At 70.0% G+C, this 55,441-nt stretch carries 55 protein-coding genes; 23 read left to right on the forward strand and 32 right to left on the reverse strand.

Features of this window, described 5'->3' with window-relative positions; genetic code table 11:
- The 3 genes from BN2660_RS03000 to BN2660_RS03010 all read left to right on the forward strand — a co-directional run.
- On the forward strand, positions 1–489 hold a 489-nt coding region (locus BN2660_RS03000), incomplete at its 5' end, for a transglycosylase SLT domain-containing protein (RefSeq protein ID WP_369690531.1).
- Positions 486–1,469 carry a cation efflux transmembrane domain-containing protein gene (locus BN2660_RS03005; protein ID WP_255305002.1) on the forward strand — a complete coding sequence of 328 codons (984 nt, stop codon included), beginning with the start codon at positions 486–488 and terminating at the stop codon, positions 1,467–1,469. The genes BN2660_RS03000 and BN2660_RS03005, both read left to right, overlap by 4 nt.
- A 58-nt stretch (positions 1,470–1,527) precedes the next feature.
- On the forward strand, positions 1,528–1,992 hold the full coding sequence (locus BN2660_RS03010; RefSeq protein WP_091227306.1) for a DUF488 domain-containing protein: 465 nt from the start codon (positions 1,528–1,530) through the stop codon (positions 1,990–1,992).
- Here the strand turns inward: BN2660_RS03010 and BN2660_RS03015 are convergent.
- The 3 genes from BN2660_RS03015 to BN2660_RS03025 form a co-directional block, all read right to left on the reverse strand.
- Positions 1,989–2,822: a hypothetical protein gene (locus tag BN2660_RS03015; RefSeq protein ID WP_141651225.1), complete on the reverse strand. Its 834-nt coding sequence runs from the start codon at positions 2,820–2,822 to the stop codon at positions 1,989–1,991. The two genes, BN2660_RS03010 and BN2660_RS03015, sit on opposite strands and share 4 nt — an antisense overlap.
- A 170-nt stretch (positions 2,823–2,992) precedes the next feature.
- Positions 2,993–3,190 (reverse strand): hypothetical protein, encoded by a 198-nt coding sequence (locus BN2660_RS03020; RefSeq protein ID WP_141651226.1) that lies wholly within the window; start codon positions 3,188–3,190, stop codon positions 2,993–2,995.
- A 101-nt stretch (positions 3,191–3,291) separates the two neighbouring features.
- Positions 3,292–4,623 carry a cytochrome P450 gene (locus BN2660_RS03025; RefSeq protein ID WP_091227135.1) on the reverse strand — a complete coding sequence of 444 codons (1,332 nt, stop codon included), beginning with the start codon at positions 4,621–4,623 and terminating at the stop codon, positions 3,292–3,294.
- Between the two features lie 169 nt (positions 4,624–4,792).
- Between BN2660_RS03025 and BN2660_RS03030 the strand changes: the two genes are divergently transcribed.
- Positions 4,793–5,230 carry an SRPBCC family protein gene (locus BN2660_RS03030; RefSeq protein WP_091227138.1) on the forward strand — a complete coding sequence of 146 codons (438 nt, stop codon included), beginning with the start codon at positions 4,793–4,795 and terminating at the stop codon, positions 5,228–5,230.
- A gap of 34 nt (positions 5,231–5,264) precedes the next feature.
- On the opposite strand, the gene BN2660_RS03035 is transcribed toward BN2660_RS03030, so the two are convergent.
- On the reverse strand, positions 5,265–6,449 hold the full coding sequence (locus tag BN2660_RS03035; RefSeq protein WP_091227141.1) for an alcohol dehydrogenase catalytic domain-containing protein: 1,185 nt from the start codon (positions 6,447–6,449) through the stop codon (positions 5,265–5,267).
- Between the two features lie 239 nt (positions 6,450–6,688).
- Here BN2660_RS03035 and BN2660_RS03040 point away from each other — a divergent pair, with 239 nt between their 5' ends.
- The 3 genes from BN2660_RS03040 to dinB all read left to right on the forward strand — a co-directional run bounded on the left by BN2660_RS03040 (position 6,689) and on the right by dinB (position 10,598).
- Positions 6,689–7,660: a DUF2188 domain-containing protein gene (locus BN2660_RS03040; RefSeq protein WP_091227143.1), complete on the forward strand. Its 972-nt coding sequence runs from the start codon at positions 6,689–6,691 to the stop codon at positions 7,658–7,660.
- Positions 7,657–9,339, forward strand: a complete 1,683-nt coding sequence (locus BN2660_RS03045) for an alpha/beta hydrolase family protein (RefSeq protein WP_091227146.1) — start codon at positions 7,657–7,659, stop codon at positions 9,337–9,339. Before BN2660_RS03040 ends, BN2660_RS03045 begins: the two co-directional genes overlap by 4 nt.
- Before the next feature lie 62 nt (positions 9,340–9,401).
- Positions 9,402–10,598, forward strand: a complete 1,197-nt coding sequence (dinB, locus tag BN2660_RS03050; RefSeq protein ID WP_091227149.1) for a DNA polymerase IV — start codon at positions 9,402–9,404, stop codon at positions 10,596–10,598.
- Positions 10,599–10,625: 27 nt separating this feature from the next.
- Here dinB and BN2660_RS03055 read toward each other — a convergent pair whose 3' ends face one another.
- Together BN2660_RS03055 and BN2660_RS03060 are read right to left on the reverse strand one after the other, a co-directional pair.
- On the reverse strand, positions 10,626–11,195 hold the full coding sequence (locus tag BN2660_RS03055) for a TetR/AcrR family transcriptional regulator (protein WP_091227152.1): 570 nt from the start codon (positions 11,193–11,195) through the stop codon (positions 10,626–10,628).
- Entirely contained in the window at positions 11,185–11,781 is a 597-nt protein-coding gene (locus BN2660_RS03060) for a sugar O-acetyltransferase (RefSeq protein WP_091227155.1), read from the reverse strand. Before BN2660_RS03060 ends, BN2660_RS03055 begins: the two co-directional genes overlap by 11 nt.
- 88 nt (positions 11,782–11,869) lie before the next feature.
- Here BN2660_RS03060 and BN2660_RS03065 point away from each other — a divergent pair, with 88 nt between their 5' ends.
- Positions 11,870–13,270, forward strand: coding sequence for a threonine/serine exporter family protein (locus BN2660_RS03065; protein WP_091227309.1), 1,401 nt, complete (start codon positions 11,870–11,872; stop codon positions 13,268–13,270).
- A gap of 39 nt (positions 13,271–13,309) precedes the next feature.
- Here the strand turns inward: BN2660_RS03065 and BN2660_RS03070 are convergent, their stop codons facing one another.
- The 10 genes from BN2660_RS03070 to BN2660_RS03115 form a co-directional block, all read right to left on the reverse strand.
- Positions 13,310–13,582 (reverse strand): hypothetical protein, encoded by a 273-nt coding sequence (locus BN2660_RS03070; RefSeq protein WP_091227157.1) that lies wholly within the window; start codon positions 13,580–13,582, stop codon positions 13,310–13,312.
- Positions 13,583–13,652: 70 nt separating this feature from the next.
- Positions 13,653–13,991, reverse strand: a complete 339-nt coding sequence (locus BN2660_RS03075) for a DUF7882 family protein (protein ID WP_091227160.1) — start codon at positions 13,989–13,991, stop codon at positions 13,653–13,655.
- A gap of 171 nt (positions 13,992–14,162) precedes the next feature.
- On the reverse strand, positions 14,163–14,786 hold the full coding sequence (locus tag BN2660_RS03080) for a DUF1684 domain-containing protein (protein WP_091227163.1): 624 nt from the start codon (positions 14,784–14,786) through the stop codon (positions 14,163–14,165).
- A gap of 5 nt (positions 14,787–14,791) precedes the next feature.
- Complete coding sequence (locus tag BN2660_RS03085) at positions 14,792–15,052, reverse strand: DUF6458 family protein (RefSeq protein ID WP_091227312.1); 261 nt, start codon at positions 15,050–15,052, stop codon at positions 14,792–14,794.
- 108 nt (positions 15,053–15,160) lie between these two features.
- Positions 15,161–16,576, reverse strand: a complete 1,416-nt coding sequence (locus BN2660_RS03090; RefSeq protein WP_255305003.1) for a M20/M25/M40 family metallo-hydrolase — start codon at positions 16,574–16,576, stop codon at positions 15,161–15,163.
- A gap of 47 nt (positions 16,577–16,623) precedes the next feature.
- Positions 16,624–17,193, reverse strand: coding sequence for a hypothetical protein (locus BN2660_RS03095; protein WP_091227168.1), 570 nt, complete (start codon positions 17,191–17,193; stop codon positions 16,624–16,626).
- A gap of 3 nt (positions 17,194–17,196) precedes the next feature.
- Positions 17,197–18,345: a zinc-dependent alcohol dehydrogenase gene (locus tag BN2660_RS03100; RefSeq protein ID WP_091227170.1), complete on the reverse strand. Its 1,149-nt coding sequence runs from the start codon at positions 18,343–18,345 to the stop codon at positions 17,197–17,199.
- Positions 18,346–18,401: 56 nt separating this feature from the next.
- On the reverse strand, positions 18,402–19,283 hold the full coding sequence (locus BN2660_RS03105) for a manganese catalase (protein WP_091227172.1): 882 nt from the start codon (positions 19,281–19,283) through the stop codon (positions 18,402–18,404).
- Between the two features lie 96 nt (positions 19,284–19,379).
- Positions 19,380–20,408: an SDR family NAD(P)-dependent oxidoreductase gene (locus BN2660_RS03110; protein WP_091227174.1), complete on the reverse strand. Its 1,029-nt coding sequence runs from the start codon at positions 20,406–20,408 to the stop codon at positions 19,380–19,382.
- Positions 20,409–20,470: 62 nt separating this feature from the next.
- The gene (locus BN2660_RS03115; protein WP_091227177.1) at positions 20,471–21,916 is read right to left on the reverse strand and encodes a phytoene desaturase family protein; all 1,446 of its coding nucleotides are present in this window, start codon (positions 21,914–21,916) and stop codon (positions 20,471–20,473) included.
- A gap of 180 nt (positions 21,917–22,096) precedes the next feature.
- On the opposite strand from BN2660_RS03115, the gene BN2660_RS03120 reads away from it, so the two are divergent.
- Genes BN2660_RS03120 through BN2660_RS03130 form a run of 3 tightly spaced genes read left to right on the forward strand, consistent with a single transcriptional unit; the run spans position 22,097 to position 23,064 of the window.
- Positions 22,097–22,300 carry a hypothetical protein gene (locus tag BN2660_RS03120; protein ID WP_091227179.1) on the forward strand — a complete coding sequence of 68 codons (204 nt, stop codon included), beginning with the start codon at positions 22,097–22,099 and terminating at the stop codon, positions 22,298–22,300.
- Between the two features lie 16 nt (positions 22,301–22,316).
- Positions 22,317–22,697, forward strand: a complete 381-nt coding sequence (locus BN2660_RS03125; protein ID WP_091227181.1) for a hypothetical protein — start codon at positions 22,317–22,319, stop codon at positions 22,695–22,697.
- 22 nt (positions 22,698–22,719) lie between these two features.
- Complete coding sequence (locus BN2660_RS03130; RefSeq protein ID WP_091227184.1) at positions 22,720–23,064, forward strand: DUF7882 family protein; 345 nt, start codon at positions 22,720–22,722, stop codon at positions 23,062–23,064.
- 59 nt (positions 23,065–23,123) lie between these two features.
- Here BN2660_RS03130 and BN2660_RS03135 read toward each other — a convergent pair whose 3' ends face one another.
- Entirely contained in the window at positions 23,124–23,810 is a 687-nt protein-coding gene (locus BN2660_RS03135) for a hypothetical protein (RefSeq protein WP_091227187.1), read from the reverse strand.
- Between the two features lie 181 nt (positions 23,811–23,991).
- Here BN2660_RS03135 and BN2660_RS03140 point away from each other — a divergent pair, with 181 nt between their 5' ends.
- Together BN2660_RS03140 and BN2660_RS03145 are read left to right on the forward strand one after the other, a co-directional pair.
- Positions 23,992–24,720, forward strand: a complete 729-nt coding sequence (locus tag BN2660_RS03140) for a histidine phosphatase family protein (RefSeq protein WP_091227189.1) — start codon at positions 23,992–23,994, stop codon at positions 24,718–24,720.
- Positions 24,704–25,570: an ADP-dependent NAD(P)H-hydrate dehydratase gene (locus tag BN2660_RS03145; RefSeq protein WP_091227191.1), complete on the forward strand. Its 867-nt coding sequence runs from the start codon at positions 24,704–24,706 to the stop codon at positions 25,568–25,570. The genes BN2660_RS03140 and BN2660_RS03145 overlap by 17 nt, the downstream gene beginning before the upstream one ends.
- A gap of 54 nt (positions 25,571–25,624) precedes the next feature.
- Here BN2660_RS03145 and BN2660_RS03150 read toward each other — a convergent pair whose 3' ends face one another.
- A complete protein-coding gene (locus tag BN2660_RS03150; protein ID WP_091227193.1) occupies positions 25,625–25,993 on the reverse strand; it encodes a hypothetical protein in 369 nt (122 codons plus the stop codon).
- Between the two features lie 93 nt (positions 25,994–26,086).
- Between BN2660_RS03150 and BN2660_RS03155 the strand changes: the two genes are divergently transcribed.
- Positions 26,087–27,736, forward strand: coding sequence for a RecQ family ATP-dependent DNA helicase (locus BN2660_RS03155; RefSeq protein WP_091227196.1), 1,650 nt, complete (start codon positions 26,087–26,089; stop codon positions 27,734–27,736).
- A 4-nt stretch (positions 27,737–27,740) separates the two neighbouring features.
- Here BN2660_RS03155 and BN2660_RS03160 read toward each other — a convergent pair whose 3' ends face one another.
- From BN2660_RS03160 to BN2660_RS03170, 3 genes are read right to left on the reverse strand one after another with little or no spacing between them, the layout of a single operon-like run.
- Complete coding sequence (locus tag BN2660_RS03160; RefSeq protein WP_091227314.1) at positions 27,741–29,057, reverse strand: glycosyltransferase family 2 protein; 1,317 nt, start codon at positions 29,055–29,057, stop codon at positions 27,741–27,743.
- On the reverse strand, positions 29,054–30,028 hold the full coding sequence (locus tag BN2660_RS03165) for a glycosyltransferase family protein (protein WP_091227199.1): 975 nt from the start codon (positions 30,026–30,028) through the stop codon (positions 29,054–29,056). The genes BN2660_RS03160 and BN2660_RS03165 overlap by 4 nt, the downstream gene beginning before the upstream one ends.
- The gene (locus BN2660_RS03170) at positions 30,025–30,954 is read right to left on the reverse strand and encodes a WcbI family polysaccharide biosynthesis putative acetyltransferase (RefSeq protein WP_255305004.1); all 930 of its coding nucleotides are present in this window, start codon (positions 30,952–30,954) and stop codon (positions 30,025–30,027) included. The genes BN2660_RS03165 and BN2660_RS03170 overlap by 4 nt, the downstream gene beginning before the upstream one ends.
- Positions 30,955–31,145: 191 nt before the next feature.
- Between BN2660_RS03170 and BN2660_RS16535 the strand changes: the two genes are divergently transcribed.
- From BN2660_RS16535 to BN2660_RS03190, 4 genes are read left to right on the forward strand one after another with little or no spacing between them, the layout of a single operon-like run.
- On the forward strand, positions 31,146–32,132 hold the full coding sequence (locus BN2660_RS16535; RefSeq protein WP_176697063.1) for a glycosyltransferase: 987 nt from the start codon (positions 31,146–31,148) through the stop codon (positions 32,130–32,132).
- Complete coding sequence (locus BN2660_RS03180) at positions 32,129–33,304, forward strand: glycosyltransferase (RefSeq protein WP_091227205.1); 1,176 nt, start codon at positions 32,129–32,131, stop codon at positions 33,302–33,304. The genes BN2660_RS16535 and BN2660_RS03180 overlap by 4 nt, the downstream gene beginning before the upstream one ends.
- On the forward strand, positions 33,301–34,311 hold the full coding sequence (locus BN2660_RS03185) for a hypothetical protein (protein WP_091227207.1): 1,011 nt from the start codon (positions 33,301–33,303) through the stop codon (positions 34,309–34,311). The genes BN2660_RS03180 and BN2660_RS03185 overlap by 4 nt, the downstream gene beginning before the upstream one ends.
- Positions 34,308–35,144: a galactosyltransferase-related protein gene (locus BN2660_RS03190; RefSeq protein WP_091227210.1), complete on the forward strand. Its 837-nt coding sequence runs from the start codon at positions 34,308–34,310 to the stop codon at positions 35,142–35,144. The genes BN2660_RS03185 and BN2660_RS03190 overlap by 4 nt, the downstream gene beginning before the upstream one ends.
- A gap of 52 nt (positions 35,145–35,196) precedes the next feature.
- Here BN2660_RS03190 and BN2660_RS03195 read toward each other — a convergent pair whose 3' ends face one another.
- Positions 35,197–35,868, reverse strand: coding sequence for a GAP family protein (locus BN2660_RS03195; protein WP_091227212.1), 672 nt, complete (start codon positions 35,866–35,868; stop codon positions 35,197–35,199).
- A gap of 166 nt (positions 35,869–36,034) precedes the next feature.
- Here BN2660_RS03195 and BN2660_RS03200 point away from each other — a divergent pair, with 166 nt between their 5' ends.
- Complete coding sequence (locus BN2660_RS03200; RefSeq protein ID WP_091227215.1) at positions 36,035–37,426, forward strand: DUF1254 domain-containing protein; 1,392 nt, start codon at positions 36,035–36,037, stop codon at positions 37,424–37,426.
- 456 nt (positions 37,427–37,882) lie between these two features.
- On the opposite strand, the gene BN2660_RS16540 is transcribed toward BN2660_RS03200, so the two are convergent.
- Together BN2660_RS16540 and BN2660_RS16545 are read right to left on the reverse strand one after the other, a co-directional pair.
- The gene (locus BN2660_RS16540) at positions 37,883–38,515 is read right to left on the reverse strand and encodes an NAD(P)-dependent oxidoreductase (RefSeq protein ID WP_255305005.1); all 633 of its coding nucleotides are present in this window, start codon (positions 38,513–38,515) and stop codon (positions 37,883–37,885) included.
- Positions 38,512–39,015, reverse strand: a complete 504-nt coding sequence (locus BN2660_RS16545; protein WP_176697065.1) for a MarR family winged helix-turn-helix transcriptional regulator — start codon at positions 39,013–39,015, stop codon at positions 38,512–38,514. Before BN2660_RS16545 ends, BN2660_RS16540 begins: the two co-directional genes overlap by 4 nt.
- A gap of 17 nt (positions 39,016–39,032) precedes the next feature.
- Here BN2660_RS16545 and BN2660_RS03210 point away from each other — a divergent pair, with 17 nt between their 5' ends.
- A complete protein-coding gene (locus BN2660_RS03210) occupies positions 39,033–39,911 on the forward strand; it encodes an NmrA family NAD(P)-binding protein (protein WP_176697066.1) in 879 nt (292 codons plus the stop codon).
- Between the two features lie 21 nt (positions 39,912–39,932).
- Here BN2660_RS03210 and BN2660_RS03215 read toward each other — a convergent pair whose 3' ends face one another.
- Positions 39,933–41,177: a DUF1254 domain-containing protein gene (locus BN2660_RS03215; protein ID WP_091227220.1), complete on the reverse strand. Its 1,245-nt coding sequence runs from the start codon at positions 41,175–41,177 to the stop codon at positions 39,933–39,935.
- 215 nt (positions 41,178–41,392) lie between these two features.
- Between BN2660_RS03215 and BN2660_RS03220 the strand changes: the two genes are divergently transcribed.
- Both BN2660_RS03220 and BN2660_RS03225 read left to right on the forward strand, forming a co-directional pair.
- Positions 41,393–44,728, forward strand: coding sequence for a DUF5979 domain-containing protein (locus tag BN2660_RS03220; protein ID WP_176697067.1), 3,336 nt, complete (start codon positions 41,393–41,395; stop codon positions 44,726–44,728).
- 102 nt (positions 44,729–44,830) lie between these two features.
- Positions 44,831–45,169 (forward strand): hypothetical protein, encoded by a 339-nt coding sequence (locus tag BN2660_RS03225; protein ID WP_176697068.1) that lies wholly within the window; start codon positions 44,831–44,833, stop codon positions 45,167–45,169.
- 16 nt (positions 45,170–45,185) lie between these two features.
- Here BN2660_RS03225 and BN2660_RS03230 read toward each other — a convergent pair whose 3' ends face one another.
- Complete coding sequence (locus BN2660_RS03230; protein WP_091227224.1) at positions 45,186–46,850, reverse strand: alpha-amylase family protein; 1,665 nt, start codon at positions 46,848–46,850, stop codon at positions 45,186–45,188.
- Entirely contained in the window at positions 46,847–47,812 is a 966-nt protein-coding gene (locus BN2660_RS03235) for a TIGR03885 family FMN-dependent LLM class oxidoreductase (RefSeq protein ID WP_091227228.1), read from the reverse strand. Before BN2660_RS03235 ends, BN2660_RS03230 begins: the two co-directional genes overlap by 4 nt.
- Before the next feature lie 225 nt (positions 47,813–48,037).
- Here BN2660_RS03235 and BN2660_RS03240 point away from each other — a divergent pair, with 225 nt between their 5' ends.
- The gene (locus BN2660_RS03240) at positions 48,038–49,405 is read left to right on the forward strand and encodes a D-alanyl-D-alanine carboxypeptidase family protein (RefSeq protein WP_091227321.1); all 1,368 of its coding nucleotides are present in this window, start codon (positions 48,038–48,040) and stop codon (positions 49,403–49,405) included.
- A 26-nt stretch (positions 49,406–49,431) separates the two neighbouring features.
- On the opposite strand, the gene BN2660_RS03245 is transcribed toward BN2660_RS03240, so the two are convergent.
- Genes BN2660_RS03245 through BN2660_RS03265 form a run of 5 tightly spaced genes read right to left on the reverse strand, consistent with a single transcriptional unit; the run spans position 49,432 to position 55,428 of the window.
- Positions 49,432–50,526 (reverse strand): LacI family DNA-binding transcriptional regulator, encoded by a 1,095-nt coding sequence (locus BN2660_RS03245; RefSeq protein WP_091227322.1) that lies wholly within the window; start codon positions 50,524–50,526, stop codon positions 49,432–49,434.
- A gap of 33 nt (positions 50,527–50,559) precedes the next feature.
- Positions 50,560–52,065, reverse strand: a complete 1,506-nt coding sequence (locus BN2660_RS03250; RefSeq protein WP_176697069.1) for an amidohydrolase family protein — start codon at positions 52,063–52,065, stop codon at positions 50,560–50,562.
- Positions 52,062–53,549, reverse strand: a complete 1,488-nt coding sequence (locus BN2660_RS03255; protein ID WP_176697070.1) for a Na+/H+ antiporter NhaC family protein — start codon at positions 53,547–53,549, stop codon at positions 52,062–52,064. Before BN2660_RS03255 ends, BN2660_RS03250 begins: the two co-directional genes overlap by 4 nt.
- Positions 53,546–54,418: a PfkB family carbohydrate kinase gene (locus tag BN2660_RS03260; RefSeq protein WP_091227235.1), complete on the reverse strand. Its 873-nt coding sequence runs from the start codon at positions 54,416–54,418 to the stop codon at positions 53,546–53,548. The genes BN2660_RS03255 and BN2660_RS03260 overlap by 4 nt, the downstream gene beginning before the upstream one ends.
- Positions 54,418–55,428: an SIS domain-containing protein gene (locus BN2660_RS03265; RefSeq protein ID WP_091227237.1), complete on the reverse strand. Its 1,011-nt coding sequence runs from the start codon at positions 55,426–55,428 to the stop codon at positions 54,418–54,420. Before BN2660_RS03265 ends, BN2660_RS03260 begins: the two co-directional genes overlap by 1 nt.
- Positions 55,429–55,441: the final 13 nt, after the last annotated feature.

The following is a 55,441-nucleotide window of genomic DNA, read 5'->3' on the forward strand; positions in this document are numbered from 1 at the left end:
GTGAACGCAACAAGAATCCGAGGGCGGCATCGTCTCGTCAGCGCCGCGGTCGCGCTCCTGCTCAGCACATCGCTCGCGGGCTGCGGCCTGAGCGTCCCGGCCGATCCCGAAGGCACCCTGCAGAGCGTCACGGGCGGTGAGCTCCGGGTCGGCGTCTCGCCCGATCCCGGCCTGGTCTCGCGCGACGATCCGCCCACCGGCAGCATCCCCGACCTCGTCACGGGGTTCGCCGACAGCCTCGACGCCGAGGTCGACTGGACGATCGGCTCGGAGGAGACCCTCGTGGGGATGCTCGAGCGCGGCGACCTCGACCTCGTCGCGGGCGGCATGACCGACCAGACGCCATGGCTCGACAAGGCGGGAGTGAGTCGCGGGTATCCGGGCATCGACGGAGCCGGCGACAGGACCCTCGTGATGCTCGTGCCGCTCGGGGAGAACGCGTTCCTCAGCGCGCTCGAGCGCTACCTCGACGAGGAGGTCGGCTCGTGAGCGCGGTCGATCGGATCGGACGCACCGAGCTCCCTGACGAACAGCAGCGGGCGCTGCGCAAGGCCGTGCGCTGGGAATGGTTCACGATCGCCTACACCTCGGTGACGATCGCCGTGATCGCGCTCGTCGTGGGCAACTCGCAGGCCATGCGCACGGCGTGGATCGAGGACATGCTGTCACTGATCCCGCAGATCGCGTTCCTCGTCGCACTGATGTTCGTCCGGCGGCGGCCCACCCTCACGCATCCGTACGGGTTGCATCGCGCGATGGGGATCGGGCATCTGGTCGCCGGCGTCGCACTGCTCGCCGTCGGCCTCAACCTCGCGCGCGAATCGGTCGTCGGGCTCGTCTCGGGCGAGCACCCGACGATCGGCACCGTGCAGCTGTTCGGCCAGACGATCTGGCTCGGCTGGCTCATGGTCGCCGTCATGGCGGTCGTGATCGTCGGTCCGGTGTTCCTCTACGGACCGGCGAAGGCGAAGCTCGCGCCAGTGCTGCACAACAAGCTGCTGTACGCGGATGCCGACATGGCCAAGGCCGACTGGCAGACGACCGTCGCCTCGATCGTCGGCGTGCTCGGAGTCGGCGCGGGCGTGTGGTGGCTCGACGGCGCTGCCGCGCTCTTCATCTCGCTGGGCATCATCTGGGACGGCGCCCGCAACACGAAGACCGCGATCATCGACCTCATGGACCAGCGTGCGCGCACGTACGACAGCAAGCACCCGCATCCGCTGGCCGGCGACATCCTGTCGACCATGCGATCCCGACCCTGGGTGAAGGAGGCCTCCGTACGCATGCGCGACCAGGGCCAGGTCTTCCACATCGAGGCCTTCGTCGTGCCGCGACGCGACCGCATCTCGCTCGAGGAGACGACCGATCTCGCGGCCCGGATCTCGGACCTCGACTGGAAGGTGCAGGAGGTCGTCATCATCCCCACCGACCGCCTGCCCGAGGGGACCGACAGGTCGGGCCGGGACTGATCCGAGCGCCTATTGTTGAGAGACCGCGACATTCGCGAACGACACGAAAAGGGTGATCATGGCATCGGACCTCCTCAGCGTCGGCTACGAGGGCCTGAGCATCGACGCACTCGTGTCGCGCCTGCGGATCCACGGCGCAACGGTGTTGGCCGATGTTCGCCTCAACGCGATCTCGCGTAAGCAGGGCTTCTCGAAGCGGGCACTCGCTGCGGCGCTGGCCGACGCAGGAATCGAGTATCTGCACCTGCCGCAACTCGGCAATCCCAAGGACAACCGGGCCGGCTACGGCGAGCCCGGCACTGCCGCCGGCGATGGCTCTCGAGATGCTTTCCGAGCGACTCTGTCCACTCCGGAAGCGCAAGATGCGCTGCGGCGCATCAGCGCTGCCAGCGAGTCCGGGCCGGTCGCTGTGTTCTGCTACGAGGCAGACGAGACCTGCTGCCATCGCCAGCAGGTGCTCGACGCGGTGCGACTCCTCTCGACGGATTCGGCGGTCCCCGAACTCGCCGGCGCGCAGGTCTAGAACAGGGTCGGTCCTGCTCGGAAGACATCCGCTCGCCGCGGATAGTACACACCGAGCACGCTGAACTTCGATCGTCGCGACGCCAGTTCGAAGTTGCCGAGGAACAGGCCGGTTCGTCGACTCGAGTCGCACATCATGCCGACGAACTTCTCGGTGATGATCTGCTTCAGGCGCGTGTCCGATTCTCTCCTCGATCGGTTCTGCAGAGAGGTGAGTTCCCAATCGAGGATCCGCCCCACATGCGACGAGCATGTCGGCTCCTCGCATACGTAGCGGTAGCGGACCTTGAGACGAGGAGCGACCAGGACAGGTGGAACCGCACCCGCTGGGATGAGCGCCGAGGACTCCTTCTCGATCCGAGCAGCCATCTTTCGAACCTGTTCATCACTCCACGGCTGATGCGGCGAGAACTCCAGCCCCCGGAACTCCTTCGGGAAGACGAGCCCCAGCGATGGGGCCCTGTGGTCGCGTTCGGCCGCACGCATCAGACGGCAGGTCGTCGTCGGCTCGAGGTCGCGAAGCACCTCGTGGCGATCTCTCCACGGCGGTAGATGACCCACCTTCTGCCATGAGCCCAGCGCTGGTGTGAAACTCTCCCGCCTGGAGTCGCCGTCGCGGCGACGCACATCGAGCTCGATGATGTCGTACTTCGCGAATTGAGCGTCGTCGCCGAGGTAGCGGAACGCGATCGGATAGAGACGGATCCATGTCGGAGTGGGGCCGTCCAGCCGGACCCCTGCCACGCAGACAGTGTCTCCGTACTTCTCGGAGGGCTGCGGTGTCGCCTTGACCGTGATGAGTACCCGAGCGCGCTCTGCTTCGATTCGCATGGCCCGATCGTAGAGATCCATCGGCCAGCGACAAGGGCGTCATGAACGCGTGTCGAGTGTCGACCGGAATACGATCCGTCCCGGAGATGACGGACGCCCGCCGCACGTGAAAAAGGGAATCCGTGCGGCGGGCGCCGTGGCCGATCGCGACTGCGGTCGACGGTCTGGGGTCAGGCCAGGTCGTTGAGGTCGATCCTGTCGTCGTCCTCGTCGTCGGCATCCCTGCGGTTGTCCTGTGCGGGTCCGGTGGCGTCCTCGTCGTTCGCGACCGGGTCGTCCGAGGTCTGACGTCCGACGAGCTCGTCCGGGATCATCGGCGTCTCGTCCGACGTGCCGTCGGCGTCCTGGGTGTTCGAGGAATCTGACATGGTGTCTCCCTTCGTCGAGGTTCTCTGGGGTGCAGCCAGCATCCCTCCGCGCTGTCGGGCGCGCGCGCCCCTTGACAACCTTTCGGCCGTCTGCCTGCGGCTCAGTGGAAGGGGCAGCGACCGGATGCCGTCGCCGACCTCACGCGTCCGCCGGAGCGCGGCTTGGTGGGCAGCCGGCGCCTGTTCACGTCGAGCCCCTCGCCGAGGATGCGCAGTTCAGGGTCGCTGAGCACCGCGATCGCGGCCGAGAGCCCCGCGATCGCGAGCTTCTCGCCGGGGCAGCGGTGCCCGGTCGCCACGTCGGCGCCGCCGTGCGGGATGAACGCGGCGAGCGCCTCGTAGTCCTCGGCGTCCCGGAAGCGCTCCGGGTCGAAGCGGTCAGGGCGGGCCCAGAATCGGTCGTCGGTGTTCGTCCCGAGGATGTCGAGCACGACACGTCCCCCCGCATCGACCCGCTCCCCGTCGATCTCGATGTCGTCGGTCGCCCAGCCGGGGAGCATCGGCACGAACGGAGCCGTGCGGCGGATCTCCTGTGCGAACATCACGGCGAGAGGGCCTCCGACGACGGCGCCCCGCTCTGCGGTCTCGGCGGCGATGCGATCGCGCCACTCCGGCCGATCGTGCAGCTCCTTGGCGGCGAAGGCCACGAACCGGGCCACCGCGATCATGGGCCGCATGCTGTTCTGGAGCTCCACGCCGGCGACCTTGGCCGGCAGGAGCTCGCCGTCCTGATCGCGGTGGTGGGCCCATTCCGCGAGCGCGGTGCCCTCGGTCGCCGGGAGAGTCCCCTGTCGCACCGCCTCGATGAGTCGCTCCGCGTGCCGGTCTGACCACCACCGGTTCGCCATCGCCGCGAGGTACTCGGGCGAGTAAGGGGATCCGAACCCGTCGACGATCTGCGCGAGCCGCGCCGACCATCTCGTCTGCGCCGCGGCCGTGCCCGGCACACCGGCCCAGCGCATGATGGCGCGGCCCAGGGCGCCGACGGCGGCGTCGTAGGCGGTGCGGGTGCCCCCGTCGAGCCACGCCTGACGCTCGGCCTGCCACTCCCGCTCGAGCCACGGGGTGAGCCGCTCGACCTGCTCGTCCTCATAGGCGACGTCCACGAACGTGGCCTTGCGGTGACGGTGTGCGGCGCCGTCGAGGCTGTGCACCGACCCGTGGCCGAACAGGCTCTCCTGCACGAGCGCGGGCATCGCGCCGTGGCGGGCGATGCGGGTCTCGTCGTAGAACAGCTCGACGCCCTCGACGCCGCGCACGAAGACGGCGTCGCTGCCGAGAAGCCGCATGGGCGCAGACCGCGCGTCGGGACGCGCGCGACGCCAGATCCGGGGTCCGAATCCGTAGCCGTGGGTGAGCAGGGCGGGTGCATCGTCGCGAGCGAGAGCGCCGAGACGGCGCACGGCCCGCGCGGGAAGGTCGATGAGTGCCATGACACGACGCTCTCAGACACGGGGCGGGTGTTCCAGGGGGAGGCGCGAGCCGAGCGCGTGTGCTAGCGGGCCGGGCGGGTCTGTGCCGTCCGGCATCCGCTCGTCAACCCCCTGGGTCGAAGGGTGCCGGAGGGGCACGATGCTGACAGGAACGAGGGAAGGAACCGCGATGGCGAAGAACGTCCGCACGATGAAATGCAGTCCGGACGACGTCTTCCGGGTGCTGGCCGACGGCTGGCTGTACCCGGGATGGGTCGTCGGGGCGTCGCGGATGCGCGACGTCGATGAGTCCTGGCCTCAGCCCGGGGCCGAGCTGCACCACTCCGTCGGCGTCTGGCCGGCGCTGCTCGACGACACGACCGTCGTCGAGGAATGGTCGCCTCCGAACCGCATGGTCATGCGCGCCAGGGGATGGCCGATCGGCGAGGCCCGCGTCACCCTCCGCGTGCGCGCGTACGACGGAGGGTCGATGGTGCGCATCGACGAGGAGCCCGTCAAGGGGCCTGCGACGCTCGTGCCGAGCTTGATCACCACTCCCCTGCTGCGCTGGCGCAACTCCGAGACCCTGCACCGGCTCGCCTACCTCGCCGAGGGACGCGCCGGCTGATCGGCCGGCGCGCCCCCTCGTCGTCGGTGGCCCGTCAGGCGGCGTCCGGGCGGAGGACGACCTTGATGCAGCCGTCCTCCTTGCGCTGGAAGGTCTCGTAGAGCGCCGGCGCGTCGTCGAGCGGTGCGTTGTGCGTCGTGAGGTCCATGACGCCGAGCGGATCGTGGAGGTCTTCGACCAGCGGCATCAGGTCGTCGATCCACCGCTTCACGTTGCACTGCCCCATGCGCAGGCTCACCTGCTTGTCGAACATGGTCTTCATCGGGAGGATGTCGGCGTCGCCCGCGTAGACGCCGCTGAGCGACACGGTGCCGCCGCGGCGCACGAGGTCGATCGAGGCGTGCAGGGCGGCCAGACGATCGACTCCCGCCGTCTCCATCAGCTTCCGCGCGGCAGGGTCGGGCAGCAGGCCGACCGCCTTCTGCACGAGCGACACCCCGGGGTTGCCGTGCGCCTCCATGCCGACGGCGTCGACGACGGCATCCGCTCCTCGTCCTTCGGTGAGATCCCGCAGCTGCGCGACGACGTCATCGGTCAGGTCGAAGACCTCCGCGCCGTGCCGTGCGGCCATCTCGCGCCGCTCGGCGACCGGGTCGACCGCGAGCACGCGATAGCCGCGGTGCGCGCCGACGCGCGCCGCGAATTGCCCGACCGGTCCGAGTCCCATGACGGCGAGGGTGCCGCCCTCGGGGACGTCCGCATACTCGACGCCCTGCCAGGCGGTGGGCAGGATGTCGCTGAGGAAGAGGTAGCGCTCGTCCGGCAGATCGGTGGCCACCTTGATGTGGTTGTAGTCCGCGAGCGGGACCCGCAGGTACTCGGCCTGCCCGCCGGGCACCTGCCCGTACAGCTTCGTGTATCCGAACAGCGAGGCCCCGCTGCCGTACTCGCGCACCTGGGTCGTCTCGCACTGCGACTGCAGCCCGCGCATGCAGAAGAAGCAGTGGCCGCACGAGATGTTGAACGGCACGACGATGCGATCGCCGACGGCGAGCTGAGTCACCTCGCTGCCGACCTCGACGACGACGCCCATGGGCTCATGCCCGAGGACGTCGCCCTTGTCGAGGAAGGGTCCGAGCAGCTCGTAGAGGTGCAGGTCCGATCCGCAGATCGCCGATGAGGTGATGCGCACGATCGCGTCGGTCGGATGCTCGATGACCGGATCGGGCACCTCCTCGACCGCCACGTTCCGGGTGCCCTGCCAGGTGAGTGCCTTCATCGTCCGTCCTCCTCGAAAAGTCGTCGGACAGCCACCCTCCACGGGTCGCGCGCGATCGGGCAGAGGGTTGACAGGACGGATGCCGTGAGCGAGACAGCCCGTTGTGCGGCGCTTTCACCGGTGGGAGACTTGCGCCAGCGGCGCTCACTGGGGTGCGTCGCCTGCGACCAGGGAGCGCTCATGCGCGGTCCGATTGTCTCGAAACGGTGTCATCGTGTGCCCTGCGGGGGTGAGCGGCCATGAGTGACTCGCGGGTCGTACGCCCGGCGGGCGGCGGGTGGGAGGTCGCCTCGGCGCTGGTCCGTGGCACCTCGTCCTCGACGCACGCGACGCAGACCGAGGCGATCGACGCCGCGCGCTTGCAGCTCGCGCGCACAGGGGGCGAGATCCGCATCTGCGGGCGCGACGGTCTGATCCGCCGGACCATCCGCACACCCGCACGTCCCACCACGCCGACCGCGACGCAGTCATCCCCACCCGTGCCCGCGGCCGCGCCCGCATCTCCACCCGCATCCGTCGACCCTGTCGCGGGGCTGGAAGACGCGGCAGCGGTGCTCGACTCGATGAGGGCGAACGCGAAGGGCGAGCGCTTCGACGCGGACGGCGACGGGCAGGATGATGGCGAGGCCGTCGTCACCCGCATCCTCGCCGCGAACGACGGGAGCCCGACGAGCCTGTTCTTCCAGGGCGCAGGAGCGTTCATCACACTCGTACTGCTGGTCGTCCTGCCTGCGCTCGCGGCGGTCCTCGGCATCTCGATCCGTGGGAGCGAGGCGCTCGGCAGCACGTACTGGACGGTGTTCGTCGCCACGCTCGCCTGGTCGGGCGGGATCGCCTTCGCCACCTTCGTCTTCCGTCTCAAGCCCGCCGGGTGGGACGTGGGCATGGGCACTCTCGTCGTGGGAGCGGGGTTCTCCGTGTCGAGCATGCTGGCGGCGCTTCTCGGCGGTGCGACCATGCTGGTGCCCTCGAACCTCGCCCTGCCCGATCTCTATCGCGTGTTCGTTCAGGCCCCGAAGAACCGGCAGACTCTCTTCGCCGCCATCATCGTGATCGTCGCGGGCCTGATCTGGTTCATCTTCCTCGCGGGACTCGCAAGCTATGGCGTCGTCGGGCTCTTCCTCGGCGCCGTCGCCGGAGTGGCGATCGGGCTGCAGGCCGCCCACCGCGTACGGAGAGCATTCGCGCACCCCGGAGGAGAATCGCCGTGACGACGCCACCCATCCTGGTCGTGGTCGTGCCCGGCCTCGGCCGCACGAAGGTCGATTCCTTCGTCACACGACTCCGACAGAACCATCCCGAGTTCCGCGTCGAGCTGTTCGATCACCGCATCTCTCCTCTGAGCACCCGGCACAAGCTCGACCGCGTGGTCAGTTCCCTGTCCGGCGCCATCCGGGGCTGGGCGGGAGACAACTCCGGCGAGCGGGCCCAGACGCGGTCGGTGATCCTCATCGGCCACAGCATCGGCGGGATCCTGGTGCGTGCCGCGTTCCTGGAGGGCGCCGGCTTCGGATCCGAGCCGCCGGACGCGCAACCCGACGGCTGGGCGACCAAGGTCGATCGCATCGTCCTCCTGGGTTCACCCAACGCCGGCTATCGGGTGGAGAACTTCCCGAAGTCGTGGCGGTGGGCTGTGCCGCTGCTTTCGGGGTTCGCCTCCTTCACGATGGAATCGGTCGCGGCCGGTGCGTTCTGGCTCGCAGACCTGCGGCTGCGGTGGCTCCATGCGATGCGCTCGCTGGAGCCGAGACGGGGCGCCGAGCCGGCCGGCCGGCCTCTCGTCGTCCAGGTCTTCGGAGACGACGACGACCTCGTCACGCGGAAGGACATCGACGATAGCGCCTACATGCCCGACACCGTCCGGACGGGCGTCTCCAACGCCGATCATGCCGGCCTTGTCGACCTCACAGACCCCGCCACCGCGCCGCAACGGTGGAGCGAGCTCGAGCACGCGGTCATCGGCGCGTTCACGAATGCGGAGGATCACACCCCGCAGAGTCCGGCACCCGTGCACTTCATTCTGCACGGCATCCGCTCCTCCGCCTACGAAGGGTGGATAGCGCAGCTCACGGCCGCTCTGCGGACCGGATCACCTCACCCGTCCGCGGACCTCGGGCCGCAGCCGCCCCAGGTGGTCTCGCTCAATTATCGGTTCTTCAGCGCGATCGAGTTCGCGCTGCCCTTCACGCGTCGAAGGAACGTGCATCAGTTCCTGGACGCCTACATGGCGACGGTCCTCACGCATTCGGCCGACCGATTCACCTTCACCGGCCACAGCAACGGCACGTACATGATGGCGTCGATCATGAGGTCCGTGCGCAGCGTGCGGTTCCGACGCATCCTGCTCGCCGGAACGGTGCTGCCGCCCGCCTTCGACTGGGCGACGCTGTACGCCCGACGCCAGATCGGCCACTTCTCAGGCGAGGACTGGGAGGACGGGCAGGTGCACACCGACCGCGCCAGGATCGACGTACCGGTCGGCATCCTCGCGGCGGGCATCTCCGGCCTGGGCTTCCGTGATGTCGGGGCCGCCGGCGTCCGCGGATTCGAAGGGCCGGGGGCGCTGCTCACCGGCAGGCATGACCTGGTTTTCCCGGCGGGCCACGGTGCCGCGCTCGTCGATCACCCCGAGTACCCGCCCCGGATGCCGGAGATCGCCCGGTTCCTCACTGCGGGCATCCCCTGCTCGGAGCCCCAGGAGACGGCGTCCTCTGGATTCCAGTTCGCCAGCAGGGTCGCCCAGATCCTCGCTCCGATCGTGGCCGTCGCGGCCGTGGCCGCCGTGGTGGCCGCGTTCATCGCGCTGCTTCTGAACGCCGGCGTCTGGGTCGCGATCGCCGTGGTCGGGATCCCTCTGCTCCTCGCATACATCGGTCTGCGCACCGTCTGAGGAGCAGCGGCGGTCGATGTCGGTGGTCGGTGCCACGATCGGCAGGTCGAGAGGAGAGCGCGATGCGTGACGAGGCCACCGTGCTGCACGCCGATCTCGACGCGTTCTACGCCTCGGTCGAGCAGCGCGACGCGCCGGCGCTGCGCGGGCGCCCCGTCATCGTCGGCGGGGGCGTCGTGCTCGCCGCGAGCTATGAGGCGAAGGCTCGCGGTGTGCGCACGGCGATGGGCGGTCGACAGGCACTGCAGCTCTGCCCGGATGCCGTGGTCGTGCCGCCTCGTATGGAGGCGTACAGCGCCGCCAGCAAAGACGTCTTCGCGATCTTCGCCGACACCACGCCGCTGGTGGAGGGCCTCTCCATCGACGAGGCGTTCCTCGAGGTCGGCGGCCTGCGGCGCATCGCCGGCTCGCCGGAGCAGATCGCGGTGCGGCTGCGCGAGCGGGTGCGCGCCGACGTCGGGCTCGCGATCTCGGTCGGCGTCGCTCGCACCAAGTTCCTCGCGAAGGTGGCCAGCGCCGTGAGCAAGCCCGACGGCCTGCTGGTCGTGGAGCCCGGGCGCGAGGAGGAGTTCCTGCTGCCGCTCCCCGTCGAGCGGCTGTGGGGTGTGGGTGCGGTCACCGCCGAGAAACTGCATCGACTCGGCATCCGCACCGTGGGCCAGCTCGCCGATCTCGAGGCCTCCACAGCCGAGCGCCTTCTCGGCAAGGCCACCGGCGCGCACGTCCACGCCCTCGCCCGGCTGCGCGACCCGCGCCCGGTCGACACCACGCGTCGGCGCGGCTCCATCGGATCCCAGCGCGCGCTGGGCACCGGCCCGCGGACCCCCGAGGAGCTCGACGTGATCCTCACGCAGATCGTCGACCGTCTCGCACGGCGGCTGCGCGACCGCGACCGCACCTGTCGCACGGTGGTTCTGCGGCTGCGATTCGGCGACTTCACGAAAGCCACGCGCTCACGGAGCGTCGCGGTTCCCACCGTGCGTACGACCACGCTGCTCGCGATCGCACGCGCCCTGCTCGCCGCCGCGATGCCGCAGATCGAGGAGCGAGGAGTCACTCTCCTCGGCGTCTCGCTGTCGCAGCTCGGCCGTGCCGACCACCTGCAGCCCGAGCTGCCGATCGACTGGGGCGACGGCGAGCGCCTCGACACGGCGCTCGACGCGGTGCGCGACCGCTTCGGCGCCCTGTCGCTGGCGAGGGGGACTCAGCTCGGTCGTGACCCCGGCTGGTCGACGCCCGTGCTGCCCGAGCACGAGTGAGCGCGTGCGCCAGCCCGACCCCGAGGGCTACGGCGTCGTGATCCGTTCCACGGCGACCGCGATCTCCGCCTCGTCGCGCACCTGCTCGTCGAGCGCGCGATGGATGGAGATCCCCTCGATCATCGCGTCGAGCAGCCGAGCCGTGTCGACGTCGAAATGCCGTTCGAGCGCCGCGCGGCTCCGCTGCATCCAGGCGGTCGTGAGCGCCCGGTACGCGGGCTCGCGCGCGGCGAGCGTGTAGAGCTCGTGCGAGAGCACGAACTCCCTGGTGCTCCCGAAGACGTCCTCGCGGATGATCTCGACCACCGCCGCGCGGGCGGATTCCAGATCGGATGCCGCGGCGAGGCGCTCCTCGAACCGGGTGCTGATCATCGTGGAGAACCGCGTGAACGCCTGGCGCAAGAGGTCGTCGATGCCGTCGAAGTGGTACGTCATGGACCCCAGCGGCACTCCGGCCGCGGCGGCGATCCGGCGATGCGATGCACCGGCGACCCCGGATTCGGCGATCACGTCGAGACACGCGTCGATGATCCGATCGCGGCGATCAGGATCGTTGCGTCGGCCGCTGCGCGTGCCGTCGGCAGCCTCAGGAGACACGAGAGGCCTCGATCGTGCGGATCACGCGTGCGGGGCTCCCGACGGCGACGACCCCGGCGGGGATGTCGCGAGTGACCACCGACCCCGCGCCGATGACGCTGTTCTCGCCGATCGTGACCCCGGGACACACGATCACCCCGCCGCCGAGCCAGACGTTGTCGCCGATGGTGATCGGCTCGGCGGCCTCGAGCTTGTCGCGCCGCATGTCCGGATCGATCGGGTGGGTCGGTGTCAGCAGCTGCACGTTCGGACCGATCTGACAGTCGGCGCCGATCGTGATCGACGCGACGTCGAGTGCCGTGAGGTTGAAGTTCACGAAGGTCCGGGGGCCGATCGAGATGTGGTCGCCGTAGTCCACGTGCAGCGGCGGGCGGATCACGGCGTCTGCGGCGAGATCGCCGATGAGGTCCTCGAGCCAGCCGCGCGCGGCCGGATCCCCGGCGAGGACCTGGCGTCGGTAGAGATCGGCGAGTCGGGCCGCTCGCGCGGAGCGCGCGTCGATCTCCGGATCGTCGGCGATGTAGAGGTCGCCCGCGAGCATCCGCTCCCGATGGGTACGAGGGTCGCCCGCGAAGTAGTCCGTCATGGAGACGATGCTAGCAAGCATGCGTACGTTCGTACACATGGGCGGGGCGTGACGATGGTCCGGACGGAGAGCCGCGAGAATGGAGGACATGTCCCCGAACCCCCCGCGGCGACTGCTCGCCTCCGTCCAGCGGATCCTGCACACCGACCCGTCTTCCGCCGCACCCACCGAGGCCATCCCGGTGATCGACGAGCGGACGATCCCGCGCGTGCTCGACCTCGCGACCCGCATCGGGGAGTCGATGTTCGCGGTCGGCGCGTCGGCCCACGAGGTCACCCTCGCCATCACGCGCGTCTGCGCCGCCTACCGGATGCGCGACGTGCAGGTCGACGTCACCTACAACTCGATCACGGTGTCGTTCCACCTCAGCGGCGAGGTATGGCCCGAGACGCTCGTCCGCGTCGTCCGGGTCGCGGCACCGGACCACGCGAAGCTCCAGCGCGTCCAGGCTCTCGTGGCCGACATCGACGACGGCCTCGACCTCGAATCCGCCCGCACGGCGTTCCGAGTCATCCGCCGCGTGCCGTTCCGGTATCAGCAGCCGGTCGTCATCGTCGCCCGGGCTCTGCTCGCCGTCGGCGTGAGCATCATGCTCGGCGCGTCGCCGATCGTCGTCGCCCTCACCTTCGTCGCAGCGCTCGGGGCCGCCCTCACCCAGGCCGGCCTCGCTCGACTCCGGGTGCCCCTGTTCTTCAGCCAGATCGCCGGAGGCTTCGTCACCACCGTCGTGGCGGTCGCGGTGTCGGCGCTGGGAGCCGCGGGGATCGAGCCGTTCGTCGACATCCGCCCGTCGATCATCGTCGCCTCGGGAATCGTTCTGATGCTCGCCGGGCTCACGGTCGTCGGTGCCGCGCAGGACGCGATCGACGGCTTCGCCCTCACCGCGGGCGGACGCATCCTCGATCTCACGATGCAGACCCTCGGTGTGGTGATCGGCATCCTCGTCGGCCTCGAGCTGGGCGGCGTGCTCGGCTTCACGATGGACCTGCCCGACGACCCCGCACCCTTCGGACCGCTGTTCGGTCAGTTCGCGGGCGCCATCATCATCGCGATCGCCGTCGCGGTGTTCAACGGCGCCGGCCTCCGCATCATCCTCGTCAGCGCCCTGCTCAGCGCCGTGACGCTCGCCGGGTACTCCGCGACCGTGGCGCTGCACCTGCACCCCGCCGCGGCGAGCGCGATCGGCGCGCTGCTCGCGAGCTTCGTCGGGATGCTGGTCGCACGCAACCTGCACGTGCCGTCGGTGGCGGTGACGACGGCGGCGATCGTGCCGCTCGTCCCCGGCGTCGCGGTCTTCCAGGGTCTGCTCGAGATGGTGCACGCGGCCGGCACGTCGACGGGGGTCCTGGGCGTGGGCGGTTCGCTGATCGACGCCGGCGTGATCGGCATCGGACTCGCGTCGGGGGCGTCTCTCGGTCTCTATCTCGGGACGCCCGTGCGGGCGACCCTCAGCAGCGTGGCGAAGACGCGGGCGCGGGTCCGGCGCTGATCGAGCGGCGCGTCGCCCGCAGCGTCAGATCGCGCCGCCTCACATCTCCCAGTCGCTGATCAGCGGCGTCGGCGGGTCGAGAGGGGAGGTCGGCGGATGCTCGCGTTCGACGGAGATCACCACTCGTGTATGCGAGTGGATGAGGACGCTCACCATCTCGTCGCCGATGGACAGATGGACGAACGCGGGCGGAGACGCCGCCGCGGCCTCGATCTGCGACATCACATCGACGAGGTCGCGATCACCGCCGAGCAGGAAGTCCCTGCCGTCGATCTCGATATGCGTCCTCAGGTCCATCCGCGTCGCGCCCATGGCCCGACGGTATGCCCGCCTCGCCGCATCACTGAGGGGGTTGCATAGGCGAGGTCGCCGGGGTACGAACTCAGGCGCTCGCGAACTCCGGGGTCCTCACCGGCGTCGTGTCGCCGGTCGGCTCGTGCACGAGGTACAGCCCGCTCGGGGAGTTCGCCGTGAACGCGAGCGCCTCGACCCACGCCCGGTTGATCTGCGGCTGACGACTGCCGAAGTACTTGAAGACGATCGAGCTGCCGGCGTGGATCCACACCGTCGTGCGGCCTCCGCCGAGGCTCGCATCTTCCTTCCACGTGAAGCCGAACGGCTCGCCGCGACGGAGCTTGGCGGTGACAGCGAGCTGCACGTGCGCCAGCGCCCGGTCGTCGATCTCGACCTTGGGTCCACCCTCGTAGATGAACTTACCCATGATGGGCTCCTCTGTTACGTCGCCACGGAGACCCGTACCATGAGGCGCAACCGCGGTGGTCGCTCAGTGGTGATGTCTCCACTCTCCCACGGTTCGCGCTGGAGGGACATTCGGTTCCACGAAAGTTCACCGTCGTGCACCACCCGCTCCGGGGTGGTGCACATCACGTCATCAGTGGGTGCCGCCGCCGTGGAGCTCACCGACCGGGACGGGCACGGAGAGCACGTTCCCCGGCGGCGCGAGCGGGCAGGCCCATGCCGGATCGTAGGCGCACGACGGGTTGTAGGCGAAGTTGAAGTCGAGCACGATCGTCCCGTGCTCCGCGTCCGACCCGAGGTCTGCGCCCTTGATCGTGTCGAGGAGGTAGCGGCCGCCGCCGTACGTCCCACCGGGGCGTCCGGCCAGCGCGTCGCGGACCGGGACGAACAGCCCGCCGCCGTACGAGGTCAGGCGCCACACGTCCAGCGATCCGACATCCGGGATCTCCACGCGGCCGATCCGCTCGAACGGCACGACCCCGTCAGTACCGGTGGCGAACTCGAATCGCGCGGGATCGGCGGCCAGAAGAGGCAGCTCGAAACGCCAGTCCGGATCGTACGGCGCGACGGACAGCCCCTCGAACAGGACACGGTCCTCGGCGAGCAGCGGGGTCGCCGGATGCCGCAGCAGGAGGTCGTCCCGCTCGATCCGCCACAGCTCGTGGGCTTCCTCCGCCGAGGCCGCCCGGCGCACCGCGTCATACAGAGCGAAGACGCGGCGTCGCCAGTCGACGACCTCGACGGCGGTGAGATCCATCGCGCTCAGACGATGGGGTCGTTGTCGCTCACGCTGCGGCGCGTGACACGATCACCCGACGCCGGGTCGACCGTGGTCCGGGCGACGCTGTCGGTCTGGCGCCGACGCATGACGAAGATGAGGCTGATCAGGAAGACCAGGACTCCCGCGGCCATGAGGATGTAGCCGATCATGTCGAGGTTGACGTAGCCGCCGGTGTCGACGTTGATGGCGAAGACGAGGATCGCTCCGATGACGACGAGCGCGATTCCGCTGCCGATACCCATGATGTCCACCCTTTCCGAAGCCGCGTCCGCGGCCTCGGTCGACAACAGTAGGGCCCACGGCGGGGCGACCGATAGTGATGGACACGGCATCGCCGTCGTGGTATCGCCTCAGTCCTGGCGCCCTCCGCGGAGCGCAGAACCGAGTTCCTCCCACAGATGGGCGATCGTCGCCGCTCCGCGGTGCAGCATGGTGAGGGAGACGCTCTCGTCGCTCGCGTGCCAGTGGTCCTCGGGGAGCCCGGTGCCGATGAGGATGACCGGCGCCCCGAGCGTCTGACCGAGGTAATCCGCCGGCCCGCCGCCCGCATTCCCCATGCGCCCCGCCAGCGGGACTCCGTAGCCCCGTTCGAGCGCGCGCTCGAGAGCATCCGCAGCCGGTCCCGCAGGGGTTGTATAGGGCTGCTGCGCGATGATCTCGTCGACCTCGAGCGTGTAGTCCACGTGCTCGGGGATCACGCTCGCGACGAACTCGCGCAGCTGATCGGCGACGGTGTGCACGCTCTGGCCGGGCACGATGCGGAAGCTGAACGACGCCTCGGCCGTCTCGGGGATCACCGAGCGCTCCATTCCGAGCGGATCCCCGGCGAGCAGCGAGATGATCTCGACCGACGGTCGCGCCCACAGCCGCTCGACGAGGGTGTACCCCTCCTCCCCGTCGACGGCGCTGGTCTCGACCCGCTCCATCCATTCGTCCTCGTCCGTCGGCAGGCGCGCGAAGTCGGCGCGGCGCTCGGCCGTGAGCTCTTCGACGTCGTCATAGAAACGCGGAAGACGGATGCGCCCGTGGTCGTCGTGCAGAGAGCTGACGACGTCGGCGACGACGTGGGCCGGGTTCACCGTCACCCCCGAGGCCACGCCGCTGTGGACATCGCGCGAGGGGCCGGTGACGGTGAGGGATGCAGTGACGACGCCCCGCATGCTCGTCACCGGAGCCGGTGCATCCTCCCGCCATTGCACGGTGTCGGAGAAGACGATGAGGTCGCAGGCGAAGCGCTCCGGGTCTGACTCGATGAGCTCGCGGAGGTTCGGCGACCCGATCTCCTCCTCCCCCTCGACGAGGAACCTCAGGTTCACGGCGGGCGTGCCGTCGGCGCGTGACGCGAGGTGCGCCCGCAGTCCCGCGAGATGGGCGAGGACCTGCCCTTTCGCATCGGACGCGCCTCGTCCGTACAGCCGGCCGTCGCGCTCGACCGCCGTGAACGGCTCGGTCTCGCGCCACTGCTCGGGCTTCGCGTCGCGCACATCGTGGTGGCTGTAGATGAGGACCGTCGGCGCATCGGCGTCGGCCCGCAGCTCGCCGTACACGGCCGCGGCATCGCCCGTCGGAAGGATCTCGGTCGTCAGCCCGATGTCCCTCATCTCACCCGCGAGCCAGTGCGCGGAGCGCAGGACGTCGTCGGAGCGATCCGGGTCGGCGGCGACCGATGGGATCGCGACCCAGGCCGCGAGGCGTTCAACGAGAGCAGGAAGGTGGCCGTCGAGGAAGGATGCGACGGTGTCCCCTCCGCCGCCCTCCGGAGGCACGGACGGGCCTGTCGCGGTCGACGTGGGACGCGCTCGTCCGATGATCCTCACCGAGCGCGCCGGACGACGCGGCGGAACACGGATGCCGTCAGCAGAACGGCCGCGACCCATGGGCCCGCGACGATGATCGGATCCATCCAGGTATGCCGGACGTCGAGCCTGCCGCGACCGAACCGCGAACGCAGCGGATGGTGGGCGGCCTCGGCGAGGACGCCGGTCTGCGTGATCGGATTGTCGGGCTGCCGAGTCGCGAACGACCGGAGGTGGGCGCCCACCGACTCCACCCGGTCACCCAGCACGAGGAGGAGCCAGCGTGTGTTCTTGGTCTCGCTGAGGTGGTCGTACGCGAACCGGCGGATCGCGCCGGATACGCCGTGCAACGGCTGGGCCGTGCCGAAGACAGGGGGCAGCATCGCGTGCTCGATCGATCGCTCCCGGTCCTCCCCGCCCGGCTGCCGTTCGGGGAACGTCCAGTGGGCGCCGGTGTCGCCGATGTCGTCCCGCTGCTGCCACGTGCGGCGGTGCTCGGGCGCGGCATCGGATCCCCAGCCCGGGATGCGGGCCCGGAGCTCGTCGGCCGTGGGGGCGAGCAGGGGCTTCGTGGCTTCGTACGGCATGGCTCAGTCCTCTTCCATGGTGATCACGGGCTTGATGCAGTCGTCGAGCTTCGCGGAGAACACGTGGTAGGCCTCGGCGATGTGCTCGAGCGGGAAGCGGTGGGTCAGCAGCTCGCTCGGACGCACGTGGCCCGCCTGGATGTGCTCGAGCAGCCGCGGCCACTGCCGGGCGACCGGCGCCTGGTTCGCACGGAGCGTCAGACCCTTGTTGACGACGTCCCCGAGCCGCACGGCGGAGACGAGGGGGCCGTACGCGCCGATGAGCGAGACGGTCCCGCCCTTGCGCACCGAGTCGATCGCCCAGTTCGCCGCCACCGGCGATCCGCCCTGCAGCTTCAGCTTCGCCCCGGTGACGTGCTGCATGACGCTGCCGTCGGCCTCGGCGCCCACGGCGTCGATCACGACGTCGGCACCCAGATGCCCGGTCGCGCGCTTCATCGCCAGCACGGGGTCGCCCACCTCGCCGAGGTGCATCGTCTCGGCGAACGCGAACTCCCGCGCCTTCTCGAGGCGGTAGTCCAGCTGGTCGACGACGATCACCCGGCCGGCGCCGAGGAACCACGCCGAGCGGGCGGCCGCGAGGCCGACCGGGCCCGCGCCGAAGACAGCCACCGTGTCGCCCTCGGCGATGTCGCCGAGCTGCGCACCGAAGTATCCCGTCGAGAAGGCATCCGTCAGCATCAGCGCGTCCTCCGAGGCGAGCCACTCGGGGACGACCTTCGGGCCGACGTCGGCGAACGGCACCCGGACGAACTCCGCCTGCCCGCCGTCGTACCCGCCGGTGGTGTGCGAGTACCCGTAGATCCCGCCGACCGCCGTCGCGTTGGGGTTCACGTTGTGGCAGTTCGAGAACAGCCCCCGCGAGCAGAAGTAGCACGACCCGCAGTAGATGTTGAAGGGCACCATGACCCGATCGCCGACCGAGAGGTTCTGCACCGACGGCCCTACCTCGTGCACGATGCCCACGATCTCGTGGCCGAACGTGTGGCCGATCCGCGTGTCGGCCATCATGCCGTGGAACAGGTGCAGATCGGAGCCGCAGATGGCCGCATGGGTCACTCGGACGATCGCATCGTTGGGGTGCTCGATGCGGGGCTCGGGCTTCTCGGTCACCTGAACCTTGTACGGCCCTCGGTACGTCATCGCACGCATGGGGGTTTCCTCTCGGTCGTTCGGTCGGTCATCAGTCGTTCAGGAGCGGTCGCGGCCTACTTGTCGCTGAGCTTGTCCTTGATCACGCCCTCGGCCTTGTCGATGAGGTTCGGCTTCGCGTCCGTGCCGTAGAACCGGGGGTCGGGCTGCGTGGGCGGCGGCATCGGGACCGTGGTCTCGGGCCCATCGAGATACGTGAACTCGCCCTTGCCGTCGGGCGTCGGACCGGAGGCCCACGATCCTTCCGCCGCCGCGGCACCGTCGGAGAAGTTGATGTACTGGTAGCTCACGTCACGCGCCTCCTTCGAGAGCGGGAAGTTCATCGGCACCGGGATGTCCTCGACGCCCTCGGCACGCAACTCCTCTGCGGCACGGATCCACTGGTTCTGGTGCATCGTGTCGCGGGCGAGGAGGAACGAGAGGAGGTCGCGCACCCCGTGGTCGTCGGTCATGTTGTAGATGCGCGCGACCTGGATCCGCCCCTGCATCTCGGCGTTCGCGTTCGCGGTGAAGTCGGCGAGCAGGTTGCCGCTGGCCGTCACGTACGAGCCCTGCCATGGGTTGCCGTTGCTGTCGACCGGTCGCACACCGGCTCCCGCGACGATCGCGGCCTGCACGTCCATGCCGCCGATCACGGCACCGAGGACGGGGTCGGATGCCGCTGCGGCCTCGGACTGCTCGACGGGTGCCTTCTCGAGGAGCTGGGCGATCATGATCGCGAGCATCTCGACGTGGCCGAATTCCTCGGCCCCGATGCCGTACAGGAGGTCACGGTACTTGCCGGGCAGGTGGGAGTTCCAGGCCTGGAATCCGTATTGCATGGCGACGGTGATCTCGCCGTACTGCCCGCCGAGCACCTCCTGCATCCGCCGGGCCATGATCGCGTCGGGCTTGGCGGGACTCGCCGTGAACTGCATCTCCTGCTTGTGGAAGAACATCGGTCGCTCCTTCGTCGAGACGCCGTCCGGGGTGGCGGCGAGCGGCCACCGTACGTCGGGGGGTGGGTCCGAGAATGGGGGTTGTCGCTTCGCCGCTCATGCGCGTAATCTGCTCGCCGCTCCGCCGGCACTCCGTCCTGTAGCCATGGCAGCGAGTCCGACGGCGGCTGCCGCGGTCGCGACGAGCAGGACGCGAAGACGGCCCGACCGCCAGCCGCCCACAACCGCGCCCGCTGCAGCAGGCGCCTCGAACACCGTTCCGAGCGACGTCCCGGGATCGCGGCCATGGAGTTCGACATGCTCCATGAGCCACGACGCGATGGCGTCGAACATCCGTGGAGAGAAGTCGTGGATCGGCAGCACCGCGGTCTGCATCCGGCCCACGAAGGCGTTGTGCCGACGCCGGCGCGGGGCGCGCTCGATGGCGCGAGCCACCCGCTTCGGCGACACGGCGGGCGGCAGCGGTCTGATCTGGCGTCCGGTGAAGTTCGCCGCGTGGCGGAAGATCGGCGTGTCGATGGTCGCCGGGAGCACGACCCTGAGGCGGATGCCGCTGCCTCGGAGCTCCTGCCGGAGGCACTCGGCGAATCCGAGCAGCGCGAACTTGCTCGTGACGTACGGCGAGATCGCCGGCGAGCCCATCCGCGAGTACAGGGAGCCGACGAGGATCAGCGAGCCCCCGCCCTGTCGTCGGAGATGCGGGAGCACAGCCCTCGCACCGTGCACCTGCCCCATCAGCGTCGTCTCGACGACCTGCCGGAAGACGTCCGAGGGGAGCGTCTCGAACTCCCCGTAAGCGAAGACACTGGCGTTGCCCACCCACACGTCGATGCGACCGAACTCCGCGACCGCGGCGGCCGCGAGCGCCTGCACCGCGGCCTCGTCGGTGACGTCGGTCGGCACCACGAGTGCCTCGCCTCCGGCGTCGCGGCACTCCGCGGCCACCGTGTCGAGTGCCGACCGGCTGCGCGAGGCGAGCACGAGCCGGGCTCCTCGCCGGGCGTATCGACGCGCCGTCTCGCGTCCGATGCCGCTCGACGCCCCGGTGATGACCACGACGGGCGAACGGTCTCTGCGGGCGGAGCTCTTCTTCGGAGCGGAGTCCTGTCGTCGGGCTGAGCGCATGCGGCGACGCTAGAGGACGACGACGGAGCCTCCGGCCCCCTTGACAGATCGGCCGGTCGGCCTCAGTGCGGTGAGAGCTCGGGGGCCGCGCCGATGCCGAACTCGCGACGCAGTGCGGTGAGCGCCGCGAACCAGCCGGGCAGACCGGTGACCCCCGGGCCGGGTGCGGTCGATGCGGACGCGAGGTACACACCGGGGATGGGCGTGCGCCACGGTTCGGCGCTGAAGGTCGGGCGGGCGAACAGCTGCCACAGATCGGGGGCGCCCGCGGCGATGTCGCCTCCGGGGTAGTTCGGGTTGTGGCGCTCGACCTCCACCGCGCTGCGCGAGCTGGTCGCGATGATCGTGTCGCGGAATCCGGGAGCGAACCGCTCGATCTGCCCGATCACCGCCTCCTGACGGTCGACCGGGCTGCCCGCGGGCACGTGCGTGTAGGTCCACAGGGTCTGCTTGCCGGCCGGCGCCCTGCTCGAGTCGAAGACCGACGGCTGCGAGACCAGCACGTACGGTCGTTCGGGGAGCCGCCCCCGGTTCACCGCGTTCTCGGCAGCCGCGACCTCCTCCCGCGTGCCCCCGACGTGCACGGTTCCGGCTCTCGCGAGCTCCGGATGCCGCCAGGGCACCGGTCCGTCGAGGGCGAAGTCGACCTTGGCGACGCCGCCGCCGTACCGGAAGCGCTGCAGCGCCCGGCGGTAGCCGTGCGGGAGCCGGTCGCCGGCGAGCCCGAGGAACGCCTTCGGAGTCACGTCGAGCAGGGTGACGGCGGCGTCGGGCAGGTCGGCGAGCGAGGTGACGTCGTGGTCGAGCACCAGCTCGCCGCCGTGCGCGCGCAGGTCGTCGAGCAGCGCGGTGATGATCGACTGGCTGCCGCCGACCGGGATGGGCCACCCCTGAGCGTGGGCGTAGGTGGTGAGCGCGAGACCCGCTCCCGCGCCGGCGATGCTCGGCTGCGCGAGGATCGTGTGCGCCGCGACCCCGGTGAGCAGAGCCGGGGCGACGTCCTCCCGGAAGCGGGCGTTCCACACCGGCGTCCCCTGTTCGAGGGCACGAATACCGAAGGCGATGGGGGCGTGCAGGTGGTCGGGGATCCGCAGCAGCGGCGATCCGGTGAAGCCGGCGACATCCTGCGCGCGCTCGACGAGCGGCCGCAGCAGGCGTTCGTAGGCGGCGCCGTCGACGCCGAGCTGGTCGCGCGTGCGGCTGAGATCCCGATAGGCGATGCCGGCGCGCCCGCCGTCGAGCGGCTGCGCGAACGAGATCTCGGGGGTGATGAACGGGATGCGGTCGCGGAGCCCGAACTCGCGGAAGAACCGCGACTCGAACGCCATCGGATGCACGGCCGAGCAGACGTCGTGGTGGAACCCGGGAAGTGTCAGCTCGCGGGTCGCCGCTCCCCCGCCCGGCTGATCGGCGCGTTCGTACACGCGCACCCGCAGCCCCGCGCGTGCGAGCGTCACCGCTCCGGCGAGACCGTTCGGACCGGCACCGACGACGACCGCTGTATCCATGAACCGATCATCTCCTGCATCCGGGCGTCGTGGGAACGGGTTGACGCCTCGCAGAGCCCTCGCTAGCCGGCCCGAGCGGTCGCCGGAGCGACTCACCTCACCGGGCGCGGATTCGACCACAGGATGCCTCGGATCTCAACCCCCTGTGCGTGCGGCGGGCAGTGGGCGGAGCCTGGGGGCATGAGCCACCCCGACGACATCAGACAACCCCTCGACCACCTGCCTCCGCTCGAGGAGCGCGACAAGGCGATCGAGATCGAAGAGCCCAGCTATCCCACCTCCGAGTCGCCGACCGGACCCGCGCACGCGTCGCCGGAGACCGCGGCCGAGCCGGACAAGCCGAACCGCCACGGCGTCGACAAGCTCCCGCCCACGTCGCGCTGACTCCGAGGAAAGACTCATGCAGATCATCGTGTATGCCGGTGACACGTACCTGACGGGTGATGAGATCGCCGACGCCCTGCTGGCCTACAGTCGCGCCCTGGGAGACGACGACCGGGCCGAGGTCGTCGAGATCCCGGTGCAGGAGGACGACGGAGAGATCACGACGGCGAAGTTCCTCATCGGTCCCGCCAGTCAGATCGTCGCGAAGGCGACGAGCACGGACGGGCCCGAGCTCGAGGACCCCGACCTGGTCGAGCGTCTGCTCCGACTGGCGCGCAGCGTCGAGAGTCCCGGCGGAGAGACGTCGGAGATGACGCGAGAGGACTTCTCCGACGTCGGACCCGACTACGAGACCGGCCACCATGACGGAGAGGGCTTCGATGAGCGCTCTCGGTGACGGAACAGGACGGGTGTGACGCATGGGCAAGTTCATCTATGAGGGCGTCACGAAGGTCGATGTGGAGGATCGCGCCCTCCACCACCTGCAGCTGGTGATCACGGCGAAGCTGCGACGCGGCGAGCCCTTCGCCTTCAGCTGGAAGGACGATCGCAGCACGGGTGACGGCAAGACGACGGTGTGGCTGCACCCGCAGAGCGTCATCGTGTTCAAGTACTTCGGGAGCCGCCTGCCGGCCGTCAATCCGGCATGGGTCGACGCCCTCGCCTACACCGCGAACAACGCGACGGGCCTGTACCTCGTGCATGAGCCGGTCGGCAGCGCGACCACCGGCAACATCGACATGGGGCTGGCTCCCGCCACCTGACACCCCGCTTGCGAACGGGCCCGAGCCGCCAGACCCGGGCCCGTTCGCTGTTCCGTGGGTCAGCGTCCGAGACCGACGCGGTCGACCTTGCGGTGGAAGCGCATGCCGGCGAGACCGCCGAGGATGGCGCCGATCAGCGTCACCACGGCGGCGCCGACGGCCGTGAGGATGCCGGTGGTCGTCGCCGTCTCGGGCGTGACCGGGATGCGCGGGAAGCCCTGCAGGTTGCCGAGGATGTCCCACTGGGCTCCGGCGATCGCGCTGACGACGGCGACGACGATCGCCGCGACGATGGCCCAGATCCACACGGCGATGCCCTGCTTGGCACCGCTGAACCGGGCCATCCGCCCGGCCACGTAGCCGCCGGCGAAGTACGACACGAGGAGCACGACGCCGATCACGATGATCGCGACGATGCCGAGCGGCCCCATGGCGGAATCCGCCGCCTCTTCGGGTGTCGTGCCGCTGTTCGCACCCATCGCCGCACCGATCGCGGTGACGAGGGCGGTGAGAAGGACCGTCGTGCCCATGGCGGTGAGCCATCCGAAGAACGCGGATCCGAACTTGAAGCCGCCGAACTCGGCCTTCTCGCGGCGGTGCACATCGTCATGCAGCGAACGGGTGTCGTCGCGGAGGGCGGGGGCGCCGTCGTCCGCGGTCGTGGGGCGGGTGGAGGGGACGTCGTGCACGGTCGCGCCCTGCTCACGGGCGGGACGCGGGTCTGGGGTGCTGTCGTTTGTGCTCATGCCGCCGAAGGTAGGCCGAACGGATCGCTGCGCGAGGGTGGTTGCCCTTCTGCGCCGTTGGGCGTAACCTGCCCCGCCGCGTCCGTCGGCGGCGGGTACTCCTCCTGGGTCACGGGGTCAACCCCGCGACGCACCTGCGGGGCGTGTGGAATCCTCGGAGTTCGTCGGAGGGAAGGCTCACATGGTGGCGTTGGAGGAGCTGTGGCTGGTGCGTCACGGCGAGAGCGTGGGAAACATCGCGGCCACGGCGGCGGAGGTGGCGGGCGACGAGGCCATCGCGCTCGACACCCGCGACGCCGACGTGCCGCTCTCGGAGACCGGCGTCGAGCAGGCGAGGGCCCTGGGCGCCCCGCTGCTCGCCGCGGAGGATCCCCCGCAGATCGCCTGGCTCTCCCCGTACGTGCGCGCACAGCAGACCTTCGCGATGGGGGTCGAGAACGGCCCGGCCATCTCCCGCGTGCTCACCGACGAGAGGCTGCGCGACCGGGAGCTCGGCATCCTCGACCTCCTGACCCGACAGGGCGTGGCCGCGCGGCATCCGGAGGAGGCGGCCCGCCGTGCCCACCTCGGCAAGTACTACCACCGCCCGCCCGGCGGCGAGTCCTGGGCCGACGTGTCGCTGCGCCTCAGGTCGTTCCTCCACGATGCAGCCGCGACCGACGCCCGCGTGGGGCTCGTCGTGGCGCACGATGCCGTCGTCATGCTGCTGGTCGCCGTGCTGACCGGCATGGACGAACCGAGCCTGCTGAAGTTCGCGGGCGCGAACACCGTCCTCAACGCATCCGTCACCCGCCTGCGCTTCGACGGCGAGAGGTGGCAGCTCGTCGTCTTCTCCGACGTGCGGCACCTCGAGACGCTCGGCGCCGAGGTCACCGCCCACCCCGGGAGCCCCGATGTCCACCCGCAGTGAGCCCACCGAGGTCACGCCGGAGCTGCTGCGCGGCTGGGGACTGCCCGACCCCGGCGAATCGAAGAAGTCCCGCGGCACGGCGATGGTCATCGGCGGGTCGAGCCTGTCGACCGGCGCGGTCGTCCTGGCCGGCGAGGCCGCCCTGCGCGTCGGAGCGGGCAAGGTCGGTGTCACCACCGACGCGCTCCTCACCGACGTGGTCCGCATCGCGTTCCCCGAGGCGGGCGTGCACGAGGCGCCTCGCGCCGGAGAACCTGCGGATGCCGCGTGGGCAGCCTCCTGCGACGGCGCGGACGCCGTCCTCCTGGGGCCGGGACTCGACGACGCCGAGCATGCGCGGGAGTGGCTCCTGCGGCTGGCCAACCGGGATATCCGCTGTCTGGTCCTCGACGCGTTCGCCGTCGGCGTCCTCCGCGACGTGCCCCGCGACGAGCTGCCGCGATCGCTGATCGTCAATGCCAACCTCGACGAGGTGGGGATCCTCCTCGGCAGGCCGGTCGACGATCTCATCGCAGACCTGCCGGGGCTGTCGCGCGACCTCGACGCGATCGTCCACTGCTACTCCGCCGTGGCCGCGCCGTCGGGCGAGGTGTGGGAGCTGAGCGGAGGTGGCGCCGGCCTCGGGACCGCCGGTTCCGGAGACGTGCTCGCCGGTGCCATCACCGGCTTCGCCGCTCGCGGGCTCGAGCCCGCGCGCGCTGCGGTGTGGGGCGCCTGGTGCCACTCCCGCGCCGGCGACCGCCTCACCGGGCGCATGGGACTCGGGTTCCTCGCCAGGGAGCTCGCACGGGAACTGCCCGCCGCCGTCCTCGATGTCGACGCGGACCTCGAGGACGACAGCCGGGACTGACGGGGCGGCCGCGGGCGGCATCCGCTCCCCCGACGACGGATGCCGCGGGCGCCCTCAGCCGCAGAACGCCGAGAGGGAGTCGTGCAGCTGGTCGATCGCCTCGATCGTCTCCGGTGCCTGAAGGTCGCTCATGCCGCCGATCTGCTCCGCGGTCGACGAGACGAGGTCGCCGAGCGGTCCGTCGACCTGTGAGCCGAGGCCGTCGAGCGTGGCGACGAGCTCGTCGCGCGCGGCGTCGACCTGCTCCGCCGAGGCGCCGCCCTGGTCGAGCAGCGTCTGATACTGCCCGTACGCGTCGTCGATCGCCGTGCACGTGGCCTGCACGTCGACGCCCAGCGCGTCGCCCGCCGCCTGCGTCACCTGGGCGCAGCCCGCGAGGAGACCGACGGCGAGCAGGAGGGGGAGGATGACGAGGCGGCGCATGCACCGACCGTATCCCGCACACCTGAGGGGTCACAGGATGCGGACTTGTCAACCCGCGCACACCGGCGGGATCGCGGCGATACGGTCGCAGATATGAGCTCCACCCGCACGGTTCCCGCGTCTGTCGACACCATCGCGCGAGAGGGCTTCGGGTGGGATTCGCTCCTGCCCGGGCAGCGAGAGGCGATCGAGTCCGCGACGGCAGGGCGCGACACGCTGCTCGTGCTCGCGACCGGGGGCGGCAAGTCCGCCGTCTACCAGATCGCCGGCGCGCGCCGAGGCGGGATCGTGCTGGTCGTGTCGCCGCTCGTGGCGCTGCAGGCCGATCAGATCGCGTCCATCGCCGCGGCGCCCGCCGCTCCGCCGGCGGTCGCGCTCAACTCGGCGATCTCGGCGGCGGAGACGGCGCGCGCCTGGGAGCTCATCGATGAGGGCGGGCCGGTGTACGTGCTGCTCGCGCCCGAGCAGCTGGGTCACGCCGACACCGTGGCCCGTCTCGCAGCCGCCGGGGTCACGCTCCTCGTGGTCGACGAGGCGCACTGCGTGTCGTCGTGGGGACACGACTTCCGCCCCGACTACCTCCGGCTCGCCGACGTCCGTCGCGAGCTGGGTGGTCCGCCGGTCCTGGCGATGACCGCCACCGCCTCCGAACCGGTCCGCGCGGAGATCATCGACAAGCTCTCGATGACCGACGTCGACGTGCAGGTGCACGGCGTCGACCGCCCGGAGATCCGCCTCGTCGTCGATCGTCACGAGAGCGAAGCCCACAAGAGGGCAGCCGTCATCGAGGAGGCCCGCACGTGGACGGCACCCGGCCTCGTCTACGTCGCCACCCGCAAGGAGACCGAGTCCTACGCCGAGGAGATCGCCACGGGAGGGCGCCGGGTCGCCGCGTATCACGCGGGCATGAAGGCCGCCGATCGCCGGAGCATCCAGGACCGCTGGCGTGACGGCGAGCTCGACATCGTCGTCGCCACGTCAGCGTTCGGCATGGGGATCGATCGCGCCGATGTGCGGTTCGTGCTGCACGCGACCGTCACCGAATCGCTCGACGCGTACTACCAGGAGATCGGTCGAGCCGGTCGCGACGGCGAACCCGCGACGACCGCGCTCCACTACCACGCCAAGGATCTCGGCCTTCGGCGCTTCTTCACCCGGCGCTCCGTCCGCCCGGCCGACATCCGCGCGCTCTGGACGGCGATCCGGAAGAGGCCCGGCCGCCGCACCGTCGAGCTCGCACAGGCCCTCGACATGCCGCAGCGCACGGTCACGCGTCTCGTCAACGACCTGGTCGACGCGGGGCTCGTCGACACGGCCGACGGCGTGCGCGTGGTGCAGAAGGTCTCGGCGCAGGCGGCGGCGCGAGCCGTGCGGGAGACGCTGGACGCTCGCGAGCGGGTGGCGGACTCGCGGCTCGCGATGATGCGCTCCTACGCCGAGACCTCGCAGTGCCGACGCAGGGTCCTGCTCGACTACTTCGGCGTCGAGGGCGCGCGGTGGTGCGAGAACTGCGATCGCTGCGAGCAGCGCGACGCGGCGGCCGCGGCAGCGAGGGATGCCGGCATCGACGACGCTCCGCTCGCGGTGGATCAGCGCGTCGAGCACGGCGAGTGGGGGGCCGGCACGGTCACGGGCGTGGAACCCGACCGGGCGACCATCTACTTCGAGTCGGAGGGGTACAAGGTCGTGTCCTTCGCCGCGCTCGACACCGGCGTCCTCCGCCTCGGCGACGCCCTCGTCTGAGCGCTCAGCGGTACGACCGGACCCCGCCCCATCCGCCCACCCACGCCTCGATCCGAGGGTCCGCGCGGAGCGGGTGGATGCCGTCGGCGACGAGGCACCGGGTCTCGAACGCGTCCGGCACCCCCCACCGCGCCGAGCGACGTGCGGCGCGTCGGGATCGCAGGCTGCCGAGCGATGTGCCGTCCTCGTCGACGAGCTCGACGGTTCCCACGTCGCCCGTTCCGAGGCGCGCGACGACGTCGCCGATCCAGGTGGCGTCGAGGACGACGACCGGGCTGTCGAGATCCCAGGTCACCCGGGCGTCGGGCGCGTCCTCGGCGGTGACGACGCGTGGGTCGGCCACGGGCAGCCGCCCTCCCTCGCCGGTGGCCTCGACCTCGTCGACGACGAGACGGGCACGGGGGAAGGCCGCGAACAGGGAGTCGGCCGCGACGAACAGCGCCGCCGGGGTGTGCGCGCCGCGCAGCCGCATGACGAGATCGACCGAGTCCGCCCACAGAGCCCGCGGGGCGGAACCGGGTACGGGGATCGCCGTGAGCAGGCGCAGGGTCTGGGCGTTCGCCCGATCGAGTCCCGAGCCGTCCCGCTCCGCCCATTCGGGGCCGTCGTGCCACGCCACGGCCGTCGGCACGTGTGCGAGGACCGCACCGGCCTGCCACATGCGATGCGCCCACTCCCAGTCCTCGCCCCCGTACGACGTGAAGGACTCGTCGAATCCGCCCACCTCGTCGAACAGCGTCCGCGAGCAGGCGATGACCGCGCCGATCACGAACCGGTACGACCGGTCGTCGGCGTCGCGCAGATCGCGGCTCCGCCCGTACTCCTCGGCGAGCCAGGCCGGTTCGGCCAGCTCGCGCCCCGCCGCCGCCTCGATCACCGGCACGTCTGCGGCGATGCCCGAGAAGTCGGCATGGCGACGCCGCCCGACGGTGACGGCCTCGGGCAGGAGCGCGGGCAGCCGGGTGAGAGCGCGCACGTACCCGGGCTCGGGGACCGTGTCGGCGTCGAGGAAGCACAGGACGTCTCCGCTGCTCGCGCGCACCCCCAGATTGCGGACCGCGGCGAGCCGGAAGCCCTGATCCTCCTGGCGCACGAGGACCACGCCGTCGGGCACCGCCACCGGGCCGGGCGACCCGTCGTCGGCGACGACGATCTCGAGCAGGTGGGGCGGGTAGTCCTGCGCCGCGAGAGCGTGCAGGGTCCGTTCGAGTTCCTCGGGCTGGTCGTACTGGGCCACGATGACCGACACCCGGGGAAGAGGATCGGGGCGGATGCCGTCGAGCGCGTCCCACCGGTTGCCGACGACCCATCGTCGCGTCACGAGCGCACCTGCTCCCACCACCGCACGTACGAGTCAGCCGCGTCGATCCACGACAGCGGCAATCGCGTCAGCCCGTGCCAGGTCGTCTCAGGATCCTCGGCGGCCCGGCGCACCGCCGCTGCGAGGTCGGCCTCGTCGACGGGTGTGAGGGTTCCGGGCCGCAGCTCCGCCATCTCGTCGATGTACCGGTTCCGCATCGCCACCGGCCGGCGCCCCCACCCGATCCAGGACGCGAGGGAACCGGATGCGGAGACGTGTCGATGCGCGATCACGGGCACTTCCACGGCACGACCGCGGCGAGCGATCTCGTCGTCGTCGAGCCAGCCGGTGACCTCCACGGCGACGCCGACGGCATCGGCCCGCCGGACGAAGGCCTCGAGGTCGGCGGCGTGTCCGTCGGACGCGCGACCGAGCACCGTCAGACGCGTCATCCCCGCGGCGGAGGCGGCCGCGGCCGCCTCGTCGTGCCCCTTGCCGGGGTAGAAGAACCCGAGGACGCCGACCGATCCGTCGGAGAGAGCGCGATCCGTGTCGACGTGCAGGTCGACGGGGAGCGGGATCCTGGCGGCCGGACCCGACCACACCTCCGCCTCCCGGAGCAGCGCGCGCTCGTGGTCGCTGTTGACCACGACGCCGGTGGCCGCCTCAGCCACGGTCGCGTACGCCGTCCGTCGGCGGGGCAGGTTCCGCTCGCCGTCGGACTCCTGCGGCATGTCGTGCAGGGTGACGCTCACGCGCAGGCGCGCGGCCAGTTCGGCGAACACGCGCGACGCCTCCTCCGGAGAGCCGCCCCACAGGCGATCGGTGAAGTGCGCATGCACCGCGGTGCCGTCGGGCAGACCCGCCAGATCCGCCGGAGCGACGGTGCGGAGGCGAGGGTGCTGCGCGCTGGCTGCGGAGGCGAGGTCACGCGCGTAGACCGCCACCCCGTGATCGCCGGGATGCACGAGCAGCAGCGGCGCCGTCGTCACGCGGCACGCCAGACGGTCAGCAGGGGCGCGAGGCGCTCCACGGCGGCGGCGACGAACTCGGGGTGCGCCGCGTACCACGCCAGATGAGCGGCCCGTACCTCGGCGTCGTCGATCTCGCTGCCGTTCACGATCCAGTGCGCGCGCGGGGCGTCGGCGAGCGACCACGCCTCCACGACCTCGGGCGTCAGCGGTGCGCGCACCGCATCGAGAAGCGGGCGACCGGGATCCGTCACTCCCCCTGAGGCGCCCAGCGCCTCGAGCACGCGTGCGCCCAGCGGCAGCCAGATCGCATTGCCGGGGTGGTTGACGGTGCGCGCGTGGTCGGCCGTGACCACGTCGAAGAGGTCGGAGACCGGCACGTCCGCCGTCGCTTCGCGTGTGCGCAGGACGTCGACCGTCGTGCGACCGACCGCACGGACGTCCTCCGGCCACAGCGCGGAGGCGACCGCGAGCCCGGCGGCGGCCGCGAGGGTGCGGACGTCGTGGTAGGCCACGATCGGCGGATCCTCGTCGACGCCCGGAACCCGGATGGCGGCCTGGAAGGGGTGCAGCCCGCCGAATCGCACCGGCGGCACGGTCAGCACGCGGGCGCTCGTGGCGGCGGCCACCTGACGCGAGCCGAGCGGCAGGTCGCGGTAGTCATCGCGGATGGGCTGCGTCACCACCCAGTGCGCCGACGCGACCACGTCATGCAGACGCTCGGCATCCTCGGCCGTCATCTCGTGCACCGGCGGCACGCGCACGAAACGGCGTTCCGGGGAATCCATCACGATCCGCAGGGATTCGGCCTGGCAGTTGCCGAGGACCACCCCGAAGCTCTCGGGAAGCGGTTCGAGACCGTAGAACTCGGAGTAGTGCGCCCGACGCGCTAGCATCGGCGACCCCGCGGGCGCAACGGTGGTGCGCTTCTCGGGAGTATGGTTCATCCTACGAAGGTATACCGCCGATCCCCCGGCTTCGCCTCCGCTCCGTCACGGCCCCCGCCGCTGCGATCCGTGACCTGAGAGCGCTCAGTCCTGCAAGGAATACTCACATCGGAACCCAGACCGTCCCCCTCCGCGTCGCATCGATCCCCGCCGCCCACCCCTACGTCCACGGGATCACCGATCCGCATCTGGTGACAGTCCTTCCCGATCCGCCGGTGCCCGGCGCGCCCGCCGGACAGTGGTGGCCGCCGGTGGCGATGACAGCCGACTGGATCGCCGCCCACGCCGAGGACTTCGACGTGCTGCATGTGCATTTCGGGCTCGAGTCCTTCTCTCCCGAGCAGCTGGCGGATGCTCTGGCCGCCGCCCGGCGACACGGTCGACCGGTGGTGTACTCGGTGCACGACATCGACAACCCGCAGCTCGTGGACCAGACGGCGTACCACGCGCTGCTCGACGTGATCGTCCCGGCGGCAGACCGGCTCATCACGCTGACGCCCACGGCGGCCGCGGAGATCGAGCGCCGGTGGCACCGAGAGAGCGTCGTCCTCGCGCACCCCACCCTGATCGATGACACCCTCCGCGTGCAGCGCCCCGACGACGACGTCATCCGCGTCGGCATGCATCTGCGCGATCTGCGTCCGAACATCGACGCCGAGCGCGCGGTGCACGCGGCGGCCCACGCCGCCGCTCTGCTCACCGACGAGGGTCGCGAGGTGGCGGTCGAGGTGCTGCTGAACGAGCGGGTCCGTGACGACGAGGCGGCCGGCCAGGTGATCGCGGCCGCCGACCACCCGGCGGTGCAGGTGCGGCGCATCCCTCGCCTCAGCGATGCCGAGATCGAGGAGTGGCTCGGCGAGTTGGATCTCTTCGTCCTCCCCTACCGCCACGGCACCCATTCCGGTTGGGTGGAGCTCTGCTACGACCTGGGAGTGCGGGTCGCGGGAACCGACGTGGGTCACATCCGCTCGCAGCATCCGGAGGACTTCGCGGTCGTGGACCTGGACGACCCGATGACGCTCGCGGAAGCGATGAGGCTGACGGCGGATGCCGGGGGCACGACGTCGCACGCGGCACTGGTCGCCGAGCGTCGCCGTGAACGACGGGCCGAGCGAGAGGCCGTACGTGCTGCGCACGCCGAGCTCTACGCCTCCGCCGTCGCGGAGGTGTCCGCATGATCGCGGTTCCGCGTCTGCGCGTGCTGGTCGTCGCTCCTGAGCGGCACGCCCTCCGCCAGCCGCACGCCGGGGGCCTCGAGGCCGTGGTCTGGAACCGGGTGCGCTGGCTGCGGCATCGCGGTCACGACGTCGAGCTCTGCGCCGCGGGGGGCTCCGACTTCCTCGGTGCGACCAGCGACTTCCATCTGCCGAGTCCTCGCTGGCACCGCAGCCGCGATGTCTCGGACACGGATTACCCCGAGGGCCACCGTCGGCGCATGGCGGAGGCCTTCGCGCGGGTGCAGGACCGTCTCGAGGATCCGACGAACCGGGTCGACGTGGTCGACAACCACAGCCTCCACGGTGCGCCCATCCTGTGGAGCCGCGATCCCGGCATCCCGGTCGTGACGACGCTGCACACCCCGCCGCTCGCCGACATGGTGATCGCCTCGAACGCCCTCCCCGGGTCGGCGCCGCACCGCTTCCTCGCCGTGAGCCAGTACACCGCGCGCGCCTGGTCGGCAGAGGGCGTCGACGCGTTCGTCTTCCCGAACGGGGTCGACCCCGAACAGTGGGGGCTGGGCCAGGGCGGTGGAGACTGGGTCTGGTTCGGCCGGATCGTCCCCGAGAAGGCCCCGCATCTCGCCACCCTGGCCGCACGCCGGGCGGGCGCACGCCTGAAGCTCGCCGGGCGCATCGGCGATGCCGACTACTTCGCACGCGAGGTCGAGCCGCTGCTCGGGCACGGTGTCGAGTACGTCGGCGCACTGCGACAGCCCGCGCTCTGCGACCTCGTCGGCTCGTCTTCCGTGGCGCTCGTGACGCCGGTGTGGTCCGAGCCGTTCGGACTCGTGATGGCCGAGGCGCTGATGACGGGAACCCCCGTCGCCGCGTTCGATTCAGGCGGCGCGAGCGAGGTGCTCGCCGGGCTGCCGGGTACTGCGGTCGTTCCGGCGGCCGACGTCGACGCGCTCGCCGACGCGGCGACCGCCCTCTCCCGGCTCTCGGAGGTCGGATCCGCGCGCGAGCGCGTGCGCGACGCTGCTGCCGCCCGTCACTCGCTGGCGCGACGGCATCGCGAGATCGAGCGCGTGCTCGCCGTCGCCGCCCATGGCGCGCCCGTGGCTCCCGAGTTCGCGCCCGACATCGCACCCGACTTCGTGTCCGATGCCGACGAGGCGGTCCGCGCATGATCGGGTGGTACGTGCACCATCACGGCTGGGGGCATGTGACCCGGATGCAGGCGATCCTGCCGCACATCGCCGACGAGGTGACGGTCTTCTCGAGCATGCCGCGACCGGAGACCCTCGATCGCGGCACGACGTGGATCCGGCTGCCCTTCGATGCCGATCCGGTCGTCGGTCCCGACGGCGCGCTCCACGACGCTCGGGATCTCGGCGACGTCACCGCCCGCGGATCCCTTCACTGGGCGCCGATCGGGCATCCGGGGCATCAGGAGCGTCTCGCGATCATCGCGCAGTGGATCGCCCGCACTCCCGTGTCGGCCTTCGTGGTCGACGTCAGCGTCGAGGTCACCGCTCTCGTGCGGCTGCTCGGGGTGCCGACGGTCGTGTTCGCACAGCCCGGTGAGCGCACCGACGCCCCGCACCGGCTCGGCTACGATCTGGCCGACCGCATCGTCGCACCGTGGGCGGAGGGCACGGTCGAGTCCGCCGCGCTCGCCGCACGGAGCGATCGGGTGCGTATGGTGGGCGGCATCTCCCGGCACGACGGTCGCGCGCGCTCGACGCGTGACGGCGGCGAGCGCCGCGTCCTCTTCCTCGGTCGCACGCTCGACGCCGCCAGCCTCGCCGAGACCGTCGCCCTGCTGACCGCAGAGGGCTGGGCCATCGAGACGGCGGGGACGCGGGACGACGATCGGGTCGACGACGTCTGGCCGCTGCTGGGTCGCGCCGACGTGGTCGTGAGCGCGGCGGGTCAGAACGGGGTGGCGGATCTCGCCGCGGCCGGAGCGCGCGCGGTGATCGTCGCCCAGGAGCGTCCGTTCGGCGAGCAGGAGGCCACGCGTCGCGTGCTGGACGCGCGCGGATTCGCGCAGACCGCCTCACCCGGTGCGTCACCCGCAGAGGTGGCGGAGCTCGTCCGCCGGGCTGCCGCGACGACACCGGACTGGGACGGATGGAACGTGACGGGCGCCGCAGCGAGGGCCGCCGCCGTGATCGCGGAGGTGTCGGCATGACCACCCGCGTGGCCGTCATCACCCCCGCCTCCGAGAACCGTCTCGCCCACCTGCACCGTCAGCGCAGGTTCCTTCGCGATGCCGGCGGGCCGGAGATCGAGGTCCTGCGAATCGAGGCATGGCTCGATGACGCACCCCCGCCCGCTTTCGACGGCGCCGTGCACGTCCACGTGCCCCCGGGCCGTGACGGACTGCGCGTCGGAGCAGCACGCAACGCCGCCGCCGAGGTCGCACTCGCACGCCACGCCGACCTCCTCGTCTTCCTCGATGTCGACTGCCTCCCCGGCCCCGGGCTCCTCGAGCGGTACGTCGATGCCGCCCGCTCGCATCCCGACGGTCTGCTGTGCGGTCCGGTGACCTACCTCCGCAGCGTGCAGCGCCCGTCGTCGCCGGATGACCTCGGCTCCCTCACACGTCCGCATGCGGCGCGACCGAACCCCGCCGCCGACGCCGTCGACACGGCCGATCCGGCCGACGTCGACCTGTTCTGGTCGCTGTCGTTCGCCGTGACGCCGCAGACGTGGACGCGACTCGGCGGCTTCGACGAGCGGTACGAGGGCTACGGCGCCGAGGACACCGACCTCAGCCGCCGCGCACGATCGCTCGGCATCCCCCTGCACTGGGTCGGCGGCGCGCACGCCTATCACCAGTGGCATCCGGCGGGCACCCCTCCCTGGCGTCACCTCGACGACATCCTCCGCAACGGCTCGCTCTTCGCCGAGCGGTGGGGCGAATGGCCCATGGGCGGATGGATCGAGGAGTTCGTGCGGGCCGGTGCGGTCGAGGCTCACGACGGCGGATTCCGCCGTACGAGCGCGACCGCCGGCGCCTGACATCCCGGCGCGGTGGCGGGTGTGCCACACCCAGGGGTGACGGCGGTCGCTCTCAGAAGCTGCCGATGCCCTTGCCGATGAGCACGACGCCGATGACGAGGAGCAGCACGGCCATGACGGTGGAGTTGTTGTGGACGAGCCACTGGCGCAGCACCTCGAGCGGCGTCGCCATCTTCGCGGCGGCCACGAGGTAGGCGATGACCGGCACGGCGACGGTCGACACCGCGATGACCGTGAACACGGTGATCGCCACCGCCGACTCGCTGGCGGTGACGCCGCTCGACCCGATGGCGACGCCCGCGGCGACCCCCATCAGCAGGTTCTTCGGGTTGAGACCCGAGAGGAGGAATCCGAGGACGAGCGCGCGGACGGAGGTCATCGTGTCGATCGCCGCCATCCACTTCGGCAAGGGCGGTTCCACGTCACCCTGAGGTCGGGAGCGCCATTGGCGTACGGCCATCACCAGCAGGAGAGCACCCAGGACGATCTTGATCGTCCCCGCGATCGGCTTCGACTCGTCGGCATCCGCATCCGGCAGCACCGACGACAGCAGAGTGAACACCACGACGGCGACGACGATGCCGAGCAGCCACCCGACGAGGAACCCGAGGCTGGTTCCCTTCGCCTGGGGAGACAGCAGCATGAGGATCGCCGCGATGATCGGGATCGGGCTGATCGCGATCCCCAACGCGAGGGGAAGAATGTCGCCGATGACTGCACCCATCGATTCCTGCTTTCCTGTGTCGGTGTGGTCACTGTCTCACAGAGCCGGGCGGCCGCACCAGAGGGCTCGAGGCAGGGCCCGATCACTAGCCGGGCACGGGCGCTGTCCTCTAGCCTGCGAGCAGAGGTTCACCAGCATTCTGATCGACACTCAACGGAAGCCACTCATGACGAAAGACCTCCCCGGCCGCCTCGGATCGCTGGAACTCGCCGGGGATCTTCCCGCGCGTCACGCGATTCCGACCATCTTCGATGAGCTCGACTATCAGCTCGCCTGCCAGGCCTACCTGTGGGCTCTGCCGCTGGTGTCGTACGCGCAGTGGAAGACGCAGCACTACAGCGTGTTCGGTGCCACAAGCAGCGATCTCGTCCGCTACGTCAGCTACCGCGACCGGCTGGGCCTCATCACCGCCAATGCGACGACCCCCTACATCCTCAACTTCTTCGACCTCTCGGAGACCGGTCCGCTCGTCATCGAGCTCCCCGCCGGCCCCACCGCCGGCGGCGTCTCGGACTTCTGGCAGCGCGAAGTCGGCGCCATGGGCGAGATGGGCCCCGACCGTGGCGAGGGTGGCAAGTATCTCGTCCTCGCTCCCGGCGTGGACGCCCCCGACGGGCTCGAGTCCGACTACCGCACCCTGCGGTCCTCCGGGGTGAACATCATGTTCGGGTTCCGCACTCTCGATCCCGACCCCGCCGAGGCCGACGCGCTCGTGCGCGGGGTGCGCATCCATCCCTACAGCCAGCGGGAGAACCCGACCCCCACCCGCATCGTCTCCCCCGACGGCCGCCCCTGGACGGGCGACCAGCCTCGCGGACTCGAGTACTGGAAGCTGCTGCACGACATCTATCAGAGCGAGGTCGTCGATGAGCGCGACCGCTTCTACCTGGCGATGCTCAAGCAGCTCGGCATCGAGAAGGGCAAGGCGTTCGAACCCTCCGAGCGCCTCGTGCGCATTCTCGCGCAGGGCGCTGCCGCCGGTGAGCTCATGGCGCAGGCGAACACGTTCGCGAAGCGGTTCGAACAGGGCACCTACTGGCCGGATCGGGCGTGGGAGCAGGCCATCGTGCTCGACAACTCCGCGCAGCGCGGCGACGGCTACGACGAGCTCCTCGAGCGCGCATCCTGGTTCTATGAGGCGGTGAGCTTCTCCGAGGCCATGAAGAGCCGGACTCCCGGTGTCGGCCAGGCGTATCTCGGCTCGTACACCGATGGAGCGGGCGAGTGGCTCGACGGAGGCCGTGCCTACACGCTGCACGTCCCGGCCGACGTGCCGGCGAAGCTGTTCTGGTCGGCGACGGTGTACGACGTCACCACCCGGTGCCTCATCGACAACGCCCAGCAGCGCGGCGATCGGGGCTCCCGTGACCACGAGCTCGTGACCAACGACGACGGCTCCGTCGACCTCTACTTCGGCCCCGACGCACCATCGACAGGGGAATCGAACTGGGTGCAGACGATCCCCGGAAAGCACTGGTTCTCCTACTTCCGCCTCTACGGCCCCCTGGAGTCGTACTTCGATCGCAGCTGGAAGCTGGGAGACATCACCCCGTCGTGATGGGCCGGGAGAGACTCTAGACCTTTGTCTAGTTGTACCTAACCTAACGTCCAGGAACGCGAGATCCGTATGTGACTTGTGGATAGTCACAGCGGGGTGGATTTTCGCCGCTTCGATTCATCAGAATAGAGACATCTCCCAGAGTCGGGCGAGCACGACATGGCACCGCCGCTTCTGGGGAGAGGCATCGCGAGAGTGGGGATCCTCCGCGAGTCCGTGCACGTCCTCTCGGCCCTCCCCCCGGTGCCGCGAGAGATCGCGAGTCCCCCTCACCGGCACCCGAAGCCGGCGAGGGGGAGCACTCGCTCCCGCGAGTCCCGCGAGTCCCGTTTCACGCGCACACCGTCGGGCGGAGTCCTCCCCGTCCGGCGGAAGAATCCTCAGCATCCATCCGCCCGACAGGTGGTTCTCCGCCGGACGGGGTGCCGGACTGGGGTCCCGCCGACGGCGGGCACGTCACGCGTCCGTCGCGTCGCTGACGAACGGCGCGGCTCGGACGAACGAGCGCTCCACGGTCTCGGAGACGAGCAGCTGCGCGAGACTCGCCCGGCTCAGCGTCGCACGACGACCCGGAGTGTGCGCGTCGACGGTCACGCGACCGGCCGGCGCGTTCACGAGCCGGGGCACACGCAGCAGCGTCCACTGTGCCGTGCTCGCCTTCCAGGTGTCGTACTCCGCGCGCCGATCTGCCGCGAGCTGCCCGCCGAACGTGTTCATCACCCAGGAGATCGCGGCGTCGCGCGGGCCCTTCCGGTCACCCGGGATGGTGAGGCCTGCGACACCCACGCCGACGAAGCGGGAGACGCCGGACTCCCCCATCACCGTCGACAGCGCCGTCGCCGTCTGGCTCATCAGCCCCGGATCGCGACCGGCGGGCCCGAGCGCGGATATCACCGCGTCCACGCCGTCGACCACCTGACGGAGCGCCGCGATGTCTCGGGTATCCCCCGTCACGACCGGCATCCGCCCGGGGGCCTCGAGGCGATCGGGCTTTCGGACCAGCACGCGCACGTCATGGCCCCCGGCGTGGAGCGTGTCGATCACGAGCCGTCCAGTGCGGCCCGTCGCGCCCAGCACCGCGATCCTCACGACGACGACCTCCCCGACCGAGCGAGAGCGCCGCCCGGCGGCGCCGTCGGGTCGGGAGGCGTGTCGGCCACCGTCCGAGCGAACCTGCTCAGGAGGCGGGAGAACTCGGCGACCTCCTCGCTCGACCACCCCTCGACGATGGTGCGGAGGTACGAGTACCGGAACTCCACGGACCGCTCCAGCAGTTCCCGGCCCCGCGGAGAGAGAGCCAGTTCCGATCGGCGCACATCGTCGTCGGCCGGCTGCTTGGAGACGAACCCTCCCGCGACGGCCTTGTCGACGATCCTGCTCGCCGTCGTCTGGGCCACGCTCAGGTGCTCCGCCACCTGTCGGATCGACGGCCCGACACCGAGACGGCTGACCGCGTCGACGACGAGAACGGTGGACAGGTCGACCACCGGCGGGGCCCCCGCCGCGGGCCGTCCGGACGTGACCGGGGCCCAGAGTTTCCGCATCTGGATGAGGGCCTCGTCGATGCGCTGTTCCGCGGAGGAGTTCATAGATGTATCGTACAGATATGACCGACGAACCGGACCGTAAGGCTGTCTTCGTCACGGGGGCGACGGGCATCGTCGGGTCGGCCGTGGTGAGGCATCTGCTCACGGCCGGAGACGCCGTGATCGCCGCCGTCCGCACCCCGGAGGATACGACTCGCGTCGACCGCGCCGCGACAACCCGAGCCTTCGACTTCGGCGCGCCGGTCGCGGACCACAAGAAGGCGCTGGCCGGATGCGGTCGCCTGTTCCTGATGCGTCCGCCGCCGATCTCGGATGTGCGCCGCTATCTGTTCCCCGTCATCGACGCCGCCCTCGAGGTCGGCGTGAAGCAGATCGTCTTCCTCTCCCTGCAGGGAGTGCAGCACAACACCTCCACCCCGCACCACGCGGTCGAGGAGTACCTGCGCCGCGTCAACGCCCCCTATACGTTCCTGCGCCCGAACTTCTTCATGCAGAACCTCTCGACCACCCACCGGAGGGAGATACGCGACGAGTCGGAGATCTTCGTCCCCGCGGGACGCTCATTCACGGCGTTCATCGATGCGGATGACATCGGCCGGGTCGCCGCCGCCGTCTTCCGCGGCGCGGGGCACCTCCGTCAGGCGTACACGCTCAACGGAGAGCAGTCGTTGAGCTACGCCAAGGTCGCTCGCATCCTCAGCGATGTCCTCGGTCGTCCGATCCGCTACGCCCGGCCATCGGAGAAGGAGTATCTGGAGCGCATCGCCCGCGCCGGTGCCAGCGACGACTACGTGCAGGTGCAGCGCATGATCTACCGGATCGTTCGTTGGAACATCTCCGCCTTCCCCAACCGGAAGATCCGTACGCTCACCGGGCGCCCCGCGACGACGTTCCGCGAGTTCGCCGAGCGGGAGAAGGCGGCCTGGATTCCCGAGTAGGCGTCGGCGGCGAGCCGCGGTTCACGTCTCCAGAAGCCTGAACTCCGGCGTGGTGTAGTCGCCGTTCTGGATGGCCTCGCTGGGGCCGTAGAGCCGCAGGATCAGGTAGCAGTCCTTCTCGGGGATGGGAAGGAAGTGCGGGTCTTCGGCGTGCGCCTCGACATCCGAGCTGAGCAGGACGGAGTAGGTGCCGTCGTCGTTCGGGGGCAGGGTGCGGTCGCCCCGACTGTGCCTGTTGATGCTGTTGTGCGCCATGAGTCGGTCGTCTTCGCCGTATACGGTGATCGACCAGAACTCGGACACATCGGGGGCCGGGAACGTGGCGTGATACTCGCGGCCATCCGAGCCGTTGATGTACGCGCCGCCGACGGACTCGATCTTCACGTACACGGACTCCACCGGAGGCAGACCCCACTGACCGACCAGGGTTCCCACATCGAACAGGTCACGGGGAGCGTGCTGCAGCTCCTCGCGGGTGCCGAGGACTCCTTTCGAGCTCGTCACAGTGGGCACGAGCTCTTTCAGGTGCTGCATCCCCAGCACTTCGCCGCGAGCGACCGCATCCCGCTGCTCGGCGGTGAACTCGGTGCGCCCCGGCTCGATGCCGACCTCGGCGACGGGCTCGATCCACTCGGAATCGGCCTGCGCCATCGATCCGTCGGCGAGAAGGACATTCACCCTCTCGAGCCATGTCGTCGTGGCGGGATCGGGGAGATCTCGCTGGGCCGGTTCCGGGGCGGGGGTGCCGAGGTACGCGGACAGGGGCTCGAGCAGCCACCGGTCCTGCAGTCGTCGAGCGACCGGCAGGTCGTCGCCGCCGGTCGTCATGATGCGGCCCATGACCTTGATGAGATTCGACTCCGATCGGACGACCTCGTCGATGCCGTCGGGTATGTCACCGTTCCAGGCGCGGGCCGCGAACAGGAAGCGACCGCCCTTCGATCCGCGTGTGCGGGAGCCGATCATCGCCGACGTGTAGTGGCCCATGTCCATGGTGTGCAGGATCCAGTAGCGGTCGCCGTCGACGTCGGGAACCGTCACCACGACAGGCTCCGCAGCGACGTCGAACCAGCCCTGCAGGTGCAGGGTGTCGTTGTTGATCGTCGGATGGGCCGTATAGGTGTCGTCGGCGAGATCGGTCAGGAGCTGGAACTCGTTCAGCGGTTCCCCGGTCGCGATCGTCGTCTCGTGCAGGAACTCGTACGCCTTGTCCATCGAGTACGCGTACAGGTACGCGTCCCGCGCGGTCTCATCCGAGATGGTCATGCACCACTCCTTCGGTCCGAGGTGCCCCGATCGAGCACCCCTGGGAGACCACAGGCTAGTCGGTCACCTCGACTCGACCGATGGACGGTCGCCCCGCCAGGATGAGCCGGTCGTCCGTCGCAGATCCCGCTCTATCGCCTATCCCGGGATTCTGGTGTACTGGTGCCCACTGACGCGTTGCGGAGGGCTTCGTGCCAGTCGAGGAGGATTCCGTGGTGCGCTCCACTCACGTCGCCCATCGCCGTCTGACCGCGTTCGTCGCCGCACTGGCCCTCGCAGCGACCGGAGGGGTCGTCGTGAGCACGTCCGTGCCTGCGCCGGCCGCGGCCGACTACCCCGAGACGGTCAATCCGTTCGCGATCGGAGGCGGCTTCACGGTCTACGCGCGCGAGAACGCACTGATCCAGAACCAGGAGACCGAGGGCAGCATCGCCGTCGGAAGCACGGCGACGTTCGCTCCGGCGAGTGCCAGCCAGTACACGATCATCCACGTCTCTGCGGGCACCGGCGACTACGACCTCCCGGTCGTCGACGGAGACCCGACCCGCTTGCTCGTCGGCAGTTACAGCCCCGACAGCACCGGCATCCTGGCGATCACCAGCGCAGGAACGACCGAGCCGAACCGCTTGGGCGCTCTGAAGATGGTCGAACGGGACGGCCCCTGGCAGGCCTTCAGCCGGGCCGACTGGCTGCGTCTCAACGAGAATCCGTCGAACCCCGATCAGACGCCGCTCATCGACGCGACGCATCAGCAGTACCCGGCCGATGCCGCACCTCCGACCGGTGCGGCAGGCGGCGGGAGCATCTACACGGTCGACACCTCGGCCACCGCGGTCGCCGACTACGTCGAAGCCAACCGCGACGCGTCGTGGGCCGAAGCCCAGAGCTGCCTCGCGGAGATCGCCGATCCGCTGGGAGATCTCGGCTTCCCGGTGGGCGTCGCGGAACGGGCCGACACCCGGATCGTCCTCGAGCGGCTGAGCCCCGACCAGCCGAACGTCGTCGACTACGCCGACATCGCGGGCGCCGCGCTTCTGCAGTTCTCCCCCGGCCCCACCCCGGGCGTCTCCAACCCGCTCGTCATTCGGGTACCGGCCGGAACGACAGAGGTCATCGGCGCGCGGACCGACCCGCAGGGCGCCTACTCGCCGTACATCATGTGGGATCTGTCCGCGGTCACCGGAGACATCACCGTCCGGGCCGCGGAAGGTCGGATCGATGGTTCGGTCTACGCGCCGGAGGCGTCCGTCACGGTCGACGCCGCACCACTGGACGGCCAGGTCGTCGGCCGAGACGTCACCCTTCAGGGCGGCGAGACGCACTCGTTCCTGTTCGCCGGCGAGATCGCCTGCACGGCGGACAGCGGCACCTTCGCCGTGCGCAAGGAGCTCTCGGGGATCGCGGCCACAGATCTCCCGGAGGGGTCGACGTTCACCGTCAACTACGTCGCGACGGAGCCGGACGGAGCCTCGTCGACGGGCTCGCTCGAACTCCCCGCCGACGGCTCTCCTGTGCTCGCGGGCGTTGAGTTCCCCCTGGGGACGGTCGTGGAGTTCGAGGAGGTCGAGCCCGAGACCATGCCCGGATGGCTGTGGGGCGAGCCGGTGATCGATCCGAACCCCCTGACCATCGGCGCGGGGACCGCGCAGGTCGTGGTCACCAACACGGCGACCGCCCAGACGGGCACCTTCAGCGTGGCGAAGACGATCGAGGACGTCTCGGGCGGAGACCCCGGTGCACCCGTGCAGCCGACGGTGCCGGTCACCTGGACGGCGAGGTTCGGCGGCGAGCAGATCGGGGCGGGGACCCTCGAGGTGCCGTTCGACGGCACAGTCGTCGAGGTCGGGGAGAGCTTCCCCGTCGGCACCGTCATCGTGCTCACCGAGGACCTCGCGGGCATCGCCCCGCCCGCAGGGTACGAATGGGCGGGAGCGCACTGGACGCCCGGACGCGTCTTCGTGATCGGCGACACGGGGGTCGTCGCCGTCGAGCTCGCGAACGCCGTCACGCCCGCCGAAGCGGAACGGTCGATCACCATCGTGAAGTCCGCAGTCGGCGACGCGGCCGACCCCGGCTACGAGTACCCCGTGTCGTACAACACCGACCCGCCGGGAACGCGCACCCAGCGGGTGCTGGCGGTGGGAGACCCGGAGTCCCTGGATGACGTCGAGTCCGGCGCCGACACCCTCGAGCTCGCCGAGATGGTCCCGACGTTCGAAGGGGAGCCGGTCGACCCCGAAGGATGGCTCACCCCTCTCATCACCGTCACCGTCGACGGGGTCGCGACGGAGTACCGACCGGCGAACTTCGAAGGCGCCGGACCTCTGGAGGGAGCGATCGTCTCGATCCCCCTTCCCGCCAGCGGCGACATCGTCATCCAGGTCGTCAACCAGCTCCGCGAGGGGACCTTCGATGTCGCGAAGGCCTTCTCCGGCGTGCCGCCGGCGAGCGTTCCCGAAGGACTGGAGTTCACCGTCCGATGGATCGCGACGCTCCCCACCGGGGAGGTCGAGACCGGCACCATGCGGGTTCCCGGCGACGGCACACCCACCGTCCCGCTCGACGATGCCGGTGAGCCGATCCTGTTCCCGTTCGGGACGATCGTCGATTTCGAGGAGCTCCCCCCACCGGCGGTGCCCCGCGTCAGCTGGGGAGCGACGACGTTCGGCCCGGATGAGATCGTCATCGGCGACGACGGCGACCCTGTCGTGTCGACCACGGTGACGAACGATGCGACTCTCATCGAGGGCACCTTCGCGGTGGTCAAGGATCTGTCCGGCATCGACACCGAGGATCTCCTCGTCGACTCGTTCACGGTGCAGTACGTCGCCCACATCCCCGGCCAGCAGCAACCGGTCGTCGGCACCTTCAGCCTGCCGGCTGACGGGACGCCGGCCGGGCCCGTCGACGACGAGGGCGCACCGCTCGAGTTCCCCTTCGGGACGACGGTGAATCTCGCCGAGACGAATCTCGACTCCGCCGTCTCGTCGACGGAGTACACGTGGGCCGAGACGGTGTGGGCGCCGTCGAGCACGGTGACGATCGGGGCGGGCGAGACGCCCGTGCTCGAAGTGACCAACACGGCTGTCGAACTGACCCGGTGGGCACTCACGAAGGGGGTGGAGGGCGACGGTGCAGCATCCGTACCGTCCTCGACCGAGTACGCCTTCGACTGGTGGGCGGATGACGTCCCCCAGCCCCGCACGTCGCTACAGGAAGGCGTCACGATCTACTCGCCGTACTTCCCGGTGGGCACCATCCTCGAGGTCCAGGAGGTGCCTCCGCCCGCGATCCCCAGCATCGTCTGGTCGGAACCCGTGTGGAGTGTCGACGGTGAGGTGCTGCCGCCTGAGGAGAACGGGCGAGTCGCACTCCCCACGACCGTGTCGCGCGACCTGGGCGTCGCGCAGCTCACGCTGACGAACTCGGCCGACGGCACACCCCTGCCGTCGACCGGCGGCGAGCCGATCTCGGTCTTCGTCCCGCTCGGAGCGCTCGCGGCGCTGCTTCTGGGATCCTTCCTCGTCGCACGTCGCCCGAGTCGGACCTGAGGCGCGAAGTCGTCAGCCCGACACCCTCCTGTCGTCACCCGGACCCAGCTCGCTTTGTCAATGCCCGGGCATCCTTCGCCACCCGCGATCTAGGGTTCCCGCATGAAACACGTGACCTATGGCGAGAAGTCCGTCCTGATGGGTGATGATGCTGCTGACGTGCTCCTGGAGTACGCACGCGTGGTGGCCGACAACGACAGGGCCGATACGGTGACGCTGCAGTCGATCAGCCCCGACGGCAACACCGTCGACTCCGCTTTCCTGTTGAACGCCAGCACGATCCTCATGATCGAGTCCACGAACTCGGAGCTGAATCCTCCCGACAACACCGAGACCGTCACGGAGCTTCAGGACCGGATCGACGCCATGACGCGTCCCACGGCACCGATGTCGGAAGACCGGTGGCAGCCCGACGATCAGGACATCCCCGGGCTCCGATAGCGGTCCCGCCGACCGTTCAGGTGATGCGACCGTCACCCGGTCGCGAGACCCGCAGCCAGCGATAGCCGTACGCGGGAACCTCCACCTCGACCTGCCCGTCGTCCCCGAGTGCCACGTGCGACGACTCGAGCAGGTCGAGCAGACCGGTGCCCTCCGGCTCCCCCTCCACCCGGAACGCGGTCGTCACCGGCACCTCGGCGAAGTTGTGCAGCGCGATGATCGTGCCGACGTCCGCCGAGAGCGAGTGCACCAGGAGCGATGGGGCGGGCTGGTCGATCACCTGCAGAGTGCCCCACCCCAGTTCCGGAGAGATCCGGTAGGACGACGTGAGAGAGCGGACGAAGTGCAGCAACGACCCGCGGTCGTCCAACTGGGCGGCGACGTTGACGTGCTCCGGTGCGTACCCGTCAGCCGGCGGGCGGGCCACGAGCTTGCGAGGCGCGGCATCCGAGAATCCGCCGTTGCGGTCCGCCGACCACTGCATCGGGGTGCGCACCGCTTCACGCCCGGGGATGTCGATGTTCTCCCCCATGCCGATCTCCTCGCCGTAGAACAGCACGGGCGTCCCGGGCAGGGTGAAGAGCAGGCTGTACGCCATGCGGATGCGGCGGGGATCGCCGTCGAGCATCGGCGGGAGGCGCCGGGTGATGCCGCGCCCGAACACGCGCTGCCGCTCGTCCGGCGCGAAGGCGTCGAAGACCTCCTGGCGCTCGCTGTCGCTGAGCTTGTCGAGCGTGAGCTCGTCGTGGTTGCGCAGGAAATTCGCCCACTGCACCTCTGCGCCGAGCACGGGTCGCGCCTGCAGCGCGTCGATCAGGGGTGCAGGATCTTTGCGGGCGAACGACAGGTACAGCGCCTGCATCCCGACGAAGTCGAACTGCATGGTGAGCTCGTCGCCGTTCTCGCCGCCGAAGTACTGCTGCTGGGTGTCGTACGGCAGATTCACCTCGCCGAGCAGGATCGCCTCGCTGGAGCGACGCTGCAGGAATCGCCGGATGTCGCGCAGCAGGTCGTGCGGCTCGGGGATGTCCGCCCCCTCGGGGATCTCGAGCAGGAACGGCACCGCATCGACGCGGAATCCCGAGATGCCCAGCTGGAGCCAGAACCCGATGACCTTCGCGATCTCGTCGCGCACCTTCGGGTTGGCGATGTTCAGGTCGGGCTGATGCTCGTAGAAGCTGTGCTGATACCACTCGCCGGACTTCTCGTCCTTGCCCCAGATGCCGTTCGCCTGACCGGGGAAGACCGCGTTCTTCTGGCCCTTCGGCGGAGCATCCGTGCGCCACACGTAGTAGTCGCGGTAGGGAGAGTCGACGCTGCGCGTCGCGGAGAGGAACCACGGATGCCGGTCGGAGGTGTGGTTGATCACCAGGTCGACGATGACCCGCATCCCGCGATCGCGTGCCGTGCGGATCACCTCGACGAGGTCGCCGTGGGTGCCGAGACGCGAGTCGACGCCGTAGAAGTCGCTGACGTCGTAGCCGTCGTCCCGATCAGGGGTCGGGTAGAAGGGCATCAGCCACAGGCACGTCACGCCCAGCTGTGAGAGATAGTCGATCCGCTGCGCCAGCCCCTGCAGGTCGCCGATGCCGTCGCCGTTCGAATCGAGGAAGGTCTCGACATCGAGGCAGTAGATCACCGCGGTCTTCCACCAGAGGTCGCTCGTATCGGTGATCTTCACAGTCGCTCCTTCAGTGCGGGGATGAGATCGGATGCTGCGGTGTCGAGGAATCGCGACTGCTCGGCGCCGACGTGGTGCAGGTACACGCGGTCGAACCCGATCTCCACGAGCTCCGCGATGCGCTCGGCGAGCGACGCGGGGTCGTGATCGATCAGCACGGCCTTGCGCAGTCGCTGCGGGTCGAGACCGGCCACCGCAGCCTCGAAGTCCTCGGGCTGCTCGAGATCCCAGGTCACCGGGGGCGCCAGCAGACCGTTCATCCACTGGTCGCGAGCGATGGCGAACGCCGCCTCGTCGCTCTCGGCCACGCTGAGATGCACTTGCAGGATGCAGGGGCCGGTGCCACCCGCATCCCGGTAGGCGCCGACCACCCGGCGCAGCGCGGCCGGTTCCTGCGCGACCGTCGCGAGTCCCTCCGCCCACGACGCCGCCCACGCAGCCGTCTCGGCGCTCACCGCCGTGGCGAACAGGGGCGGCGGCTCGGCGGGTCTGCTCCAGACGCGGGCGCGGTGCACGCGCACGAGCCCGTCATGGTCGACCTCTTCGCCCGCGATCAGCCGGCGGATCACGTCGACGCTCTCGCGGAGACGCTCGTTGCGCACGCCCTTGTCGGGCCAGCCGTCTCCCGTGACGTGCTCGTTGAGCGCCTCTCCGCTACCCAGCGCCGCCCAGAAACGTCCGGGGAACATCTCCTCGAGGGTCGCGAACGCCTGCGCCACCATCGCCGGATGAAGACGCTGCCCCGGCGCGTTGACCATCCCGATCGAGAAGCGGGTGCGGGCGAGCGCGGCGGCGATCCAGCTCAGCGCGAAACCCGACTCCCCCTGCGCCGTGGTCCACGGGGCGAGGTGATCGGAGCACATCGCTCCGTCGAACCCCGCGCGCTCAGCCCCGACGACGGCGTCCAGCAGGGCGCTCGGTGGGATCTGCTCGTGCGATGCATGAAAGCCGATGAACACCATGCGCCGAGTCTTGCAAGGATTCTCCTCGTGCGGGAGAGGTGGACACCCGCATCCGGGCCTGCGAGGATGGGCGGCCTTCCACCGTCACGAGGAGGTCGGGGATGATCGACACTTGCCCTGAGAGAGGGTGTTGTCCCCCGAACGGCCGATACCGGCGGCTGCGGACATACGCGAGGATGGCCTGAGGATCACGAGCGACAGGTGGGGCGCGATGGGGAGCTCTCGATGACGGCACCCGATCAGCCGGTGGATGCGCTGACCGATTTCGCGGAGCTCCTGGCGCACGAGCAGGAGTTCAGCGGTGATCGGATCGATCCCGCGGTGCGCAGAAGACGCCGCCGTCGAGGTCTCATCATCACCGCCGTCTGCATCGTCCTGCTGCTGGCCGTCACCGGAGGCTACATCGGGTGGGCTCTCACGGCGCCGCTGACTCCACCGGCGGTGACCACCCGCACACCAGAGGTTCCGGTCGGCGCCGCTGCCGCCGTCACCACGCCCACGGCCACCGCGTCGGCGATCAGCGTCGCCGGCGCCGACCCCTATCTGGGCGAGGCGGCGAGCGCGACCTGGTCGGCGACGGGCACGGGCGAACCGCTCCCGATCGCGAGCATCACCAAGCTCATCACCGCCCTCGTCATCCTCGACGCAGTGCCGCTCGCCTCCGCGGACGCCCCTGGGCCGACCATCACGTTCAGCAAGTCCGACCATGACCTCTACGACGAGTACTACGTGCAGGGTGCGACCATCGCTCCCATGCCCACCGGCACGTCGATGTCGCTGCATGACGCCCTCGCCGTCATGCTCATCCCTTCCGCGAGCAACTACGCCGATGCGCTGTCATCGCGGATCTTCGGATCGCAGAGCGCGTTCCTCGGCGCGACGCGCGACTGGCTCGCATCCCACGGGCTCACCGGAACGACGGTCACGGAGCCCACGGGCATCAGTCCGCGCAACACGAGCACGCCGGCCGACCTGTTGGCCATCGCGAAGCTCGCCGCCGCGCATCCGGCGATCGCCCGGATCGTCGCGACCCCGTCGGTCGTGATCCCGGGAGCCGGCCCCTTGCACAACACCAACGGGCTCCTCGGCATCGCCGGGATCACGGGCCTGAAGACCGGGAACCTCGGCGAAGGCATGCACAACCTGCTGTACACCTCGACACTCGACGTCGGCGCGGCCCAACCGCTGGCGGTCACCGGCGTCGTCCTCGGCGGAGCGTCGCGCGAGTCGGTGAACGCCACTGTGGTCGCCGCCCTCGAGAGCATCCGCTCCGGTTTCCACGAGGTGCCCGTCGCGACCGAGGGTCAGGAGGTCGGGTCGATCTCGACGCCCTGGGGATCCACCGCCACGCTGGTCATCGGCGAGAGCGCGTCGATCTTCACCTGGTCCGACACCCCGATCGAGCTGACGATGGACATCGACACCCCGCTCACGTACCGCGACGGCACGGTCGTGGGGAGTGTCACCTGGACAGCCGGCCCGAACACCGTGACCGCTCCGGTGACGATCACGGGGAGCATCGACCCGCCCACCGAGTGGTGGCGACTCACCCATCCGTCCGAGCTCGGCTCCCTGACGGATGCCGGGGGCTGAGGCTGCTCCTCAGGATCACGGACGCGTCAGCGACCGCCACGCTTCACCCGGCGCACGGACGCCCGGTCGACGAACTCCGAAGACAGGTGTGTGACCGTCGGGCCGGGGGCCTCACCCGCGATGCGCGCCAGAAGCAGGTTCGCGGCGTTCTCGCCGAGCGCTCGCAGCGGCTGACGGACGGTGGTGATCGCCGGCTCGTGAACCTCCGCCCACGGCGAGTCGTCGAACGAGACGATCGACAGGTCCTGCGGGATGCGCAGCCCTCTCGCCCGAGCCTCGCCGAGTGAGGCGATGACAGCATCCTGCTCGGTGGCGATGACGGCCGTGGCGCCATCCGTCCCCAGCACACCGGCGAGGAAGTCGCGCACCCCCTCGGCCGTCTGCTCGCCGGTCATGACGAGAAGCGGGTCGACTGCCACACCGGCATCCGCGAAGGCGTCCGCGTAGCCCAGGTATCGCTCGCCGACACTGGTGATCTCCGTCGTCCGCGCGGCGAGCGCGAGGTCGGCCACCGACGCCTGCTCCGTGGGGACGGCAGGGCCCCATGCGAGCGCGATGCGCCGATGGCCGGCGGCGAGCAGGTAGTCGGTCGCCTCCCGCGCCGCATCCCGGTTGTCGAGCACCACGGCATCCGCGTCGAGTCCGTCGACGGTCCGGTCGATCTGCACGAGGGGGGTTCCGCGCTCGATCGCGCTTCGCAACGCGGAGGCGTCGGCCTGGCGCCCTCCGGCGGGCGCGACGATGATGCCGTCGACGCGCTTGGCGGTGAGCAGCCGCACCGCCTCGTCCTCGCGCTTCTGGTCCTCGTCGGTGCTGATCACGATCGTGCCGTAGCCGGCGGCGCGCGTCGTGTCAGAGACACCTCGGAGGACGCCGGCGAAATACGGATTCGCGAGGTCGGCGACGATCACCCCGATCGTCTTGGTGACGCCGGTCGACATGCTCCGCGCGAGCTCGTTCGTCTCGTATCCGAGCTCGGCCGCCGCCGCGAGGACCCGGTCGCGGGTATACGCGCTCACCGAGCCGTAGCCGCCCAGGACGCGAGCTGCCGATGATCTGCCGACGCCGGCCCGCTCCGAGACCTCTGACAGGGTCGGCTTGCTGGGTTCTTGCGACGGCACGGTCTTCACTCTACGGCTCACGCCGCGCGAGGATCATCGGGCATGCACGACCTCGCCTGCCGCGAGGACGAGGCTCGGGGTCGCTCCGACGAGCTCCTCGGTCGCCACCGCGAGGAGGTCCCGATCGAAGATCACGACATCGGCCGCGTACCCCCGCTCGAGGGCGCCACGGTTCCGGTCGCCGGTGAAGCCGCCGCGCTCATCGGTCCAGATCGAGACGACCCGGTCCCGCGCCACGCCCTCTCCGCTCGGCCGTCTCTCTTCTGCGGGACCGTCACCGAGAATGCGCTCCGCCGACGACAGGAGCGCCTCGGGGAGGCTGGGCTCGAACAACGGGAAGTCCGAGCCGGAGGCCACGTCGACTCCCTCTCTGACGAGGACCGAGAGGTTCGCGAGGCGAGCACGCTGCGAGCCGTGGAGCCAGGCTCCGAGCGTCGAGGCATCGTATCCGGGGTAGCGGAGGATCTGCGTGTAGTACTCCACACCCAGACCGAGCGCGGCGATCGTCGTCGCATCCTCCGGGTCGACGAGCGAGGCGTCGGAGATGCTGCATCCCTGCGGGAGCGGATCGCGCCGCCCCGCGAAGATCTGCAGGCACGCGCGTACGGCCGCGTCGCCGTCGGCATTCAGGGCGAGCCGGAAGCCCGCGTCGAGGATTCGCGTCGCTTCGGCCGCGACGGCATCGGCGTCGAAGGTGAGCGTGTCGGGCAGGTCGCCGGCGGGCGACCGCAGGTCCGCCGTCCCCTCGTCGAAGGAGCCGTCCGTCATCAGCTTGAAGCCGTGGAAGCGCGCTCCCCCATGCCCCGCTGCCGCCTGGCCCTCCACCCACCCGCGAGCGGCCTCCAGGTCTGCGCGAGCGGAGACCGGCTGGGACGCGAACGCGTACCGGAGTCCGAGAGCCTTCTCCCGGAGCATCTCGTCGATCTGCGGCAGCATTCCCAGGTGGGTGTCGAAGGCGATGTCCTTGACCGAGGTCACTCCCCCTCGGTGCATACGCTGAGCCGCCGATGCGAATGCCGACCGCACGGCATCCGGCTCTCGTGCGAGTTGGGCGTACAGACCTGCGAGGTCCTCGTTCGAGGAGGGATCCGGGTTCCCCAGCCTTGCGGATGCGACCGAGGAGAGGAGCAGCCCCTGGGGATCGATGCCCCGTACCACCACGTCTCCGCGCGCCTCGCCGGACCCGAATGCGCGCGCCAGGCGCCGCATCCGTTCGTCGTCCGCACCCCGGATGAACACCGGCTCGCCAGGCTGGGCCAGCAGAGCACGGACATCGTCGTCGCTCAGCGCGGCAGCATCGAGACCGGCGTTCTCCAGCAGCTGGGACGTGAAGAACGTGTGATGATCGTGAAAGCCCGCGATGACCGAACCTCCGCCCGCATCATGCACCTCGGTGCGCGGCCCCACGTACTCCCTCGGGGCGCGGCGATCGCGTCCTGTCGCGACGATCCGGCCGTCGGCGATGATCACATGCCCCGGACCGACGTCGCCTTCGCGCGTTCTGATCCGCGAGCCGACGACGATCCGGTCGGCGATCACGCGGCGACGCCGAGGAGCCCGATGACGGCGAAGCCGATCGCGGCGATCACCGCGGCGACGAGCTGGTACGGCAGATTCGTGATCCAGTGTCGATAGAGCGGCACGCGCGTGGCGCTCGCCGTGAGCAGGCCGACATCCGACGAGATCGCCGCAGCGACGCCGAAGGTTCCGGCGGAGAGCAGCGCTGCGACCGTGGCCGGAACGCTCGCGCCCGTCTGTCCGGCCAGCTGCACGAGCACCGGCACCAGCAGGATGTACAGCGACCAGTTGAGGGTCACCAGCATCTCGGTGAGCCCGAAGACGACGAAGATGATGAGCGGGAGCCACTGCGGCGCGAGGACGCCCGACACGTTGTCGATGACGAAGTCGGTGAACCCCAGCGTCGAGATGCCGTGCACGAGGACGAACGCCAGCGCCATGAGGATGACGAGCGAGAAGATGTCCTTCATCCCGTCGATCGCGGCGTCCACGTATCTCGCGAACGTCGTGACCCGCTGGATCACCAGCAGCACTCCGGTGATCACGATGGCGAGGATGAACCCCAACTGGATCTGGCCGAAGATCAGGGTGGACACGATCACCACAGCGATCGGGACGAGGAAGTTGAGGAAGTTCGGGAGCCTACGAGCGTCCTCGGCTGCCGTCTCCTCGTCGGCGTCCTCGGCGACGAGGGCGAACTCGCGGCGCATCGGGCCGATGATCGGCAGGACCCGGACCGAGAGCAGCACGCCGATGAGCACCGCAGCCATCGAGTAGAAGAGGAACGGCAGGACGTCGAGGTACGCGCTGAGCTGGTCGGCACCGTAGCCCGCCGCGACGAGGAGACCCGCGATGAGCGCGGACGTCGAGCCGATGGGATTGAGAGTCGTGCCCGGCTCGCCTGTCGATCGGACGATCGCCGCACTGAACGTGCGGGGAAGCCCGTACCGGCGGTTCAGCGGAGTGAGGCTCACGCCCACCCCGGATGCCGACAGGTAGCTGTCGTTCGACAGGAGGAGGCTCGACACCGAGGTGACGAGTCCCGCCGCGCGTGGCCCGCGGGCGAGCCTCGAGGCGGCGCGCGCGAAAGAGGACGCCAGCCCCATCTGCTCGAAGACCCCGAGCAGGCCGCCGATCGCGACGAGCAGCACCAGCAGCGCAGCGTTGTCCGGATTCGTGATCTGGCCGTAGAGCGCGTCCATCCAGGCGATCGGGGTGTCCAGTCGATGGATCATCATCACCGCGAGGAGTCCGCTCCAGAAGAATCCCTCGACCACACGGTGCGTAATCAGGATGAAGCCGAACAGGGTGACCGCGGGCAGCAGGCTCCACCATCCGTAGAACGCCTCCTCGCCGGACGGAGCGAGGAGCGAGAGAAGCGCCACCGCGGCGAGCACGCCGTATCCGGTGATACTCCTCGCCCGAGGACTGAAACGCCCCGTGGGCTGCGCGACGTCGGCCGGGTCGATCGCCCGGTCTGCGTGTGTGTCTATCGTCTGCGTCATTGCACGAACTCCTTCGAATACCCGAATGCTCCCTCGATGGAGCACTGATCTGCGGCGAAACGCGCCGCACGCGTGAGTGCGGTTCCGGTGGCGACCCCGTCTGGTCGCCCGTCCCTGGTCCATCCGGCCTCGAGGAGCGAGACCGTGAATGCGGTGATGAACGCGTCACCGGCACCCATCGTGTCCACCGGATCGACTCGCACCGAGGCGACGCGATGGAAGGCGGACCCGTCGAAGAGCGCCGACCCCTCTTCGCCCCGGGTGACGAGGCAGAGATCGGCGCCGCGATCGTGGACCGCCCGTGCGAACTCTTCGGCCTCCGTCCAGTCGAGGTCGGCGACGGAGAAGATGGCGAGGTCGATCCAGGGCACCACGGCATCGAGATAGGCGGGGTCGCGCTGCTCCGCCTCATCCGAGAAGTCGAAAGAGATCAGGGGCGTGCGCGCCCGAAGAGCCGGCAGATGGGGCTCGAGACCCGCATAGGCGCTCACATGAACGAGGTCGAAGCCGGCCAGATACGCGAAGTCGGATTCGGTCGGCTGGAACGGGGCTTCGAGCACGACACCCCCGGCCCAGTCGCCGAAGACCCGGTCCCCGTCGACGACGCGGACGTCGCACCATCCTGTCGCGCCGGGCGAGACCACGCAGTGCGAGGTGTCCACGCCGAGGAGATGGAGCGTCGAGCGGATGTGCCGCGCTTCGTCGTCGGTGCCGAGCACGCCGACGTACGCCGAGTCGACGCCGAGCTGCGCCGCATACACCGCGAAGTTCACGCAGTTGCCGCCAGGATAGAGCACGCCACGGTCGACGAAGCGGTCGACGACGTTGTCTCCGAAGCCCGCCACCCGCGGCGTGCTCCGTGCACGCATCAGTACTCGACCGTCCGGTAGTAGCGACGAGTCGTGAGCAGGTGCCCCCGAGCCGCCTCGAGGTGCTTGCTGAAGCGGATGGTTATGGCGTCGACCACGATCGGCCCCACGAGGCCGCGGAACTCTGGGCTGATGCCGTCGAGAGGGTAGTCGGCGGTGTCGATGACCGTGGTGTCGTCGTTGTACGACTCGGTGAACCGCAGGACGCGCTCCATGAGCGGCCGCGAGTCGTCTTCGCCGACGAAGGCGAGGATGCTGGTGTCGCGTTCGATCAGCTCGAGCGATCCGTGGAAGAACTCCGCCCCGTGCACACGGGTGGTGCGCAGCCACTGCATCTCCTCGAGGATGCACATCGAGTAGTTGTAGGTGAAGCCCCACAGGTTCCCCGCGCCGACCAGGAAGTGGTAGTCGGTGTCGACATGGCGCTCAGCGAACCGCGCGGCCAGCGGGTCAGCCTGCTCCTGCACCGCCACCAGGATGTCTGTGAGGTCGGCCAGTTCTGCAGCCAGTCGGGGGTACGCGTCGAACTCCCCCCGGCGGTGCAGCAGGGCCGTGGTGAGGAGCAGGAGCTGGATGTCGATCGACTCGCCCGCCGTCTCGTCGTCCGCCCAGTTGACGAGCACGTGGTCCGCGGCCGCGATCGGGCTGTCGGCGTCGCCGGTGAGCGCGATCGTGGTCACGCCCTTCGCGCGGCAGTACTCCAGCGCAGCGACGCTCTCCTTCGTCGTGCCCGACAGGGACGAGAAGACGGCGAGCGAGCGTTCGGTCAGGCGGGGGTCACCGGCGGTGGTCAGCTCAGCCGCGATGGCGGACCGAACCGGGAGTGTCGACGACTTCGTGATGAGGTGCTCGTACGGCCACATCGCCGCGTACGAGCCACCGGACCCGATGAGGAACAGGTTGTCGTATCCGCTCTCCGTCACGGCATCCGCGATGCTCTCGATCTGCGTGCGCAGAGCTCCCGCTCCACCGACGACCTTCAGATACGTGTCCCGATCGAAACCCAGCATGACTCTCCCAAAT

Source organism: Microbacterium sp. 3J1, from assembly GCF_001049495.1.
In the GTDB taxonomy this organism is placed as follows: Bacteria; Actinomycetota; Actinomycetes; order Actinomycetales; family Microbacteriaceae; genus Microbacterium.

Excerpts from the sequence above, each read along its gene's own strand:
- BN2660_RS03010 (WP_091227306.1), top strand. The coding sequence starts at position 1,528 with ATGGCATCGGACCTCCTCAGCGTCGGCTACGAGGGCCTGAGCATCGAC.
- BN2660_RS03015 (WP_141651225.1), bottom strand. The coding sequence starts at position 2,822 with ATGCGAATCGAAGCAGAGCGCGCTCGGGTACTCATCACGGTCAAGGCG.
- BN2660_RS03020 (WP_141651226.1), bottom strand. The coding sequence starts at position 3,190 with ATGTCAGATTCCTCGAACACCCAGGACGCCGACGGCACGTCGGACGAG.
- BN2660_RS03025 (WP_091227135.1), bottom strand. The coding sequence starts at position 4,623 with ATGGCACTCATCGACCTTCCCGCGCGGGCCGTGCGCCGTCTCGGCGCT.
- BN2660_RS03030 (WP_091227138.1), top strand. The coding sequence starts at position 4,793 with ATGGCGAAGAACGTCCGCACGATGAAATGCAGTCCGGACGACGTCTTC.
- BN2660_RS03035 (WP_091227141.1), bottom strand. The coding sequence starts at position 6,449 with ATGAAGGCACTCACCTGGCAGGGCACCCGGAACGTGGCGGTCGAGGAG.
- BN2660_RS03040 (WP_091227143.1), top strand. The coding sequence starts at position 6,689 with ATGAGTGACTCGCGGGTCGTACGCCCGGCGGGCGGCGGGTGGGAGGTC.
- dinB (WP_091227149.1), top strand. The coding sequence starts at position 9,402 with ATGCGTGACGAGGCCACCGTGCTGCACGCCGATCTCGACGCGTTCTAC.
- BN2660_RS03060 (WP_091227155.1), bottom strand. The coding sequence starts at position 11,781 with ATGACGGACTACTTCGCGGGCGACCCTCGTACCCATCGGGAGCGGATG.
- BN2660_RS03065 (WP_091227309.1), top strand. The coding sequence starts at position 11,870 with ATGTCCCCGAACCCCCCGCGGCGACTGCTCGCCTCCGTCCAGCGGATC.
- BN2660_RS03070 (WP_091227157.1), bottom strand. The coding sequence starts at position 13,582 with ATGGGCGCGACGCGGATGGACCTGAGGACGCATATCGAGATCGACGGC.
- BN2660_RS03075 (WP_091227160.1), bottom strand. The coding sequence starts at position 13,991 with ATGGGTAAGTTCATCTACGAGGGTGGACCCAAGGTCGAGATCGACGAC.
- BN2660_RS03080 (WP_091227163.1), bottom strand. The coding sequence starts at position 14,786 with ATGGATCTCACCGCCGTCGAGGTCGTCGACTGGCGACGCCGCGTCTTC.
- BN2660_RS03085 (WP_091227312.1), bottom strand. The coding sequence starts at position 15,052 with ATGGGTATCGGCAGCGGAATCGCGCTCGTCGTCATCGGAGCGATCCTC.
- BN2660_RS03095 (WP_091227168.1), bottom strand. The coding sequence starts at position 17,193 with ATGCCGTACGAAGCCACGAAGCCCCTGCTCGCCCCCACGGCCGACGAG.
- BN2660_RS03100 (WP_091227170.1), bottom strand. The coding sequence starts at position 18,345 with ATGCGTGCGATGACGTACCGAGGGCCGTACAAGGTTCAGGTGACCGAG.
- BN2660_RS03105 (WP_091227172.1), bottom strand. The coding sequence starts at position 19,283 with ATGTTCTTCCACAAGCAGGAGATGCAGTTCACGGCGAGTCCCGCCAAG.
- BN2660_RS03110 (WP_091227174.1), bottom strand. The coding sequence starts at position 20,408 with ATGCGCTCAGCCCGACGACAGGACTCCGCTCCGAAGAAGAGCTCCGCC.
- BN2660_RS03115 (WP_091227177.1), bottom strand. The coding sequence starts at position 21,916 with ATGGATACAGCGGTCGTCGTCGGTGCCGGTCCGAACGGTCTCGCCGGA.
- BN2660_RS03120 (WP_091227179.1), top strand. The coding sequence starts at position 22,097 with ATGAGCCACCCCGACGACATCAGACAACCCCTCGACCACCTGCCTCCG.
- BN2660_RS03125 (WP_091227181.1), top strand. The coding sequence starts at position 22,317 with ATGCAGATCATCGTGTATGCCGGTGACACGTACCTGACGGGTGATGAG.
- BN2660_RS03130 (WP_091227184.1), top strand. The coding sequence starts at position 22,720 with ATGGGCAAGTTCATCTATGAGGGCGTCACGAAGGTCGATGTGGAGGAT.
- BN2660_RS03135 (WP_091227187.1), bottom strand. The coding sequence starts at position 23,810 with ATGAGCACAAACGACAGCACCCCAGACCCGCGTCCCGCCCGTGAGCAG.
- BN2660_RS03140 (WP_091227189.1), top strand. The coding sequence starts at position 23,992 with ATGGTGGCGTTGGAGGAGCTGTGGCTGGTGCGTCACGGCGAGAGCGTG.
- BN2660_RS03145 (WP_091227191.1), top strand. The coding sequence starts at position 24,704 with ATGTCCACCCGCAGTGAGCCCACCGAGGTCACGCCGGAGCTGCTGCGC.
- BN2660_RS03150 (WP_091227193.1), bottom strand. The coding sequence starts at position 25,993 with ATGCGCCGCCTCGTCATCCTCCCCCTCCTGCTCGCCGTCGGTCTCCTC.
- BN2660_RS03155 (WP_091227196.1), top strand. The coding sequence starts at position 26,087 with ATGAGCTCCACCCGCACGGTTCCCGCGTCTGTCGACACCATCGCGCGA.
- BN2660_RS03170 (WP_255305004.1), bottom strand. The coding sequence starts at position 30,954 with ATGAACCATACTCCCGAGAAGCGCACCACCGTTGCGCCCGCGGGGTCG.
- BN2660_RS03180 (WP_091227205.1), top strand. The coding sequence starts at position 32,129 with ATGATCGCGGTTCCGCGTCTGCGCGTGCTGGTCGTCGCTCCTGAGCGG.
- BN2660_RS03185 (WP_091227207.1), top strand. The coding sequence starts at position 33,301 with ATGATCGGGTGGTACGTGCACCATCACGGCTGGGGGCATGTGACCCGG.
- BN2660_RS03190 (WP_091227210.1), top strand. The coding sequence starts at position 34,308 with ATGACCACCCGCGTGGCCGTCATCACCCCCGCCTCCGAGAACCGTCTC.
- BN2660_RS03195 (WP_091227212.1), bottom strand. The coding sequence starts at position 35,868 with ATGGGTGCAGTCATCGGCGACATTCTTCCCCTCGCGTTGGGGATCGCG.
- BN2660_RS03200 (WP_091227215.1), top strand. The coding sequence starts at position 36,035 with ATGACGAAAGACCTCCCCGGCCGCCTCGGATCGCTGGAACTCGCCGGG.
- BN2660_RS16545 (WP_176697065.1), bottom strand. The coding sequence starts at position 39,015 with ATGAACTCCTCCGCGGAACAGCGCATCGACGAGGCCCTCATCCAGATG.
- BN2660_RS03210 (WP_176697066.1), top strand. The coding sequence starts at position 39,033 with ATGACCGACGAACCGGACCGTAAGGCTGTCTTCGTCACGGGGGCGACG.
- BN2660_RS03215 (WP_091227220.1), bottom strand. The coding sequence starts at position 41,177 with ATGACCATCTCGGATGAGACCGCGCGGGACGCGTACCTGTACGCGTAC.
- BN2660_RS03225 (WP_176697068.1), top strand. The coding sequence starts at position 44,831 with ATGAAACACGTGACCTATGGCGAGAAGTCCGTCCTGATGGGTGATGAT.
- BN2660_RS03235 (WP_091227228.1), bottom strand. The coding sequence starts at position 47,812 with ATGGTGTTCATCGGCTTTCATGCATCGCACGAGCAGATCCCACCGAGC.
- BN2660_RS03240 (WP_091227321.1), top strand. The coding sequence starts at position 48,038 with ATGACGGCACCCGATCAGCCGGTGGATGCGCTGACCGATTTCGCGGAG.
- BN2660_RS03255 (WP_176697070.1), bottom strand. The coding sequence starts at position 53,549 with ATGACGCAGACGATAGACACACACGCAGACCGGGCGATCGACCCGGCC.
- BN2660_RS03260 (WP_091227235.1), bottom strand. The coding sequence starts at position 54,418 with ATGCGTGCACGGAGCACGCCGCGGGTGGCGGGCTTCGGAGACAACGTC.
- BN2660_RS03265 (WP_091227237.1), bottom strand. The coding sequence starts at position 55,428 with ATGCTGGGTTTCGATCGGGACACGTATCTGAAGGTCGTCGGTGGAGCG.